Raw genomic sequence first — 55,630 nt, forward strand, 5'->3', positions numbered from 1 at the left:
AGGTGATCCTGGCCTCCGCCAGGCCCTTGGCTCGGGCCAGGCGGTCGGCCTCCTCGGCGAACATGTCGACGTCCAGGGAGACGAACGGCGACGCCTTCACGTCCAGCCGCGACCCGTTCGCCCTGGCCTGCCAGGTGCCGAGGACCTCGCCGTCCACGAGCAGCGCCCCCCGCCGGCCCAGGACGCGCCACACCTGCTTCTGGTGCTCCTTGTCGGGCACGAGCAGGTCGCGGTCGCGGGCGTTGAGGTAGGGGTCCAGCGGCGGCAGCAGCCGCACCACCTCGGGCTCGGGCGGGTTCTCGAACGCCTCGACCCGGTCGGCGGGCAGCCACGCCTTCTTCGACACGGCCACCAGGTCGTCCGGCCAGGCGTCCTTGACGTCGCGGACGGGCGCGCCGAAGTAGTGGGCGACCTCCGCGTACCCGGCGGGGCCGTGCAGCCGCAGGTAGTCGGCGACCAGGTCGCCGAAGCCCTCGGCGCGCGCCGGCACGTCGCGGCGGTCCTCCAGCGGCACGAACACCACGCCGCGCTCGTCCGGGTCGAACCGGAGGCCGGCGGGCAGCACGGCGAGCCGGAACACCGGGTCGTGCACGTGCGTGGCGTCGCAGCCCCGGCACCAGCCGGTGACCTCGGGCGGCACGAGCGGCGTGAGCCGGGCCGACGCCTCGCCCTTGGGCATCGGCCCGGTCACCACGTCCCGCAGCGCGGAGGCGACCTCGCGCAGGACCCGCAGGCCCTCGGTGACCGGTGGCCGGTTCATCCGGGTCACGGCGTCGGCGTCGGACAGCGGCCACAGCCGGGCGGCCAGCGCCGGGACGTCCTCCGCGCGGTGCCAGTGGGGCGCGCCCCGCACGCTCCAGGTGAGCGTGAAGGCGCCGCCGAGCGGCGGCACGGTGTCCAGCCGGGCCGCCAGGGCGGGCACGGCCGAGCGCTCCGAGTCCTGCAACCCCAGGTCGAGCACGCGCAGCCGGGCGGGGTCGGTGGTGGACCGGTCGAACTGGTGGGCGGCGACGCGGTAGGCGATCACCTGCTCGCGGTCAGCCACCCCGGACGTCCTCCCGCTCGACGCCCGGGGTGGTCGGCCGGTGCGCCGGCGGTGCGTCGCCGGCGGTCGTGAACTTCGCTTCCATGCGGGCGATCCTGGCAGGTGTACCTGCCGGCCGCTGTCAGCCGAGCGGCACCTCCAGCGAGGAGCCCTCGCCGAAGGCCACCGACGAGCCCGCCGCGCCGGCCCCGCCGTACCGGGCGTCCACGGCGTCGACCACCAGCACGAGCCGGTTGCCCGCGCCGACCTGCCACACCACCGGTTCCAGGGCGAGGTCCACGACGCGGGTCCCGGTGCCGGCCAGCGTGACGGGTTTGTGCGTGACCAGCGCGCCCAGGCCCAGCGGGTTCACCTCGTACAGGTAGGCGTAGAGGGTGGTGGCGGGCGCGCTCGGGGTGACGGTGAGGCGGGCGCGGGGCGTGCCGCTGACGGTGACCGGCCGCCACCTCACGGGGGTGTGCCACACGGCCGCCGCGCCGCGGTCGACCAGGGGGACCGACACGCCGACGGGGATCTTGAAGAAGCCCTGGAGGGCGCCGGTCAGCAGGACGGCGCCGCTGTCGGCGAGGGTGGGCCGGACCGCGCCGATGCGGTCGGGGGCCAGCGGCGCCACCTCGGTGCGCGCGGTGGCCGCCGCCCACGTGGGGTAGGAGCGCCAGCCGCCGCCGTTGTTGGGCTTGAGCTGCACGGGCTGCTCGCGGTCGATGCCGTTGGCCGCGCCCTTGAGGTGGTGGTCGAACCAGCGGCCGACCGACTCCCAGATCTCGTTGGGCAGGCCGGCCGCGCCGAACAGCTCGGCGGTGGCGTGGTCGCCGGGGGAGAGCATGAGCCGCTTGGGGCCGGTGAGGGCGGTGAAGAAGTCGGTGACCTGGCTCGGCGGGAACAGGCCGTCGTTCCAGGCGTTGCCGATCAGGACCGCGGCCTTGATGGACGACACCTTGGTGGCGGGGGAGCGGGGCGGCGAGATGGGCAGCACGTCGGCGAACCGGCCCTGCCGGTAGGCGGCCTCGGCCTCGCGCAGCACCGGGCCGGGTCGGCCGGTGAGGTGCCCGGCGGCCAGCAGCAGCTCCACGCCCTGCGCGCTGACGGTCTCGTTGGGGTAGAGGGAGCGGGCCAGGTCGGTCCACGTGCTCAGCGCGGCGACCGCCTTGACGCGGGGGTCGGCCGCGGCGGCGAGCAGCGCCTGGCCCGCGCCGTAGGAGATGCCGCCGACGCCGACGCGCGCGGGGTCGCCGGCCGCCTCGGCGACGCCCCAGTCGATGACCCGGCTGACGTCGGCGACGGTGTCCGCGCCGGCCACGTCGATCTCGCCGCCGGAGTCGTGGAAGCCGCGGCTGGTGTAGCTGATCACCACGTAGCCGGACTCGTGGGCGAGCTTCGCGGCGGCGCCCACGTACTCGAGGTTGGGCAGGCCCCAGCTGGACGGCAGCACGACCATCGGGAACGGCCCGCCGCCGCGCCCGGTGGGCTCGACCACGACCGCCTTGAGCGGGGTGCCGCCCGCGCCGGGGATCGTCTCGTAGGAGGCCCGGAAGCCGGGCGCGGCCTGCGCGGGCGGCGCCAGGAGCAGCGCGAGCAGGGCGGCGAGGAGCAGGGGGAGTGATCGGCGCACGAGGTCCTCCTTGACCGTGACCGGGATCACGCAGGGTGTTACCGGTGAGTAAACCCCAGGGGTACCGGCGAGTAGCACGGGGGTGTGGCGCGGATCACCCGCGAGCGGGGCGTGGCACGATGCGGTCATGCTGCGGTTCGGTGCCCGGGAGGTCGCGCACGACCGCGCGCTGGTGATGGCGATCGTCAACCGGACGCGCGACTCGTTCTACGACCGGGGCGCGACGTTCACCGACACCGCCGCCATGGCCGCGGTGGACCGGGCGGTCGCCGAGGGCGCGGACGTCGTCGACATCGGCGGGGTCCGGGCCGGGTCCAAGGGCGAGGTGGTGGACGCGGCCGAGGAGGCGCGGCGGGTGGTGCCGTTCGTCGCGGCGGTCCGCGAGCGGCACCCGGACCTGGTGATCAGCGTCGACACGTGGCGGCACGAGGTGGGCCGCGCGGTGTGCGAGGCGGGCGCGGACCTGCTCAACGACACGTGGGCGGGCGCGGACCCGCGGCTGGCGGAGGTGGCGGCCGAGTTCGGCGTCGGCATCGTCTGCTCGCACACCGGCGGCCTGGCGCCGCGCACCGACCCGCACCGGGTGCGCTACCGGGACGTGGTGGCGGCCGTGGCGGGCGAGCTGGTGGAGCGCGCCGAGCGGGTGGTGGCGCTGGGCGTGCCGAGGGAGGGCGTGCTGATCGACCCGACGCACGACTTCGGCAAGAACACCTGGCACGGGCTGGAGCTGCTGCGGCGGCTGGACGAGCTGGTGGCCACGGGCTGGCCGGTGCTGATGGCGCTGTCCAACAAGGACTTCGTGGGCGAGACGCTGGGCGCGGAGGTGGGCGACCGGGTGGACGGCACGCTCGCGGCGACGTCGGTGGCGGCGTGGACGGGCGCGAAGGTGTTCCGGGCGCACCAGGTGCGGCAGACGCGGCGGGTGCTGGAGATGGTGGCGAGCATCGCGGGCACGCGCCCGCCCGTGCGGGTGCTGAGGGCGCTGGCCTGATGCTCGACTGGTTCGCGGCCAACACCTGGCAGCGCCCGCCGTGGTCGGTGCCGGAGCTGGTGGCCCTCAAGGGCGGTCGCGCGGTGAGCGTGGTGCTGCCCGCGCTGGACGAGGAGGCGACCGTCGGCGGCGTGGTGGCCGCGGTGCGCCCGCTGGTGGGTTCGCTGGTGGACGAGCTGGTCGTGGTGGACTCCGGGTCGACCGACGGCACGGTCGCGCGGGCCGCCGCGGCCGGCGCGCGGGTGGTGCGCCGCTCGGACGTGCTGCCGGACCTGCCGCCGCGGCCGGGCAAGGGCGAGGTGCTGTGGCGCTCGCTCGCGGCCACCTCGGGCGACCTGGTGGTGTTCCTGGACTCGGACCTGGTGGACCCGGACCCGGGGTTCGTGCCCGCGCTGCTGGGCCCGCTGCTGACCCGGGACGTGCACCTGGTCAAGGGCTTCTACCGGCGCCCGCTGGGCGGGTCGGACGCCGGCGGCGGGCGGGTGACCGAGCTGGCCGCCCGCCCGCTGCTCAACGCGCTGCGCCCGGAGCTGGCCGGGGTGGTGCAGCCGCTGGGCGGCGAGTACGCGGGCACGCGCGCGTTCCTGGAGTCGGTGCCGTTCGCGCCCGGCTACGGCGTGGAGATCGGGCTGCTGCTCGACGCCCACGCCCGCTACGGCCTGGCCGGGATCGCGCAGGTCAACCTGGGGGTGCGGGAGCACCGGAACCGGGACCTGCGGCAGCTCGGCGCGATGGCGGCTCAGGTCGCGGGCACCGCGCTGCGCCGGTGCGGCGTGCCGGTGGCGTCCGGTTCGCTGACGCAGTTCCTGCCGTTCGACGGCGAGTGGCTGCCGTCGTCGGTGGAGGTGCCCGCGGAGGACCGGCCGGCCATGCGCTCGGTGCTCCAGCGGTCCCGGTAGTAGCCGGGGGCGGCGACCAGTTCGGCGTGCGTGCCGCGCTGCGTGACGCGGCCGTCCTCGAAGACCAGGACCTCGTCGAAGTCGACCAGCGGCGCGAGCCGGTGGGTGACCAGCACGACGTGCCCGTCCGGGCCCCGGTCCGCCAGCACGCGGGCGAGCACCGCGTCGCCGTGCCCGGTGGCCAGGCCCTCGACGGGTTCGTCGAGCAGCAGCACCTCGGGTTCGGCGAGCAGGGCGCGGGCCAGCAGCAGCCGCTGCCGCTGGCCGCCGGACAGCGCGTCGCCGTCCGCGCCGACCGGGGTGTCCCACGGCACGTCCAGGTCCACCAGCGCGGCCACCCGGTCCAGGTCCTCCGGGGCGGCGTCGGGGCGGGCCAGCCGCACGTTGGCCTCGGCGGTCGCGTGGAACACGTGCGCGTCGTCGAGCACGCCCAGCGCGCCGGGGTGGGCGGCCAGCGCGCGCAGGTAGGTGCTCTTGCCCGCGCCGCTGGGCCCCACGACGCCCACCCGGCCGCGCGGCAGGTCGGGCGGGACGGGCGCGGGGGCGGCGGGCGTGGCCAGGGCCTCCCGGACGCGACGCGCGGACCCGCGCGCCTCGGCCCAGTGCCGGCCGGCGGCGACCAGGGGCGCGGTGACCTCCAGGACCGCCACCGCGCCGAGCGCCACGTGCGCGGGCGCGCCGCCGCGCAGCAGCGCCAGCCCGACCCCGTACTGGACGGCCACGGCGACCGCCGCCAGGGCCGCCGCCGCGAACCCGCCGCGCCGCTCCCGCGCGGCCAGCCGGTCCACCAGGGCCCCGGTGCGGTCCAGCTCGCGGTCGAGCGCGCCGAACGCGGCCAGCTCGGCCGCGCCGTCCAGCAGCACCACGGTCCGCCCGGTCAGCTCCGCCCGCAGCGGGGCGACCGCCCGCAGGTGCCTGCCGGCCAGCGCGCACGCGGTCGCGGGCAGGACGAGGCCGGTGAGCGCCAGCCCGACCGCGAGGGGCGCGGCGAACCCGGTGGCGACCAGCGCGACGAGCCCGACCGCGCCCGCCACGGCGGCGGGCAGCAGGCAGCGCAGCAGCACGTCCCGCACGGCGTCCACATCGGACACCAGGCGGGTGAGGGCGTCGCCGTCGCGCAGCGGGCCGCGCCGCAGCGAGTCGTAGACGCGGCCCCGCACCTCCACCAGGCCCCGCAGCACGGCGGAGTGCCCGGCCAGCCGTTCGACGTAGCGGGCGCCGCCGCGCGCGAGGGCCAGCGCGCGCACGGCCACGATCGCCACGGTCAGCGCCGACAGCGGCGGCTGCTCCGCGGCCCTCATGACCAGCCACACGGCGGTGGTCGTCAGCCCGATGCCCGCCAGTTCGGCCGCGACGCCCGCGGCCACGGCCCGCAGCAGCCGCCTCACGACAGCACCACCACCCGGTCGACCTCGTCGAGCAGCGCCGGCCGGTGCGCCACGACCAGCGCGGTCCGCCCGGCGGACAGGGTCCTGGCCGCCCGCAGCACCACCTCCTCGGTGCCGCTGTCCAGCCGGGAGGTCGGCTCGTCGAGCAGCAGCGCCCGCGCGTCCGGCCGCGCCAGGGCCCGCGCCAGGGCGACGCGCTGCCGCTCGCCGGAGGACAGCGGGTGCGCGGCGTCCACCAGGTGCCCGAGGCCGACGGCGGTCGCGGCGGCCGCGGGGTCGAGGGGGGAGCCGAGGGCGATGTTGTCGGCGACCGTGCCGGGGAACAGGGTGGGCCGCTGCGGCACCCACGCCAGCTGCGGCAGCCACGTCGCCGGGTCCACCTCCCGCAGGTCGACCCCGCCGACCAGGACGCGGCCGGAGACGGGCGCGACGAAGCCGAGCAGCACGGACAGCACGGTGCTCTTGCCGACGCCGCTGGGGCCGACCAGCGCCACCCGTTCGCCGGGGTCGAGGCGCAGCGACACCTCGGGCAGCGGGTCGCGGCCGGGGTGGCGCACCACGACCCGGTCGAGGACGACCTCGGCGGCGCGCAGGTCCGGTGCGCGGGTGCGGCCGACGGACACGCGGTTCCCGCCGGTCCGGTGCGCGGCCTCCAGCGCCGCCAGGCCCTCGGCGGAGGCGTGGAACCGGGCGCCGGCCGCCCGCAGCGGCAGGTACGCCTCGGGCGCGAGCAGCAGCACCAGCAGCGCGACGTGCGGTGTCACGCCGCCGTGCAGCAGCCGCAGGCCCACGGGCACCGCGACCAGCGCCACGGACAGCGTCGCGACCAGCTCCAGCACCAGCGCGGACAGGAACGCCACGCGCAGGGTGCGCAGGGTGGCCGAGGCGTGGGCGTCCGCCATGGCCCGCACGGTCCGCGCCTGCGCCGCCGCCCGCCCGAACAGCTCCAGCGTGCCCAGGCCGCGCACCACGTCCAGGAAGTGCCCGCCGAGGACGGCCAGCCCGGCCCACTGCTCGCGGGTGCGGTCGCGGGTGTGCAGGCCGACCAGGGCGGCGAACACGGGCACCAGCGGCAGCGTGGCCAGCACCACCAGCGCCGAGGCGAGGTCGGCGAACGCCAGCCGCGCCACCACCGCCACCGGCACGACCGCCGCCGCGGCGAGCTGCGGCAGGTACCCGGCGAAGTAGGGCTCGACCGCGTCCAGCCCCTTCACCACGAGCGTGGCCACGGACCCGGCGGGCTCCCGGCCGCCGCACGCCGAGCGCAGCACCCGCTTGCGCAGGTCGGCCTTCACCGCGGCGGCGAACCGCAGGGGCACCACCTGGGCGGCCCACGCCACGAGCGCCCGCCCGGCCACGGCGGCGGCGAGCCACCACGCCGGTCCGCCGGTCAGCACCGCCGCCAGCGCCTCGGCCTGGGCGAGCACGGCCGCCGCGGTGGCCGCGGCGAGGGCGGCCAGCACCGCGGCGTAGCGGCGGTCGACGTGCGCGCCACCCCGCGCGCCCCGGTCAGCGCGGGGCACGGTGCACCCACCAGGTCGTCCACTGGAACACCAGCACGAGCGGCAGCACGGCCAGCGCCACCCAGCCCAGGGCCCGCAGCGTGGGCAGGTCGGCCATGACCGACGTCGTCACCACGTCCCGCGCCCCGAACACCGCGACCACGGGCAGCGCGCACAGCGCGGCCGTGCAGCCGAACGCCGCCCGCCACCGCCCGCCGCGCACCGCGAGCCACGCGCCGCCCGACAGCGCCACGGCCGCGACGGCGACCAGGCCGTAGGCGGGTTCGGGCACCGCGCCCGCCGTCAGCGTCGCCGCCACGGCGAACACCGCGCCCGCCGGCGCCAGCACCAGGGCGCAGCGCGAGGCCCTGGCCCGCAGGTCGCCGGTCAGCCGCCAGGCCAGGAACACCGCGCCGTGCAGCGCGAACAGCACCGGCAGCCCCACCGCCCACAGCGCGACCGGCCCGCCGAGCACCCGGCCGAGCAGCACGCCCCACCCGACCGCGACCAGCAGCGCCGCGCCGACCAGCACGGGGTCCCACCCGGGCGACCGCAGCTGCACGGCGGCGGTGAACGCGACCAGCGCGACCAGCAGCACCGTGAAGGAGGTGTGCTGCGACGACAGCAGCTCGCCCTCCAGCCGGGGGAACGCGCCGAACAGCACGCCGACCGCGGCGACCAGCCACACCTCGTTGCCGAGCAGGAACGGCGTCATCGCGCGCAGCACGAGCCGCCGTTCCCGCTCGTCGCGCGCGAGGACCCGCAGCAGCACCCCGACGCCGTAGTCGAAGCCGGCCAGCGCGAAGTAGCCGCAGGTCAGCACCGCCAGCAGGACGACCCAGACCGTTTCCACCACGAACCCCCTACAGCGTCGGGACCAGCGGCGACACCGGCTCGGCGTCCGAGGACGCCGGCCCGCGCCGCGCGTACTTCGCGATGAGCGCCCAGTCGGCGACGGCCAGCGCCGCGAACACGGCCGTGAACCCGACGAACGACACGAGGAGCTGGTCGCGGTCGACGTGCGACAGCGCGTCCTCGGTGGTCAGCAGCCCCTGCACCAGCCACGGCTGCCGCCCGACCTCGCGGAACAGCCAGCCCCCGATGGCGGCGACGAACGGCAGCGGGATGCCGGCCACCATCAGGTACAGGGGGAACCGCACCCGCACCACCAGGTCGCGGGCCAGCAGCGGCACGGTCACCCAGCTGACCAGCAGCAGCACCAGCCCGATCTGGACCATGAACCCGAGGCCGGCGCCGTCGACCGCGCCGACGGTGTCGAACTTGTCCGGCTGGTGCTCGGTGACGATCGGGATCTGCGCGAACCCGAGCCCGACGAGCGCGGGCGCGGCCAGCGCGGTGGTGACCACGCCCAGGCGCAGCGAGCGGCGGAAGAAGTCGACCTCGTCGGTGCGGCGCAGGAAGTGGTGGGCGCTGATGCCGGTGACGACCACGCCGCCGACGGTCAGCGCGGCGAAGCACACGTGCCCGAACGCGGTCACGAACGTGGGGTTGGTCAGCAGCGCGGAGAAGTCGGTCATCCGCAGCACGCCGTCGCGCAGCTCGTGCCCGACCGGGTGCTGGAGGAACCCGTTGGCCGCCATGATCCAGAACGCCGAGGCGTACGCGGTCAGCGCGACGAGCCAGATCAACGCCAGGTGGACCCACCGGCCCAGCCGGTCCCACCCGAAGATCCACAGGCCGAGGAAGGTCGACTCCAGGAAGAACGCCACCAGCGTCTCGACCGCCAGCGGCGCGCCGAACACGTCGCCCGCGAACGTGGACAGGCCCGACCAGTTCAGGCCGAACTGGAACTCCATGACGATGCCGGTGGCGATGCCGAGCGCGTAGTTGACCACGTAGAGGCGGCCCCAGAAGCGCGTCATGCGCAAGTGCACGGGGTCCGCGGAGAAGGCGGCCCGGGTCTGCGTCACCGCCACCAGCGTCACCAGCCCGAGCGTGACCAGCACGAACAGGAAGTGGAACGAGGTGGTGACGGCGAACTGGAGCCGGGCCAGTCCGAGAGCATCCATGAGTAGGCACGTTATATGTAGTGCGCCTACTTAACATCGGGGATTCCCCCGATGCGCCCCCTTGTCCGGATCCGTAGACTCACTACGCATGAAGTCCGACGCGCTGCGCGGCCACCTCGACGCGCTGCTGCTCGCCACGCTCGACGGCGAGCGGCTGCACGGCTACGCGATCATCGAGGCGCTCCAGCGGCGCAGCGGCGGCGCGCTCGACCTGCCCACCGGCACCGTCTACCCCGCGCTGCGCCGGCTGGAGTCCGCGGGCCTGGTGACCAGCGAGTGGAGCACCGTCGGCGGCCGGCAGCGCCGCACCTACCGGCTCACCAGGGCCGGACAGCGGGCGCTGGCGGCCGAGCGGACCGCGTGGCGCGAGTTCACCACCGCGATCGAGGGCGTGCTGGGGGGCGGGCCGTGGCCGGCGCGGGCGTGATCGACGACTACGTGTCCGCGCTGGACCGGCGGCTGCGCGGCCCGGACCACGTCAAGGACGACCTGCTCGCCGAGGCCCGCGACAGCCTCGACGACGCCGCCGCGGCCCACCGCGACCGGGGCCTGACCGACGAGGCCGCCCAGCGGCGCGCCGTCGCCGAGTTCGGGCCGGTCGCCGCCGTGGCCCGCGACTACCAGGGCCTGCTCGGCCTCGCCCACGGCGCCCGCACCCTGCGCACGCTGATGCTGGCCCTGCCCCTGGCGCACCTCATCTGGGAGCTGAACCGGGCCTTCTGGATCGGCGCCTGGCAGGACTTCGACGCGCCACCACCCCCCTGGTACCTGCTGGTCGCCCGGTTCAACGACAACGCGTCGTGGGCGGTGGCGGGCGTGGCCGTGCTCGCCCTGCTGGTCGGGCGGCGCCTGGCGCGCACCGAGGTCAGCACCCTGACCCTGGCCAGGCTGGCGGGCGCGGTGGCGGTCGTCGCGGTCGGCGTCGCCCTGAGCGGCAACCTCGCCATCCTCGCCGCCACCGCCCACCTGGACGCGACCCGGCTGGTCCTGTCGCCGCCGGTGGCGCTGGCGACCCTGTTCTCGCTGGCCGTGCTGCTCCGACTGGCCGTGCTGGCGCGCCGTTGCGTGGTGTTCTCGTCGATCTGACCGCCGGGCGTGTGCCACGATCGTCACGTGACCTCAGCGCTCATCTACATCGTCGTCATGGCGCTCGTCGCGGCCGTGGTGTTCCTGCTGGCCGCGCTGGTGTTCGGGCGGGGCGAGGAACTGGCGCCGCTGCCGCCGGGCGCGTCGCCGACCCGCCTGCCCGCCGACGACGTGACCCCCGAGGACGTGCGGGGGCTGCGGTTCCAGCAGGTCCTGCGCGGCTACAAGATGACCGAGGTGGACTGGGCGGTGGAACGCCTGGCCGGCGAGGTCGAGCGGCTGCGGGCCCGGGTCGCCGAGCTGGAGGCCGAGGCGGGGCACGCGCCCGTCGACCGGACCGGGCCGGTGGACCCGGAGTCGCCCAACGGGCGGCACGCGCGGCACGCGGGCGACGCGCCGGAGGCCGGGCACGTGCCGGACGCCGGGCACTCGTCGGAGGCCAAGCACGCGCGGGACGCCGGGCACTCGTCGGAGGCCGGGCACCCGTCGGAGGCCGGGCACGCGCGGGAGGCGGAGCATGACCGGGCGTGAGCCCCGCACGACCGGAGCGGGCACGTGACCCGCTTCGAGCTGCGCGTCCACGTCGACGCGCCCGCCGCCCGCACCTGGGCCGCCCTGACCGACTGGGACCGGCAGGGCGAGTGGATGCTCGGCACCACGGTCCGCGTCACCGCCGGCGACGGCGCGGGCGTGGGCAGCGAGCTGTCCGCGTTCACCGGCGTCGGCCCCCTCGGCTTCACCGACACCATGCGCATCACCGCGTGGGAACCGCCGCGGCGCTGCGCCGTCGACCACACCGGCCGCCTCGTCCGCGGCACCGGCGAGTTCCTCGTCCTGCCGCACGGCCCGCGCAGCGAGCTGGTCTGGGCCGAGGACGTCGCCCTGCCCCTCAACCTGGCGTTCGCGCCGGGCGTCAAGCTGTCCCTGCTCAGGTTCGCCAGGTTCGCCCGGGAGTACCCGCATGACTGACCAGGCCACCCACGCCGGCACCGCCACCGCCGCCGGCGCCCCCGACCTGGTGCGCTGCCCGTGGGGCCACAGCACCCCCGACTACGTCGAGTACCACGACACCGAGTGGGGCGTCGAGCTGCACGGCGAGACCGCCCTGTTCGAGCGCATGACGCTGGAGTCGTTCCAGTCCGGCCTGTCCTGGATCACCATCCTGCGCAAGCGCGAGAACTTCCGCCGCGCCTTCTCCGGGTTCGACCCCGCCGCCGTCGCCGCGTTCGACGACGCCGACGTGGCACGCCTCATGGCCGACGCGGGCATCGTGCGCAACCGGGCGAAGATCCTCGCCGCGATCAACAACGCCCGCGCCGTCGGCCGCCTCGACGTGCCGCTGGACGAGCTGCTCTGGTCGTTCCGGCCCGAGCGGCACACCCGGCCCGCCACCGCCGCCGACGTGCCCGCCACCACCCCCGAGTCGAAGGCGATGGCCAAGGAGCTGAAACGCCGCGGCTTCGTGTTCCTCGGCCCCACCACCTGCTACGCGTTGATGCAGGCCACGGGCATGGTCGACGACCACATCGCGACCTGCTTCCGCGCTACCGGCCGGTGAACCGCGGCGGCCGCTTCGCCACGAACGCGGCCACCGCCTCCCGGTGGTCCGCGGTCGCCCCGGCCTCCGCCTGCGTGCGCGCCTCCACCTCCAGCGCCAGGGCCAGCTCGCCGGAGAACGCCATCGCCTCCTTGATCTTGGCGTAGGCGGTGGTGGGCCCGTCGGCGAACCGGCGCGCCAGCTCCAGCGCCGCGTGCAGCGCCTCGCCGTCCGGCACCACCCGGTTCACCATGCCGATCCGCAGCGCCTCCTCCGCGCCCACCGGCTCGGCCAGCAGCATCATCTCCATCGCCCGGCCGTGCCCGATCAGCCGCGGCAGCGTCCACGACGCCCCCGAGTCCGCCGTCAGGCCCACGTTCGCGAACGCCATCAGGAACCGCGCCCCCGCCGCCGCGATCCGCAGGTCGCTCGCGTAGGCCAGGGACGCGCCCGCGCCCGCCGCCGTGCCGTTCACCGCCGCGATCACCGGCTTCGGCATCCCCACGACCGCCTTCACGATCGGGTTGTAGTGCCGCTCGACCGTGCGCAGCGGCGCCGGGTCACCCGCCTCCAGCAGCGCGACGTGCTCCTTCAGGTCCTGGCCCGCGCAGAACGCCCGCCCCGCCCCGGTGATCACCACCGCCCGCACGGCGTCGTCCGCCGACGTCTCCAGCAGGACCTCCAGCAGCCGCTCCTTCATCGCCGTGGTGAACGAGTTGAACGATTCCGGGCGGTTGAGGGTGAGGGTGCGAACGCCGTCGGCGTCGTCGACGAGGAGTTCGGACACGGCAGGACCTCCGGTTGTGCTCGAATTACGTACCCAGGCAGTCGTCGACGAACTTGGCCACCGCGGGCGCCAGCCGCGCGGTGTGCCGGTCGAAGAACTCGGCGGCGCCCGTCCCCGGCCACCGCGCGGGCAGCAGCTCGCGCGGCAGCCCCGGGTCGCGGAACAGGAACTTGCGCCACGCGTGCAGCAGCCGCTGCGACGCCGCGAACGCCCCCGCGGGCGACGTACCGTCCACAGCGGACATCACCGGCTCCCACCCGGAGGTGAACCGGGCGTAGTCGCGGCCCAGGCCGGCCAGGTCCCAGGCGCGGGCCGCCAGCTCCGCCGCGTCGCCCTCGTGCTCCCCGAGGAACGTGCTGCCGCGCACCCCCTCGGCCGCCAGCACGTCCGCCAGCTCCGCCGACGGGCGAGGCGAGATCCACGTCACGGGGCCCAGCGCGCCGTAGCCCAGCAGCTGGAGCGAGGAGGCCAGCCGCTCCCGCGCCTCCCGCGCGGGCAGCTCCTCCAGCACCACGACGTGCCACCGACCGTCCCACGTGGACGGCCGGGTGCGGTAGATGCGGGCCGCGGCCTCGTCCAGCCGGCGCTCCGCGCGGGGCGTCAACGCGTAGCCGGGGCCGTTCGGCAGCCGCACCGGCGCCAGCCAGCCCTGCCGCACCGTCCGCGACACCGCCGTGCGCACCGCGGGCGCGGCGAACTCCAGCGGCTCCAGCAACCGGACCAGCGCGGCGATCGTCGCGGCGCCACCCCGCTCGCGGAGGTGGCCGCCGTAGACGTCGAAGAGCGCGGAACGGGCTCGCACGAGAGCCGAGTGTGTCAGGGCGGGGCCGCGACACGCCACAGCGCGGTGATTCGTCACGGGAGGGTGACGGTTGCCGGCGCTCCCGGAAGTCCTTGCGCCACGGCGATCCTGGCCGTGAACAGGGCGTTGGACAAGATCGTCCCGGGAGTCCACGGCGGTCGGAAAGATCGGTTCGGTTTCGCAGGTGAGTCCGCATAGGGGAGAATGGGGGGCGGTATCCGGCCCTGGTCGGACGGGGAAGATGTTGACGGAGGGAGCACGCGATGGCGGCCATGAAGCCCCGGACCGGCGACGGTCCCCTCGAGGTCACCAAGGAGGGGCGCGGCATCGTGATGCGCGTTCCGCTCGAGGGTGGTGGGCGCCTCGTCGTCGAGATGTCGGCGGACGAGGCAAACGCCCTGGGCGACGCCCTCAAGGCAGCCGCTGGCTGACCAGCCGGAGCGAGACAGCGTCGAGCGGCCCCGGTTCCACAGTGGAACCGGGGCATCGCTACGTCGTGACCAGCGCCTTTCCCTGACCGCCGCCACAGCCGAGGAGCACCCGTGCGCGCACCCCAGCCCACCCCGCCGGTCGCCGTCGAGGCGGCCACCACCCTCCGCCGGGGTGCGCCCGCGGTGCTCGTCGCGTTCCCCGGCGACCCCGTGCGCCTCGGCCCCGGCGGCGGCGACGCGCCCCCCGGCGTCACCGGCAAGGCGGGCGCCACCACCAGACACGACGGCACCTGGCACGTCGGCGCGGGCGACGGCTCGGCCGCCGACTGGCGCAAGGCGGGCGCGTCCCTGATCAGGGCCCTCGACGGCGACGCCGAGCAGGGCGGCCCCACCACCTTCGACGTCCGGCTGCCCGCCGACCTCGCCCCCGGGGCCGTGGAGGCGTTCGCCCTGGGCGCCGCCCTCGGCGGCTACCGGTACAAGATCACCGGCGCGGAGGAGCCCCGGCGGGTGAAGAACCTGCGCCTGGTCACCACTCAGGCGGACGCCGTCGCCCGCGCCACCACCCTCGCCGCCGCCACGTCACTGGGCCGGGACCTCGCCAACACCCCGTCCAACACCAAGGACCCGGCCTGGCTCGCGGCGGCGGCCGTGCGGGCGGCCCGCGACGTCCCGGGCCTGGAGGTCGAGGTCCGCGACGAGCGCTGGCTGGCCGACCAGGGCTTCGGCGGCGTCCTGGCCGTCGGCGGCGGCTCCGCCAGGCCGCCCCGGCTCATCCACCTCACCTGGTCCGGGGGCCCCGGCCCGCACCTCGTCCTGGTCGGCAAGGGCATCACCTTCGACACCGGCGGCATCTCGATCAAGCCCGCCGAGGGCATGCACCTGATGCGCACGGACATGTCCGGGGGCGCCGCCGTCATCGCCGCCCTGGTCGGCATCGCCCGCCGCCGCCTGCCCCTCCGCGTCACCGGCCTCGTGCCGGCGGCCGAGAACCACGTGTCGGGCTCCGCCTACCGGCCCGGCGACGTGATCAGGCACTACGGCGGCACGACCACCGAGGTGACGAACACCGACGCCGAGGGCAGGCTCGTGCTGGCGGACGCCCTGGCCTACGCCGTGCGCACGCTCGCGCCGGACCACCTGGTGGACGTCGCCACCCTGACCGGGGCGATGAAGGTCACGCTCGGGCTGCGCACCGGTGGCCTGTTCGCCACGGACGACGACCTGGCCGCGAGGGTCGCCGGGGCGGGGGAGGCCGTGGGCGAGCGGTGGTGGCGGATGCCGCTGCTGGAGGACGCGGCGGAGGACGTGCGGAGCGACATCGCGGACGTGCGCCAGTGCCCGCCGGGGCCGGGCGGCATCACCGCGGCGCTGTTCCTGAGGGAGTTCACCGGCGACGTGCCGTGGGCCCACCTGGACATCGCGGGGCCGGCGCGGTCGGACAAGACGTACGACGACGTCGTGCCGGGTGCGACGGGCTTCGCGGCGCGGACGCTGATCGGGCTGGCGGAGAGCTGGGGCGGGACGGGCGCCGACACGATGGGGTGATCATCGGCGGGGAGATGTACGAAAACGGGGGGTCCGGCACTCGGTTAGAGCATGAGGAACCGCGACCCGGCCGACCCCCTCCGCCCCCGCCAACTCCCGCCGACCCCCTCCCAACTCCCACCACACCCGCCGCCCCTCCGACCCCCGCCGCACCCCACCCCTCTCCGGCCGCCGCTCCCGTCCGAGCCGTGTCCCCTGGCCCACCCCCCAGCCCGAGCGCCCCCCGCGCCCACCAGGGCCGCCCTCCACCTCGGCCACCCCCGCTCGGGTCACAGCCGCGCCGAACGCGCTTGGGTCACAGCCGCGCCGAACGTGGCCGCTGCCGTCCCCACCGCGCCGAACGTGGCCGCTGCCGTCCCCGCCGCCCCGCCGCCGTGCCGTCCGCCCCCCATAGCGCCCGCCTGCCCTTCGCAGAGCCCGGCCCGCAGCGCCCCGCCACCCAACCCCCGGCCGGGCCTCAGAAGTCGAGCGCCACCACCCCGGGCTCCCCGCCGCTCACCGGCACCGTCCCCAGCTGCGGCACCGTCACCGTCCCCGCCGTCACCGAGAACCGCACCGACCGCACGTCCTCCGGCACCTCGAACACCACCGCGACCGGCATCGTGTCCCCGCCGTAGCGGGCGCCCGCGAACCGCGCCCGGCTCCCGTCCGGCAGCTCCACCGCCGTCAGCTTCGCGGTCTCCGAGGCCCCGACCACCGTCGGCAGCCCGTGCTGCTGCAACCGCAGCTCCAGCAGGGCCATCCCGGGCCCCGCCGTGGCCAGCTCGTACTGGTCGCTGAACGCCACCGGCCGCTGCCGCCCCAGCCGCGCCCGCAGCACCTCGACCGACCCGGTCGCGGTCCCGACCGACACGGGCGTCGAAACGGACATCGCCTCCGGCCCCGGCCCGCGCCGCAGCACGCCCGGCACGGCCCCCACCACCTGCCCGGACGGCACCTCGACCCGCTGCTCCAACGACTTCGCGCCCACGGTGTTCAGCACCAGCGCCTCGGCCCCGCCACCACCGCCGACACCGCCGCCGCCGACACCACCACCACCGGCGGCCACCGTGTAAACCACCAGCACGGACCCCTGGTCCGGCAACCGGTCGGCGGGCAGCCGGTGCCGCCGCCCCGGCACGTCCAGCGACAGCTCCGGCGGCTGCGGCAGCCAGCCGCGCCACGGGGTCTGCCGGAACGCCGAGTCGACCTCGCCGTGCCGCGTCACGGCCAACCGCAGCACCCGCAGCTCGACGCCGTGCTCGGCCCGCAGCTCACCGGCGTCCGTCGACCACACCGAAGGCCTCGCGTACCCGGTGACCCGCACCTCGAGCTGGTCGTCCCGGACGAACGCGGACGCCTCGTCCACCTGCTGCCCCTCGTCCGGCAGCACGGCCAGGAAGTCCGGCCCGGCCTCGCCGACACCCTGGTCGGCGACCGCCTCCCGCCCGTCGGTGCGCACCAGCTTCCCCACCGGCACGCTGCGGGACCCGGCCGGCGGCACCTGCGGCGGCTGCACCTCCAGCCGCACGCCGGACCCGGTCCGCTCGACCTCCTTCAGCGGCACCGGCACCCAGTCGGTGGCGGCCGCGGTGCCGGGCACCTGCACCGGCCCGCACCACAGCCTGCTGTCCACGTCGAACAGCCGCCCCGTCCGGGCGAACCAGCAGCTCGCGGCCGCCCCGCCGGTGCGCGCCACGTACCCGAACGACAGCGTGTAGCTCAGTTCGGCCTCGGCCCGCGCCTGCAACGCCGGCGCGTCCAGGACCGGTTGCCCGTCCAGGGTCAACCGCACCTGTTCGGCGCTGAACGCGGGCATAGCGCACCCGGCCGTCAGCAACGCCAACAGGAGGACACCCCACCGCATCCACAACCCCCAGTAGTCGGCCCCCTACTGGTAAAGGCGGTCGCCCCCCTCCCGGGTTGCACCCGGAGGAGTGTGGCGAGTGTCACAGTGAAGTTTAAGTGGTCATTCGGAGGCGTTCAGGGCCGCCCGGTACACCTCCACCGTCTGCTCCGCGACCGACGCCCACGAGAAGTCCCGCACCGCCCGCTCCCGCCCGGCCTCGCCGAACGCCGCCGCCCGCGCCGGGTCGCCCAGCACCTCGTTCACCGCGTCCGCCAACCCCGCCCGGTACGCCTCGACGTCCCCCTCGTCGTAGTGCACGAGCAACCCGGTCGCACCGTGCTCCACGACCTCCGGGATGCCGCCCACGTCGGACGCCACCACCGCCGTCCCGCACGCCATCGCCTCCAGGTTCACGATCCCCAGCGGCTCGTACACCGAGGGGCACACGAACACCGTCGAGTGGCTGAGGACCTGCCGCACCTCTTCCGCCGGGAGCATCTCCCGGATCCAGAACACCCCCGGCCGCGACGCCGCCAGCTCCGCCACCGCCCGCCGCGTCTCCTCGGCGATCTCCGGCGTGTCCGGCGCGCCCGCGCACAGCACCACCTGCGCGTCGGGCGAGAACCGGTGCGCGGCGGCGACCAGGTGCCCCAGGCCCTTCTGCCTGGTGATCCGCCCCACGAACGTCACGATCGGCCGCCCCGGGTCGATGCCGTGCCGCTCCAGCGCGTCCGTCTCCGCCACCGGGTGGTAGGCCACCGTGTCGATGCCGTTGCGCACGACGTGCACGCGCGCCGGGTCCAGCGCCGGGTAGCAGTCCAGCACGTCGGCCCGCATGCCCGCGCTCACCGCGATCACCGCGTCCGCCGCCTCGTACGCCGTGCGCTCCACCCACGACGACACCCGGTACCCGCCGCCCAGCTGCTCCGCCTTCCACGGCCGGCGCGGCTCCAGCGAGTGCGCCGTCACCACGTGCGGGATGCCGTGCAGCAGTTTCGCCAGGTGACCGGCCATGTTGGCGTACCAGGTGTGGGAGTGCGCGAGCCGCACGCCACCCAGCGCCGCCGCCATCTCCAGGTCCACCGACAACGTGGCCAGCGCGGCGTTCGCCCCCTCCAGGCCGGGCGCCGCGACGTGCGCCCGGGCGTCCGGGCGCGGACCGCCGAAGGCGTGCACGTCGACGTCGATCAGCTCGCGCAACCTCGGCACCAGGAAACCGACGTGCACCCCGGCGCCGCCGTAGACCTCCGGCGGGTACTCACGTGTCAGCAGTCCAATTCGCACGGGCTCACCGTAACCCCGAGGACCCCGGCAGCCGGGTGAACGGCGGCGGCTGCGTTAGTTCGCCGTTGGTGAGGTGGTGCTCACCCGGTTAGGGTCGTTGTCGTGAAAGGGCAACCGCACGTTCTGGGAATTGTCCTCGCCGGTGGCGAAGGCAAACGGTTGTGGCCGTTGACCGCCGACCGGGCAAAGCCGGCGGTGCCCTTCGGCGGGAACTACCGGCTGGTGGACTTCGTCCTGTCCAACCTGGTGAACGCGGGTTTCGTCAAGCTCTGCGTGCTCACCCAGTACAAATCCCATTCCCTGGACCGGCACATCTCCACGACGTGGCGGCTGTCCAATGTGCTCGGGCAGTACGTCACGCCGGTGCCGGCGCAGCAGCGCCTCGGCCCCCGCTGGTACACCGGCAGCGCCGACGCCATCTTCCAGTCGCTGAACCTCGTCAACGACGAGAAGCCGGAGCACGTGGTGGTGTTCGGCGCCGACCACGTCTACCGGATGGACCCCGGCCAGATGGTGGAGCAGCACGTCGAGACCGGCGCGGGCGTCACCGTGGCGGGCATCCGGGTGCCGCGGGCCGAGGCCAAGGCGTTCGGGTGCATCGATTCCGACGAGTTCGGGCTGATCACCAGGTTCCTGGAGAAGCCGTCCGACCCGCCGCACGTGCCCGGCGACCCCGAGGTGACGTTCGCCTCGATGGGCAACTACGTGTTCCGCACGGAGGCGCTGATCGAGGCGCTGCGCGCGGACGCGGCCAACCCCGACTCCGACCACGACATGGGCGGCGACATCATCCCGATGCTCGTCGACCAGGGGCGGGCGCACGTCTACGACTTCGCCGACAACGGCGTGCCCGGCGAGACCGACCGGGACCGCGGGTACTGGCGCGACGTGGGCACCATCGACGCCTACTACGAGGCCCACATGGACCTGGTGTCGGTGCGGCCGGTGTTCAACCTCTACAACCAGGCGTGGCCGATCCGGACGGCGACCCCGCCGCTGCCACCGGCGAAGTTCATCGCGGGCGGCAGCGCGGAGGACTCGATGGTGGGGCCGGGGTCGATCATCTCCGGCACCGTGCACGGGTCGGTCGTGTCGTCGGACGTGGTGATCGAGTCCGGGTCGGTGGTGCAGGGGAGCGTGCTGCTGCCCGGCGTGCGGGTCGGGCGGGGCGCCGTCGTGAGGCGGGCGATCCTGGACAAGAACGTCGTCGTGCCCGACGGCGCGCTGATCGGCGTGGACCCGGCGATGGACCGGCAGCGGTACACGGTGTCGGCCGGCGGGGTGACCGTGCTGGGCAAGGGCATCACGGCCGAGTGACCCGGGGCGGTGGCGGCCCGGCGTCCATCGCCGGGCCCCGCGCCCGTCGCCGCCAGCCTCGTCGCCACCAGCCTCGTCGCCACCAGCCTCGTCGCCACCTGCCTCGTCGCAGCCCGCCCCGATCGGCGGCCGCGCCCGTCGCCACCAGCTCCGATCGCTGCTTGCCCTGGTCGCCGCCCGCTCCGGCTGGGCCTCTCAAGCGGCGCTCCGAACGAGCCCTCAAGCGGGCTCGACCAGGGTTTGAGCAGGCTCGCCCAGGGCCTGAGCGGACTCGACCAGGCCCTAAGCGGACCCGGTCAGGTCTGAGCGGGCTCGACCAGGGCATGACCGGTGGTCGCGTCGACGTGGTCGGGAACCTCCTCGTGGCGATCCCCGACGCTCGACGTCCCGCTGGGCTCGATCACCATGATCCGCGCCCCACCCCCCGACGACGGCTTGTGCCGAGCGCCCTTGGGCACCACGAACACGTCCCCCTGCCCCAACCGGACGGTCCGCTCCTCCAGCGCGATCTCCAGTTCACCCTCCAGGACCAGGAAGAACTCGTCCGTGTGATCGTGCACGTGCCACAGGTGCTCACCGCGAACCTTGGCCACGCGGATGTCGTAGTCGTTCACGGTCGTGACGATGCGCGGGCTCCACAGGGCGTCGAAGCTGGCCAGCGCCTTCCCCAGGTTGATCGGCTCCATGCATCCGATCGTGTGCTCTTTCCGCACGTACGTGTGAGTGCTAGGAATCGCACATGCCGCCAGGATCCTCGCACCACGTGGTGATGATCGTCGACTCCGGCTCGAACCCGTTCGAGATGGGCGTCGCAACCGAGCTGTTCGGCCTGGCGCGCCCGGAGCTGGGTGACCACCCGTGGTACTCGTTCACGCTCTGCGCCCTCGGCCCGGTCCGCATGAACCACGGCTTCTTCACCCTCACGGGTGTCCCCGACCTGGGTGAGGTCGACCGCGCCGACACCGTGATCGTGTCCAACCGCCCGGACAGCTGGGTCCGCCCGCCACAACCCCTGCTCGACGCCGTGACCCGCGCCCACGACCGCGGCGCGCGCCTGGTCAGCTTCTGCACGGGCGCGTTCACCCTGGCGCACGCCGGCCTCCTGGACGGTCGCCGGGCCACCACGCACTGGCAGTGGGCCGACCTGTTCCGCGACCTGTTCCCGCGGGTCACCCTGGTCCCGGACGTCCTCTACGTCCAGGACGGCCCGGTCCACACCGCCGCCGGCAGCGCCGCGGCGCTCGACCTGGGCCTGCACCTGATCCGCCAGGACCACGGCACGGAGGTGGTCAACACCGTCTCCCGGCGCCTGGTGTTCGCCGCCCACCGCGACGGCGGCCAGCGCCAGTTCGTCACCCGCCCGGTGCCCGACGTGCCGGACGAGTCGCTCGGGCCGGTCCTCGCCTGGGCCCGCGCCAACCTGCACGAGCCGCTGACCGTCGCCTCGCTCGCCACCCGGGCCGCGGTCAGCCAGGCCACCCTGCACCGGCGGTTCCAGGCCGAGTTGGGCACCACCCCGCTGGCCTGGCTCACGGGGGAGCGCGTGGACCTGGCGCGCAGCCTCATCGAGCGCGGCGAGTCCCGCCTCGACGTGGTCGCGCGCCGCAGCGGGCTGGGGTCTGCGTCCAACCTGCGCGCCCAGTTCCACCGCCGCACGGGGCTCACGCCCAGCGCCTACCGCCGTCGCTTCGGGCCGTGAGCGGTGGGGGCCCGGTGCCGGCTGTCGGCCGAGGGGTGGTCGGCCGAGGGGTGGTCGGTCGGGCACCCCATTCATTCAACCGATGCACGGTAACGCTGTTTCCGTACATCCTCGGCCGATCTTCACCCGATCGAGTGGGCGAGAGCGCCGTGCGGACCGCGGGCCGCGGACCGGTGAAAGCCCTGCTCACCCCACCCTAGCGGCCACCAGCAACCCGTCGCCCAGGGGCAGGATGACCGGCACCAGCCGGTCGTCGTCGCGGACGGACCTCGCCACCTCGCGCATCGCCACCGTGTCCGCGTCCCGGTGCGCCGGGTCGACCACCCGCCCGTGCCACAGCACGTTGTCGAACGCGATCACCCCGCCCGGCCGCAGCAGCCGCACCCCCTCCTGGAGGTACCGCGGGTACTCCGACTTCGCCGCGTCCACGAACACCAGGTCGTACGCGCCGTCGGCCAGTCGGGGCAGCACCTCCAGCGCCCGCCCGGTGATCAGCCGCGTCCGGGACACCGCGATCCCGGCCTCCGCGAACGCCACGCGCGCCGCCCGCTGGTGCTCCGGCCGCACGTCGATCGAGGTCAGCACGCCCGCCGCCGGCATGCCGCCGAGCAGGTACAGGGCGCCGACGCCCGCGCCGGTGCCGACCTCGACCACGGCCTTGGCCCGCAGCGCCGCCGCCAGGAACCGCAGCGCCGCGCCGCCACCGGCCCCGATCGGCACGCAGCCCAGCTCGGCGCCGCGCGCCCTGGCGGCCGCCAGCACCGGGTCCTCGGGCAGGTAGTGCTCCACGTACTCGCGCGTAGGCGCATCCACGGCACGAAGGCTAACGCCGCCGGCCCCCGTCCGGGACCGGCTCGGCGAAGCCGTGATTCTCAGCCAGCTCTCAGCCGCCTCTCACCATCGTTATAAGCGGACCGGTCAGGCTGGTTCCAGCGCAGGACCAACGGGGAACACGCGAGGAACTCCGAGCGTTGAACCCGTGCAGCAGGGCATCCAGCCCACTGGAGGTGCTCAACCCCCCGATGCCGAAGCAGTCGACCGCCACACCGACCGCGCCCATCGAGGACGCGGAGTGGACCGTGCCCTCGTGGGACCAGGTCGTGCGCGACCACGCCGACCGGGTCTACCGGTTGGCCTACCGCCTCACCGGCAACCAGCACGACGCCGAGGACCTCACCCAGGAGACCTTCATCCGGGTGTTCCGCTCGCTCGCGTCGTACAAACCCGGCACGTTCGAGGGCTGGCTGCACCGCATCACCACGAACCTCTTCCTCGACATGGCCCGCCGCCGCTCGCGCGTGCGCATGGAGGCCCTGCCCGAGGAGCACGACCGCATCCGGGGCGACGACCCGAGCCCGGAGGAGGTCTACGACGAGACCCACCTGGACCCGGAGCTGCAGGCCGCGCTGGACGAGCTGCCGCCCGAGTTCCGCGCCGCCGTGGTGCTGTGCGACGTGGAGGGGCTGTCCTACGAGGAGATCGGCGCCACCCTCGGGATCAAACTGGGTACGGTGAGGAGCAGGATCCACCGGGGCCGCCAGGCCCTGCGGGTGGAGATGGAACGACGACGGGGTCTTGTTCGGGAGGACTCTGCATGACCGACCTGCGAGGTTGGCAACTGCCCGAGCAGCACCTGCTGCCCGACGCGGTGGTCGCCTTCGTCGACGGTGAGCTGACCCCCTCGGCGCACGGCCGGGCGGCCGCCCACCTGGCGCGTTGCACGTTCTGCGCGGCCGAGGCGTACTCGCAGCAGCAGGCGCGTTCCGCGGTGCGGGCCGCGCCGACCCCGTGCGCGCCGGCCGGCCTGCTGGCCAGGCTGGGCGCGATCCCGGAGCAGGTCGAGCTGCCCAGCGCGCCCGACAACCTCGCGGTCACCGAGGACGGCCAGCTCGTCACCGTGCAGCGGCCCGACCGCGTCCCCTTCGGCTCGGGGCCCGTGCTGGGGCAGAGCCGCCCTTTCGGCACCGGCGGCGGTAGCCGCCTCGGCGGCAGGCGGGCCCGGCAGGGCGCCGGTGTCGTCGTCTCCGGGCTGATGCTCGGCGCGCTCGCCCTCGTCGTCCCCGGTGGCGACGACCCCTCGCCCGCGCCCGCGCAGGGCACCACCCCGCCGCCCGCGCCCGCGGTCTCGCCGTCGCCCACCCTCGCCGAGCGCGCGGACGTGCTGCGCCCGGTCGCGGACCTGGGTCGCTGACGGCGACTTCACCGCTCGGGGGGCACGATTGCCCCGCGACAGGTTTTGCGTGACGACGTGCGGGGAGCGATGAGCGAGCCAGAGCAGGGCAACGGGACCCCCAGGTCGGGCGTCGACGACGGGGCGCACCGCAGGCTCGCGCCCCGCCCCCTGGTCCGCCCGGCCGTCGACCCCGGTCAGGCCGCCGTGTTCGGCAGGCCGCGCGGCGTGCCCGGCGCGTTCGCCGCCGACCGGCCCGCGCCCGCCCCCGACGGCAACGGCGCAGTGCGGTTCGCGCCGCCGCCGCCGGAGGCGCTGGCCACGGCGTTCGGCAGGCCCTACGGCGACGCGGGCACGCGGCTCCAGCGCCCGCCGCTGGACCTCCACGGCGAACCCGAGGTGGAGCCGGTCTTCTGGGAGGGCAGGCCCGCGGGCGACGCGTGGCGCGACCCGGGCGCGTCGGCCGTGATCGGGCCGCCGGCGGTGACCGAGCAGGCCGCGCCCGAGGCGAAGCCCGACCCGCGGCCGGGACCCCAGCTGAGCGTGCCCGAGTTGCTGTTCGGGCGGCGCGTGAAGCCGACGGCGCTGGCGCTGCTGCTGGTGGCGGCGCTGCTGGTCGGCGCGGGCGGCGGCGTGGTCGGCTGGCTGCTGGGCCGGGTCGGCAACCCGCTGACCGACGGCGGCGTGACGCTGGCCGAGGTCAAGCCCGCCAAGGAGCGCCCGGTGGGCTCGGTCGCCGACATCGCGAGCCGGGTCACGCCCAGCGTGGTGTCGATCGAGTTCAAGGGCGCGAACGTGGCGGGCGTCGGCTCGGGCGTGGTGATCGACGGCGCGGGCTACGTGCTCACCAACGACCACGTGGTCGCGCCGGCCGTGCAGGACACGTCGGCGAAGCTGACCGTGGTGTTCACCGACGGCAAGCGGGCCGTGGCGCAGGTCGTCGGCCGGGACGCCAAGACCGACCTCGCGGTGATCAAGGTCGAGGTGGAGAACCCGACCGTGCTCCGGTTCGGCGACTCCGACGAGCTGGCCGTGGGCGACACGGTGCTGGCGATCGGCTCGCCGCTGTCGCTGTCCAACACGGTCACCGAGGGCATCGTCAGCGCCCTGCACCGCCCGGTCACCGCCGCGGGCGAGAACGGCGGCCCCCAGGTCACCTACGACGCGATCCAGACCGACGCGGCCATCAACCCCGGCAACTCCGGCGGCGCGCTGGTCGACTCGTCCGGCGCGCTGGTCGGCATCAACTCGTCGATCCGCACCGAGACCGGCGGCTCGGTCGGCCTCGGGTTCGCCATCACCGGCAACTACGCCCGCAAGATCTCGCAGGCGCTGATCCGCGACGGGCAGGTCAAGCACGCGGACCTGAACCTCAACGCGCGGTCGGCGTCCGCGGAGACCGCCGAGGGCGCGCAGGTGCAGAACGTCCTGGAGGGCGGTGCCGCCGCGGCCGCGGGCATCCAGGAGGCGGACGTGATCATCCGCGTCGGCGACCGCATGGTGCGCAACGCCGCCGAGCTGACCGTGGCGGTGCGGGAACGTGAAATCGGGGAGACGGTTCCGGTCGTGCTGGTCAGGCAGGGGCGGGAGCTCACCGTGCAGGTGACGCTGCGCTCCGACTGACGGTTAGGCTGGTCTCCCGGGACCGGGGGCGGAAGGTGGGGCACGCGCGTGTTCGACAGCATCGGATGGGTTGAGATCCTCGTCATCGTCGTCGCGGGCCTGTTCATCCTGGGCCCGGAGCGGCTGCCGTCGGCCGCGGCCTGGGTGGGTCGCACGATCCGCCAGGTGCGCGAGTACGCGACCGGCGCGCGCGACCAGCTCAAGCAGGAGATGGGGCCGGAGTTCGAGCAGCTGCGCAAGCCGCTGGAGGACCTGCGGGAGCTGCGGAACTTCGACCCGAAGCGGGCGATCACCAAGCACCTGTGGGACGACGAGCCGAGCGAGAAGCCGAACGGCTACCCGACGACCGCGCCCCGTCCCCAGCCGCAGCCGGTGGAGCGGCCGCTGGAGCGGGGCGAGCGGCCCCCGTACGACCCGGACGCGACCTGAGCCGACCGAGTTCGGCCCAGTCGCCGCGAAGTCGCCGCGGCTCGGATCGGCGAGGTCAGGAAACTGAACCGATGTCGCGCTCCAGATCCATCACAGCCTTGCTCGCCAGGGCGTCGAAAGTCCTCGCCACCTCGGCGTCGGACAAGTTGTGGACCTTCGAGAAACCGAGGATTTGGATAAGTGCCGTTCGCATTTCGGAGACGGGCATTTTGTCGAAGTTCGGCACGTACCCGTAGTGCCTGCCGTTGGGGTGGTGGATGGCCCAATACGCGCGCATGAAGCTCTTCGGGCGGAACCGTGCCGGCATCTCGAAGCGTCGTTCGAAGCGGCGTACCGTGGCGTCCAATTCCTTCAACAGGGTTCGGTCGTTCATCTGGCGGAAGTAGTGCAACCAGCCGCGTGCCACACCTTTGTAGATGCAGCCCGTGATCCGAAGGTTGGTGTACCAGGTGCACTTGGCGAGCGCCTCGCCCTGTGAGTCTTCCCCGAGTGACTTCTTGTACTGGGTGAATATGCGGGCGAGAGCGGACTCCACCTTGTGAACGCTGGACGGTCGTACCGAAACTCTATCGCCTTTGAAGGTGTACCCCAGGTAGTCGAAGCCGTCCTCGATCATGCCAATATAGGATTTCTTGCTATTGGTGGAGATCCGGTGCACCTTCAAGCCCTGTGCGCGGAAGAGGTTGCTCGCTTTTTTGCCCAATGATTCCGCGTCTGCTCGGTCGCACAGGATGAGAACGTCGTCAACGAATCGCGTGTAGACGCAGCGGTCGTCTGACTTCATCTCCGCGTCGATGGGGGAGACGACCAGTTCGGCCAATACATTGGAAATTGCCAGTCCTTGCGGGACCCCGCGCTTCTCTGCTTTGCGCCGCATAGCCCGATCCGGTACGGTCGGCGTTCTGATCGCGGCGAGGAGCACCTTCAGTATTTCGTCCTTGCGAATCCGCTTGCGCAGCTCCTTGAGTACCTGGTCGTGTGAGATCGAGGGATAGAAGTCCTTGACGTCCAGGCGTACGAAGGCGTTGAACCTGCCGCTCCGCAGAACCTTGTGCACCTCTTCCACCCTCACTTGGGGGATGACGCCGCGGGCATCAGGGAAGACCTGCACCAGGAAGTTCGTGAGCGCACGTAACGCGATCCTGTCGCGAGCGGTCGGCACGGAGATCACGCGGGGGTTCCTGCCCGCTCCTTTTAGGGCGAGGTTCTCTCGGTACTGCGTGAACCGGTGCTCTCCGCTGCGGAGCCTCTTCGAGAGGCGTCGACAGATTTCATCGATTTCGCTGTTCAACGCCTCGGGTGTGACTCCGTCTCGGCCCCGGGCGTTACCGCCTAGCACGTGGCTTTTGAAAACTTTTTTAAGCTGGCGAGCGCCGGTAGCGTCGCGGAAGTGGTGGGCCGGCGCTTTATATGCCATTTGCGAACCAGATCGCGAACGGTACCAGGAGTGCTGCGGGGACCGCCAAGGTGATGTATGGCATGAAACTTACGAGAGTATCCCTCCACACGTTCCTGAAACTTGCTCCGGATGCTCTCAAGTGGTCTGCGTCCGAGTGGTTCTCCGAAGAGTCGATCGCGATCTCGTACTCCTTGTGGAGTTCGAGGAACCTTCGATGCGCCTCGTCCGTTTCGCGGTCCAGGAATCGCTCTGCGGCAAAAGAGATCTGTTGGATTCGCTTGTAGCTGGCCTCCATGGCGCGTGCTCGCGCCCCATAGTTGATGCTCGACACCACGAGTGAGGCGACCAGTGACAAGATGGCCAGCGCGACCATCAAGGTGTCGCCGCCGGTGCCGTACATGTTCTTATTCACCAGCAGTCCGACCGACGCTATCGTAGTGGACGTCGCGAGTGAGACGAGAGAGGCGTTCCACGCATTATTGCGACGACTCAGGCGTTGGTGAGCCTTGAGTCGTGCTTGATAAGTTTTGTAGGAGCGTTTTTCGAGAAGTTTGATCAAACTTCGCAAGTCATGCTCTTCGGACGGTTCGGCCACTGACCCCGAAAGGTCTGGTTTCAATCCAGTCACCACCCGTGCAACGAGTCTCACCAGAGGTGAACGGCCGAGGCCGCTGTCTATCAGTACTGCCCAGAAGCTGAGCAAGTGGCCGAACCTCTGAAAAGGCTAGCACGGGATGCCGTGCGTTATACCTTGTTTTGCGACACGGGCTCTCGGGCAGGGTCCGGGAGCCCGTGACAGGTCACCGGATCACCCCGCGACGAACCTCCGGCGGGCCGCCGCTACCTGGGTGATCGTGAACTGCGGCCCCGTCCCACCGTCACGTCCAAGGTTGCCGAGGTCATGATGGTCACGCCGGCCAGCGCCACTCCGCGTCAGCGTCTAAAGAGGCCCCCGGGACGCGTCCCGGGGGCCTCTTTCGTGAGCCGGGTGCGGTCACCGCCCGGCGGGCGACACGTTCAGCAGCCGCCCCGCCAGCCCGCGCGACCGCGTCGACAGCTTGCCCGCCACCGACGACAGCACCTGCCCCGCCGCCGAGTCCGGGTGCGCCAGCACGATCGGCGTGCCCGCGTCGCCCTGCTCCCGCAGCCTCGGGTCCAGCGGCACCTGGCCCAGCAGCGGCACCTCGGCCCCGACCGCCTGCGTCAGCGAGTCGGCCACCGCCTGCCCGCCGCCCGAGCCGAAGACGTCCATGCGGGTGCCGTCCGGCAGCTCCAGCCACGACATGTTCTCGATCACGCCCGCCACCCGCTGCCGCGTCTGCAGCGCGATCGACCCGGCCCGCTCGGCCACCTCCGCCGCCGCCTGCTGCGGCGTCGTCACGACCAGGATCTCCGCGTTGGGCACGAGCTGCGCCACCGAGATCGCCACGTCGCCGGTGCCCGGCGGCAGGTCCATCAGCAGCACGTCCAGGTCGCCCCAGAACACGTCCGCCAGGAACTGCTGCAACGCCCGGTGCAGCATCGGGCCCCGCCACACCACCGGGGTGTTGCCGGGGGTGAACATGCCGATCGAGATCAGCTTCACGCCGTGCGCCTGCGGCGGCATGATCATCTTCTCGACCTGGGTCGGCCGGTCGGCGGTGCCGAGCATCCGGGGGATCGAGTGGCCGTAGATGTCGGCGTCCACGACGCCCACCGACAGGCCGCGCGCGGCCATCGCCACGGCCAGGTTCACCGTCACCGACGACTTGCCGACGCCGCCCTTGCCCGACGCCACGCAGTACACGCGGGTCAGCGACCCGGGCTGCGCGAACGGGATCACCGGCTCCTCCACGCCGCCGCGCAGCGCCTTGCGCAGCTCGGTCCGCTGCGCGTCGCTCATCACGTCCAGCTCCACCCGCACCCCGGTCACCCCGGTCAGCGCGGACACGGCCGCCGTCACGTCGGCGGTGATCTTGTCGCGCAACGGGCAGCCGGACACGGTCAGGTACACCGCCACGTCCACGACCCCGTCGGCGCCGACCACGACGTCCTTCACCATGCCCAGCTCGGTGATCGGACGCCGGATCTCCGGGTCCTGGACACCGGCCAGGGCCTTGTGCACGTCGTCAACGGTAGGAAGAGTCACTGCGCGCGCCTTTGCCGAAAAGTGGTGGGAACCGCCATGCTACGGCGGTCCGTGCACCACCAAAGCTACCGGTTGGTCACCGCCGCCCCGGGGGCAGCGCGAAGCCGGTTGCGTGCTTTCCGTAACATTGGTGTTCGTGCCGGAAACCGGAAGTGCCCGGTTGCCCACCCGAACCGAGCTGGGGGTGTGGCGATCGTTCCTCCGGGCGCATGCTCGGCTCACTCGGGTCCTGGAAGCCGAACTGATCGCCGAGCAACGCCTGTCGCTCGCGGCCTACGACGTCCTCGTCCAGTTGGCCGAGGCGCCGCAGCACCGCCTGAGGATGACCGAGCTGGCCGAGGCCGTGCTGCTGTCCCGCTCCGGCGTGACCAGGCTGGTCGACCGCCTGGAACGCGCGAACCTGGTGCTGCGCGAACGCGCGGACGGCGACGGCCGCGGCGTGGTCGCCGTGCTCACCCCGCAGGGCCTGGAGCGGCTGCGGGTCGCCTCGGGCACCCACCTCACGGGCGTGGTGCGCCACTTCGCCGACGAGTTCGGCCCCGCCGAGCTGGAGGCGTTCGGCCGCACGTGCGACCGGCTCGCCACCGGCGAACCCTGACCGGTCAGGACGGCACGTCGTCCCTGACCTGTACGTCGTCCCTGACCTGCTTGTCGCCCTTGGCGGGCTTGGCCTCCCTGGTCTGCTTGTCTTCCTTGGCCGGCTTGCGGCGCTCCCGGAACACGCGCTCCAGCTCGCCGCGCAGGTAGTCGCGGGTCACCACCTCGCCCACGGCCAGCCGCAGCGCGGCCAGCTCCCGCGCCAGGTACTCGGTGTCGGCCTTGGTCTGCGCCGCCCGCGCCCGGTCCTCCTCCATCGCCACCCGGTCCCGGTCGTCCTGCCGGTTCTGGGCCAGCAGGATCAGCGGCGCGGCGTAGGCGGCCTGGGTCGAGAAGGCCAGGTTGAGAAGGATGAACGGGTACGGGTCCCAGCGCAGCGACACCGCCGCCAGGTTCAGCGTGATCCACGCGATCACGATCAGGGTCTGCCAGAACAGGAACGTCCCGGTGCCCAGGAACCGGGCCAGCCGCTCGGCCAGGCGGCCGAACGCCTCCCGGTCGAGCGAGAGCCGGATGCGGCCCGGCGTGCGCGGCTGGTCGAGCCGCCTGCGCGACTGCGGCTCAGGCATGGGACAGCCCCGTTTCCCGCCAGTTGTCCGGCAGCAGGTGGTCCAGCACGTCGTCCACGGTCACCGCGCCCAGCAGGTGGTCGGTCTCGTCCACCACCGGGCCGCACACCAGGTTGTAGGCGGCGAAGTACCTGGTCACGTCGCCCAGCGACGCGGTGGGCGACAGCGTCGCCAGGTCGGTGTCCAGCACGCCGGCCACCAGGTCCGACGGCGGTTCCCGCAGCAGCCGCTGGATGTGCACGCAGCCCAGGTAGCGGCCGGTCGGCGTGGCGGTCGGCGGCCGGCACACGAACACCATGCTGGCCAGCGCGGGCGTCAGGTCCGGGTTGCGCACGTGCGCCAGCGCCTCGGCCACCGTCGCGTCCGGCGCGAGCACCACCGGCTCCGGCGTCATCAGGCCGCCCGCCGTGTCGTAGCTGTACTCCAGCAGCCGCCGCACCGGGGCCGACTCGGCGGGCTCCATCAGCTCCAGCAGCCGGTCCTTCTCCCGCTCGGGCAGCTCGGCCAGCAGGTCCGCCGCGTCGTCCGGGTTCATCGCCTCCAGGATGTCCGCGGCGCGCTCGTCGTCCAGGTGCGCGAGCAGGTCCTTCTGGTCCTCCTCGGCCATCTCCTCGATCACGTCGGCCAGCCGCTCGTCGTCCAGCGCCTCGGCCACCTCGTAGCGGCGCTTCGCCGGCAGCGTGTGCAGGGCCAGCGCCACGTCGGCCGCGCGCATCGCCTCGAACACCGCCACCAGGTGCTGGGCGCCCTGCGGCTGGCCCGCCAGCTCGGTCACCGACAGCCCGGTCAGCTCCTCCCAGCGCAGCACCTGCACCGGGCCGCGCCGGGCCAGCCGGCCGGTCCGCTCGCGCACCGCGACCCGCGTCATCCGCCAGTCGCGGGTCCTGCTCGGCTCCATGGCCGCGTCGACCAGCACCGCGGGCGCGCCCGAGCCGAGCGCCACCCGGGCGTCCAGCAGCTCGCCGACCACCAGCACCTCGTTGGCGCGCTGGTGGAACTGGCGCAGGTTGACCGTGCCCGTGGCGAGCGTCACCGCGTTCGGCTCGATCGACGTCACCCGCAGCATCGGCACGAAGATCCGCCGCCGGGTCGCCAGCTCCAGCACCAGGCCCAGCACGCGCGGCGGCTGGCGGTCCACGCGCAGGCCGATGACCAGGTCGCGGACCTTGCCGATCGACTCGCCGTCGGGGCCGAACACGGGCAGGCCGGCGAGCTGGGCGGCGAAGACGCGGTTCACGGGGACCACGGCGATCAGGCTAGTGCGCGCGGCGGCGCGGCGCTGCGTTCCACTGTGGACTACCAGAGGGCGCGGGCGATGTGCTCGGAGCACGCGGCCGGGTCGTCCCGGTGGAACTCGGCGCTCCACAGCCAGTTGTCCACGGCCCGGTAGAACGTCCACGCGCGGGCCCGCTCGGCGTCCAGCTCGCCGAGGTCGCACAGCGCGGCCATCCGCTCGCGCACGTCGTCCTCGCCGAACCTGTTCCACAGCACCGGGATCACGCCGAACTCGCGGTCGCCGGCCAGCGGCTTGGGGTCGATCATCAGCCACGGCTCGCGCTCGCCGCGCAGCACGTTCTGGAAGTGCAGGTCCTCGTTGACCAGCGTGTCGCCGGCCGTGGCGGCCAGCTCGCGGCCCAGCTCCAGGGCCCGCTCGACGAACGCCGCGGGCACCGGCCCGCCCAGCCCCGCGTTCTCCTCGACCAGGTCGTTCGGCTCGTGCCGGCGGAACTCCGGGCCGGCCGGGACGCGCAGCCGCCGCAGCAGGCCGCCGGTGACCGCCAGCGCCTCCGCCAGCGGCTCCCGCTCCAGGTCGCGGGTGTGGTCCAGGCGCTCCAGCAGCAGCGCGCCGCGCTCGTCGTCGTGGTCGAGCAGCCGCACCACGCCGTCGCCGTCCCACACCCGCAGCGCCAGCGCCTCCTGCCGGTTCTCCTCCTCCACCCAGGTGAGCTTGAGCGCGGCGGGTTCGCCGTCGGCGCGGCGGACCGGCAGCACGACCCCGACGAAGCCGTTGAGCAGGGGCCCGTCCGGGGTCAGCCGCCAGCGGGCGCAGAACTCCTCGGCCAGGCCGGGCAGGGTCTCCCGCCACGCCAGGGCCTCCTCGCCGAGCGTGGTGGCGAAGTCGTCCGGGACCGTGATCACGTGAGCTCCAAGCGGTAGACGTCGGCCCAGTCGGGCCTGGTGTTGAGGCGGGCGGCGCGCAGGGCGGCGGCGGTGTCGTCGTCCGGGACGACCAGGCGGGCCGTCGCGGCCACGTCGACCAGGTGCGAGTGGGTGGTGGGGGAGCGGACGGTGACCGTGCAGCCGACGCCGTCGGCCAGGCCCGGCACGGTCTGCTCGGCGCCGCCGACGGCCACCAGCACCGCGCCGTCGCGCCACAGCGCCCACACCAGCCGCGGCGCGTGGCCGTCGGGTCGGATCCACACCGCGGCCGCCTTGCGCAGCGCGTTGTCCAGCACCTGCGAGATCTCCACCGGTTCAGCCTGCCACGGACCTGTGAGCCGGGACTCACGAAATAGCGGGCGCACCGCGTGCGTGCCACCCTTCGCACAACAGGAGTTACCGGCCGGTACGAGGAGGTACCCCACAGTGGTCGACCAGCAGCGTCCCCGTCGTTCGTGCCTGGCCGTGCCCGGGTCGAGCCAGAAGATGATCGACAAGGCCCGCACGCTGCCCGCGGACCAGGTGTTCCTCGACCTGGAGGACGCGTGCGCGCCGCTGGCCAAGCCGGACGCGCGCAAGACCATCGTCGCGTCGCTCAACGAGGGCGGCTGGGGGTCCCGCGCGCGGGTCGTGCGGGTCAACGACTGGACCACCGAGTGGACCTACCGCGACGTCACCGAGGTCGTCGAGGGCGCGGGCGCGAACCTGGACTGCGTCATGCTGCCGAAGGTGCAGACGCCCGAGCAGGTGCACGCCCTGGACCTGCTGCTGACCCAGATCGAGAAGACCATGGGCTACGAGGTCGGCCGCATCGGCATCGAGGCGCAGATCGAGAACGCGCTGGGCCTGGTCAACGTCAACGCGATCGCCACCGCGTCGCCCCGGGTCGAGACGATCATCTTCGGCCCGGCCGACTTCATGGCGTCGATCAACATGAAGTCCCTGGTCGTCGGCGAGCAGCCGCCCGGCTACGACGTGGGCGACGCCTACCACCACATCCTGATGTCGATCCTGATGGCCGCGCGGGCCCACGACAAGCAGGCCATCGACGGGCCGTACCTGCAGATCCGCGACGTGGACGGGTTCAAGCGCGTGGCGGGCCGCTCGGCCGCCCTCGGCTTCGACGGCAAGTGGGTGCTGCACCCGGGCCAGATCGACGCGGCCAACGAGGTGTTCAGCCCCAAGCAGGAGGACTACGACCACGCCGAGAACATCCTCGACGCGTACGAGTACTACACGTCGGAGGCGGGCGGGAAGCGCGGCGCCGTGATGCTCGGCGACGAGATGATCGACGAGGCGTCGCGGAAGATGGCGCTGGTGATCTCGTCCAAGGGCCGCGCGGCGGGCATGGCGCGCACGGACGTGTGGACGCCGCCCGAGGGCTGACGGCGCGTGCCGGTGGGGTCACGCGCGGGTGACCCCACCGGTGAGCATCCCCACAGAACGCGCCCCCGATTGGCGATCATGCCCGGGGACGTGCGCATGGTGGGGGGCGTGTCACGACATCGAGCCGAGCGGAGGCGGTTGTTCCGGCGGCGGCCGGCCGACGACCTCCTGGAGCGCAGCTTCCGGACCTGCCCGAGGTGCTCCCGGGACGTCCACGTGTTCTTCGACGAGTGCCGCCACTGCGGCGGGGTGCTGGAGGTCGGCGCCTAGCGCGGGGGCGGCAGCTGGTTGACCAGCATGACCGACATCACGACCAGCAGGATGACCGCCAGCACGCCGATGACGGTCAGCACGATGCCGATGATCATGCTCACCGTGGCCATGCCCCACCCCTCCTCGCCGGTCTGGCGGATCTGCTTGCGGGCCATGGACCCGAGCAGGATCGACGCCGGGGCGAACAGGAACAGGCAGACCAGCGCGGCGATCGCCATCCCGTTGGTGCCGCGCGGCTGCGGCGGGGGGTAGCCCGGGTACTGGCCGGGGTACGGCCCGCCCTGGTACTGCTGACCCTGGTACTGCTGGCCCTGGTACGGCTGATCCTGGTACGGCTGGCCGGGGTGCTGGTAGGGCGGCGGCTGGGACATCGGGGACCCCCTGGGAAGACGGCGAGCCCCAGGTTAGCCGCTGTTTCGGTTCAGCGGGTGGCGATGAGCACTCTTGAGGCGCGAACGCCCGTTAACCGGTCCATACTCGCCGGTAACCCACGGGAGCGACGAAGGGAACCGCGATGGCGCGCCTGGCCCGGACCGCAGGACTCACCGACGTCCAGGAGGAGATCCTGTCGACGGTCCGCACCTTCGTGGACAAGGAGATCATCCCGCACGCCCAGGCGCTGGAGCACGGCGACACCTACCCCGCCGACATCGTCGAGGGCATGAAGGAGATGGGCCTGTTCGGGCTCACCATCCCCGAGGAGTTCGGCGGGCTCGGCGAGTCCCTGCTCACCTACGCCCTGGTGGTCGAGCAGATCGCGCGCGGCTGGATGTCCGTCTCCGGCGTGATCAACACGCACTTCATCGTCGCGCACATGCTCAAGCAGCACGGCACGCCCGAGCAGCGGGCCCACTACCTGCCCCGGATGGCGACCGGCGAGGTGCGCGGGTCGTTCTCCATGTCCGAGCCGGAGCTGGGCTCCGACGTGGCCGCCATCCGCACCAAGGCCGTCCGCGACGGCGACGACTTCGTGATCAGCGGCCAGAAGATGTGGCTGACCAACGGCGGCACGTCCAACCTGACCGCCGTGCTGGTGCGCACCGACGAGGGCTCGGACAAGCCGCACCGCAACCTCACCGCGATCCTGGTGGACAAGCCCGAGGGCTACGGCGAGGTCGCGCCGGGCCTCACCATCCCCGGCAAGATCGACAAGATGGGCTACAAGGGCGTCGACACCACCGAGATGGTCTTCGACGGCTTCCGCGTCCCCGCCGGCCGGGTGCTGGGCGGCGAGACCGGCCACGGGTTCCGGCACATGATGGACGGCGTCGAGGTGGGCCGGGTCAACGTGGCGGCGCGGGCGTGCGGCATCGCGCTGCGGTCGTTCGAGCTGGCCATCGAGTACGCGCAGCAGCGCAGGACCTTCGGCAAGCCCATCGCCGAGCACCAGGCCATCGCGTTCAAGCTGGCCGAGATGGCGACCAAGGTCGAGGCCGCCCACCTGATGATGGTCAACGCGGCGCGCCTGAAGGACTCGGGCGCGCGCAACGACGTCGAGGCGGGCATGGCCAAGCTCATCGCCTCGGAGTACTGCGCCGAGGTGACGCAGGAGGCGTTCCGCATCCACGGCGGCTACGGCTACTCCAAGGAGTACGAGATCGAGCGCCTGATGCGCGAGGCGCCGTTCCTGCTGATCGGCGAGGGCACCAGCGAGATCCAGAAGACCATCATCAGCCGCGGCCTCCTCCGCGACTACCAATCCCGCTCCTGACCCCGCGAGTCATGCCTTCCACCCTCGCGTGTCATGCGCTCAGCCCTCGCGTGTCATGCGCTCAGGACCCCCGAGTTCACCACTCGGGTCACCCGAGCGCGTGACACGCGGGGCCCGAACGCATGACTCGCCGGGGCTGGAGGCATGACTCGCCGGGCGTGAACGCATGACACGCGGGGGCTGGAGGCATGACTCGCGGGCTTCGACGTGCCGAAGTGATCTTGGGTTCGGCCGGACGGACCAGTCGAGGGGGTGCGGGGGACGCGCCCGAGCGGGTACCCGGGTCACGTTCGCGTCAGTTTCCGGCTCACCCGTTTCGCGCCTTTCACCTGGTGTTGGCAGGATGGGGTGATCAGCACCGCGAAGAGGTGGTCCCCGTGACGAGTTCCTTCTCCGGCCAGAACCGGCCCGGCGTGCCGCCGCGCCTGCCGACGCCCCCCACGGGCTGGCCCATCGGGTCGTACAGCACCTACGAGGAGGCGCAGCGCGCGGTCGACTTCCTCGCCGACGACGACTTCCCCGTCCAGGAGGTCACCATCGTGGGCGTCGACCTGATGCTCGTCGAACGGGTGACCGGCCGCCTCACGTGGGGGCGCGTCCTGGGCACCGGCGCGGCCTCCGGCGCCTGGTTCGGCCTGTTCGTCGGCGTCCTGCTGAGCCTGTTCAACACCACGCCCGGCGCGAGCCTCGGCCCGATCGTCGCGGGCCTGGTCGTGGGCGTCGGCTTCGGCCTGATCTTCGCCGCCGTCGGCTACGGCTCGACCCGCGGCAAGCGCGACTTCCAGAGCGCGAGCCAGCTGGTCGCGGGCCGCTACGACGTGCTCTGCCAGCCCCGTTCCGCCGAGCGCGGGCGCGACCTGCTCGCCCGCCTCGCCATGCGCCCGTCCGACGCGGGCAAGGACTGATCCGGAAGGATCATGGTTTGCCGCCGGCGGGCGCCGGGTAGAGGCCGTTCGGGCTCCGGTGGTTGCGGCACCTGATCACCGGGCCTAGGTTCGTCCCACCGGTCAGGCCCCCCGGCCGGCCGGTCGGGGGCACGACGAGGTGCCGGGCGCTGCGGTCTGGCTCCTCCGTTGTCGGGAAGGAGGCAGGACCGATGAGGGGCACGCGGAAGAGTCATCGGTTGGCCGCCGCCGGATCCGCCGCGCTGGTCGCGACGTCCGTGCTGGCGGGGTGCGGTTCGGGTGACGGCGGGATCACCATCAACGTCTACAAGTACCCGCAGGAGAACTTCCAGAAGATCGTCGACAACTGCAACGCGGAGGCCGACGGCTACGAGATCGTCTACCACAAGCTGCCGCGCGAGGCCGACGGCCAGCGCGAGCAGCTCGTCCGCCGGCTGGCCGCCGGGGACACCGGCATGGACGTCCTGAGCCTGGACGTCACCTGGACCGCCGAGCTGGCCGAGGCGGGCTGGATCCGGGAGTTCACCGGGCAGCCGAAGGCCGAGGTCGAGGACGGCACGCTGGAGACCCCGCTGGAGACGGCGCGGTACGAGGGCAAGCTGTACGGCGCGCCGGACAACACCAACGTCCAGCTCCTCTGGTACCGGGGCGACCTGGTGCAGACGCCGCCGAAGACCTGGGCCGAGATGATCGACCAGGGCACGAAGCTCATCGAGCAGGACAAGCCCGGCCTGGTCGAGGCGACCGGCAAGCAGTACGAGGGCCTGGTCGTGCTCTACAACACGCTCGTCAACTCCGCCGGCGGGCGCATCGTGGACGAGACCGGCACCAAGGCCGTCGTGGACGAGGGCGCGGTCAAGGCGCTGGAGGTGCTCAAGACCTTCGCCACCTCGCCGGTGGTCGACCCGTCGTTCTCCAACGCCGCCGAGGACCAGGCGCGCCTGGCGATGGAGTCGGGCAACGCCGCGTTCATGCTGAACTGGCCTTACGTCTACGCCGCGGCACAGGCCAACCCGGACTCGCCGTTCACCAAGAACCTCAAGTGGGCGCCGTTCCCGGCGGTCGAGGGCGGGGAGTCCCGGGTGACCGTCGGCGGGCTCAACTACGCGGTCAGCGCGTTCTCCGAGCACCCGGAGGAGTCGTTCGACGCGGTGCTGTGCCTGCGCAACGCCGAGAACCAGAAGTTCGCGGCCATCAACGACGGCGTGCCGCCGACCATCGAGTCCGTCTACGAGGACCCGGAGATGGCCGAGCCGTACCCGATGAAGGAAGCCATCCTGGAGACGCTGAAGTCCGCGGGCGCGCGGCCGACGACGCCCGCGTACCAGAACGTCTCCACCATCCTCTCGACGATCCTCTCGCCGCCCGCGAGCATCGACCCGCAGGCCACGGCCGACCGCATGCGGGCCGAGCTGCAGGACGCGCTCGACTCCAAGGGGGTGCTGCCGTGAGCCACGCCGTCCAGGCCGAACCCGCGCGCGACGACGGGAAGGCCGCGCTGTCGCCGAAGGCGAAGGCCGCGCTGAGCGAGGGCAAGAAGGCCGAGCGGCGGCTGGGCCTGCTGCTGTGCGCGCCCGCCATCCTGGTCATGGCCGCGGTCGCGGGCTGGCCGATCATCTACTCGGTCTGGCTGTCGCTGCAGCGCTACGACCTGAAGTTCCCGGACCGCACCGAGTTCGTCGGCCTGGACAACTACGTCACGGTGCTGACCAACTCCTACTGGTGGGACGCCATGTGGATCACGGTCGTGATCACCGTGGTGTCCGTCGCGATCGAGCTGGTGCTGGGCATGGCGCTGGCGCTGATCATGCACCGCACGCTCGTCGGCCGCGGCATCGTCCGCACCGCCTCGCTCATCCCGTACGGCATCGTCACGGTGGTCGCCGCGTTCTCCTGGCGCTACGCCTGGACGCCGGAGACCGGCTACCTGGCCGAGCTGGCGGGCGGCGACCCCGTGCTGACCGAGAAGGTCCCGGCGCTCATGGTCGTGACCCTCGCCGAGATCTGGAAGACCACGCCGTTCATGGCGCTGCTGCTCATGGCGGGCCTGGCGCTGGTGCCCGACGACCTGCTCAAGGCCGCCGCGATGGACGGCGCGTCCGCGTGGCAGCGGTTCACCAAGGTGATCGTGCCGGTGATGAAGCCCGCGATCCTGGTGGCGCTGCTGTTCCGCACGCTCGACGCGTTCCGCATCTTCGACAACCTGTTCGTGCTCACCGCGGGCTCCCAGGGCACGTCGTCGGTCTCGATGCTGACCTACAACAACCTGATCAAGGGCTTGAACCTGGGCATCGGCTCCACCATGTCGGTGCTCATCTTCATCGCGGTGGCGATCATCGCGTTCGTCTTCGTGAAGCTGTTCGGCACCGCTGCCCCGGGCAGCGACAGCGGGGGGAGGCGCTGATGGCGGGCATCGGCGGGGCCGAGACGACGGCGCGCAAGGCGCGCTGGACCGTCCTCAACGTGCTGGTGGTGGCGTACGCGCTGATCCCGGTGCTGTGGATCGTGTCGCTGTCGTTCAAGACCAAGGAGACCTTGACCGACGGCCACTTCATCCCGCGCCAGTGGACGCTGGAGAACTACACCTCGATCTTCTCCACCACGGAGTTCGTGCGGGCGCTGGTGAACTCCATCGGCATCGCGCTCATCGCCACGGCCATCGCGGTGGTGTTCGGCACGATGGCCGCGTACGCGATCGCGCGCCTGGACTTCCCGGGCAAGCGGGCGCTGGTGGGCGTGTCGCTGCTGGTGGCGATGTTCCCGCAGATCTCGCTGGTGTCGCCGCTGTTCGAGATCGAGCGGTCGCTGGGCCTGTTCGACACCTGGCCCGGCCTGATCCTGCCCTACATCACCTTCGCGCTGCCGCTGGCGATCTACACGCTGTCGGCGTTCTTCCGCGAGATCCCGTGGGAGCTGGAGAAGGCGGCGAAGATGGACGGCGCGACGCCGGGCCAGGCGTTCCGGCGGGTCATCGCGCCGCTGGCCGCGCCGGGCGTGTTCACCACGGCCATCCTGGTGTTCATCTTCTGCTGGAACGACTTCCTGTTCGCGATCTCGTTGACCTCCACCGAGGCGTCGCGGACGGTGCCGGTGGCGCTGTCGTTCTTCACCGGCAGCTCGCAGTTCGAGGACCCGACCGGGTCGATCGCCGCCGCGGCGGTGGTGATCACCATCCCGATCATCCTGTTCGTGTTGTTCTTCCAGCGTCGGATCGTCGCCGGTTTGACCTCCGGCGCCGTCAAGGGGTGAACCAATGGCCGAGATCGTCCTGGACAAGGTGACCAAGCAGTACCCCGACGGCGCCGTGGCCGTGCGGGACGTGGACCTGGAGATCGCCGACGGCGAGTTCCTCATCCTGGTGGGCCCGTCCGGCTGCGGGAAGTCCACGACCCTCAACATGATCGCGGGCTTGGAGGACATCACCTCCGGCGAGCTGCGCATCGGCGGCGAGCGGGTCAACGAGCGGGCGCCCAAGGACCGCGACATCGCGATGGTGTTCCAGTCCTACGCGCTGTACCCGCACATGACGGTGAAGGAGAACATGGCCTTCCCGCTGCGGCTGGCGAAGGTCGACGACGCCACCGTGGAGAAGAAGGTCAAGGAGGCCGCTGAGGTCCTGGACCTGACCGCCCACCTGGACCGCAAGCCGTCGAACCTGTCCGGCGGCCAGCGGCAGCGCGTGGCCATGGGGCGGGCGATCGTGCGCAGCCCCAAGGCGTTCCTGATGGACGAGCCGCTGTCCAACCTGGACGCCAAGCTGCGCGTGCAGATGCGCACCTCGGTGTCGCGGCTCCAGCGGCAGCTGGGCACCACCACCGTCTACGTCACCCACGACCAGACCGAGGCGATGACCCTCGGCGACCGGGTCGTGGTCATGCGCGGCGGCCTGGTGCAGCAGGTCGGCGCCCCGCAGTTCCTCTACGAGCAGCCGGCCAACCTGTTCGTGGCCGGGTTCATCGGCTCGCCCGCGATGAACTTCGTGCCGGCGTCCCTGGAGGGGGGCGTGCTTCGGTCGCCGCTGGGCGACGTGCCGCTCACCGACCGGGTGCGCAGGCTGTTGGAGGGCCGGGACGCGCCCCGCGAGGTGATCATGGGCCTGCGGCCCGAGCACTTCGAGGACGCCCGGTTGGTGGAAGACCACGTTCGCTCGTCCGGTGCCGTGTTCACCAGCCACGTCGACGTGCTGGAGTCGATGGGCTCGGACAAGTACGCCTACTTCAGCCTCACGGGTGACCAGGCGACGTCGGACGAGCTGGCGGAGCTGGCCGCCGACGCGGGCACGGCCGACGTGCCCGGCGACGGCGTGTCGCTGGTGACCCGGTTGTCCGCCTCCTCGGCGGTCACGGAGGGTGAGCAGGCCGAGATCTGGTTCGACGCCGACAAGGTGCAGCTCTTCGACCCGGGCAACGGCAAGAACCTCACCTACGAGGGCTGAACGCGCTTTTCCGGCAAGGGCCGCCCCGATCGGGGCGGCCCTTTTCCGTGGGCATCACGCGCAGTTACTGATTAGTCGGGACCATCGGCCGGGACGAACTCCATAGGCCATTCAGCGCATCAAACGCGCATCTCGCCGCTTCAGGGGGGCTGCCCCTCCGGCCGCTCCCCAACCCTGGTCGAAGGCGGGGACGACCTCGGCCGAATGGTGTCGGGGCAGGGGAGTCCGCCGAGCAGGGAGAAGAGCGCGAGATGGGGATTCTTGACGGCAAAGCAGTGGTGATCACCGGAGCGGGACGGGGCCTCGGCGAGGCGTACGCGATGCACGCGGCGCAGGCAGGCGCGTCGGTCGTGGTCAACGACGTGGACGCCGACCTGGCGGGTGAGGTGGCGGCGCGGATCAGGCAGCACGGCGCGCGGGCCGTGGCGAGCGGCCACGACGTGGCGGACCCGGACGCGGCCGAGAAGATCGTGGGCCTGTGCCAGGCCGAGTTCGGGCGCGTGGACGGCCTGGTGAACAACGCGGGGCTGAACTACGAGACCCTGCCGTGGGAAGACGACCCGGCTTCGATCCGCCGGCTCGTCGAGGTGAATATCCTCGGAGTCATATTCACGGGTATGGCCGCGATGCGGGCCATGCGCGAACAGGGCGGCGGCTCGATCGTCAACATTTCCTCCGGCGCGTTCTTCGGGCAGCGGAAACTGGGCGCCTACTCCGCGTCGAAGGGCGCGGTCGCCTCGCTGAGCCTGTCCTGGGCGCTGGACCTGGAGGGGGAGGGCATCCGGGTCAACGCGGTGTGCCCGGTCGCCCACACCCGGATGGTGTGGAAGTCGGAGAGGTCCCTGCGCGCCATCCCGGCCGACCGCACGCCCGGCAAGGTCGCCCCGCTCGTGCTGTTCCTGCTCAGCGACGCGGCGGACGGCATCACCGGGCAGGTCGTCCGCTGCAACGGCCGCCAGCTCCACCTGGTCGGCCAGCCGTACTTCAAGCAGCCGATCTTCGAGAGCGACACCTGGGACACGACCTCGGTGAAGCGCGCGTTCGACGACGTGCTCCAGGCGCACCTGGAGCCGTTCGGGCTGGAGAAGCGGATGCCGCCGCGCCTGCGCGAGCTGGTGGAGCCCAGCCGCACCGCCTGACCCGGCCACCGGTCGGGTCGGTCGCCGCCCGCCCGGCCGGTGCGGGTCACGAGGTCGCCCGGCCGGTGCGGGTCACGAGGTCGCCCGGCCGGTGCGGGTCACGAGGTCGCCCGGCCGGTGCGGGTCACGAGGTCGCCCGGTCGGGCCCGGTCAAGCCCGCCGGGCCGCCCGGAACGGCGAGGTCTCGGTTCCGTGATCACCCCGATGGCTGATCGCGGAACCGAGGCGTTCCGCTGTCCCATGGAGGTCGTGGGCACGCGGAAACCCCGGGTCACGGACTGGCGGCTGGTGGTCGGGTCGCGGCTGGACCGCGTCCGCGCCGACCTCGTCGCCCTCGGCCCGCCCGACCCGCTCGACCAGGAGGGCCAGGGGTGGCGCGAGGTGGCCGAGCGGGAGGCCGCCGTCGTCGAGGACATGATCAACCGCGAGGAGTCGCGCTGGCGGTCGGTGGCCTCGTGGTGGTCCGGCTGGCACATCGAGCGCGCCTGGCGCTCCCTGCACGAGGCCGAGATCGCGGCCGTGGCCGCGGGCAACGGGTTCCTGGGCCGCCTGCCCGGCCTCAAGGCCCGGGTCGCGGAGAACCTGCCCGAGGACGACCCCCGCCGCCGGGCCCTGGAGGAGCTGCGGCCCGGCGAGTTCCCCCTGTCCGTGGAGCGGGAGATCGTGGTCGACGCGCTGCGGGCCGCGTTCGACGCCTCCGACTTCGCCCACGCCGGTTCGCGGGCGCTGCGGAACAAGCTGATCGCCACGTCCGTGGTGCTGTTCGCGGTCAACACGCTGCTCGGCGTCCTGGGCTTCGTCGACCCGCGCATGATCCCAATGTGCGTCAGCTCGGAGAAGCTGCCCACGGTGTGCCCGTCGGGCCGGGGCGCGGGCGCCGCGGACGTGTGGCTGATCCAGGTGCTGGGCGCGTTCGGGGCGGTGCTGTCCGCGGTGGTGCTGCTGCTGCGCCGGCGGCCCAGCCTCTCGCCCTACGTGATGGTCGGCTACCAGGCCCTGATCAAGGTGCTGCTGGGCGCCGCGCTGGCCGTGGTCGGCATCCTGGCGCTCGGCGCGGGCGTGACCACCGGCCTGATCGGCGTGGCGTCCCAGGCGGCGCTGCTGGTGTGGGCGGTCGTCCTCGGCTACGGGCAGCAGATCGCCACGCGCCTGCTGGACAGCTACACCGACCGGGTGATGGACCAGGCCCGCCCGCTGCCCCGGCTGGAGAGCCAGCGCTAGCGGCCCCGGCCCCCCGCGTCAGAGCTTCGACCGGAGCGCCGAGATCACCTCCGGTCCCCACCGGTGCGTGCGGATCAGCCGGTACCGCTCGGCCGCCACCCACAGGTACGCCTCGGTCTCGGTGCGCCCGCCCACCAGGTCCGCCTGCCGCAGCAGCTCCACCACCGGCACGTACTCCTCCTCGTACCAGCGGTCGGCGACGGCGGCCCGGTCCAGGAACGCCCCCTCGTCCTGCATCAGCCGGAACCCCCACGCCTCCACGTGCTCGCCCAGCTTCGCGTAGTCCCACGGGTCCGACAGCACCACGGCCGCCCGCGCCCGGCCGCTCAGCGGCACCCGCTCCAGGAACAGCCGCCGGTAGTCCTTGACGATCAGGTCGCCCCGGTGCCGGATGCCGTGCGCGGCGACGCGCGTCACCACCTCGGTCACGTAGGCGTCGATCACCTCCAGCCCCAGCGCGTGGGCCACCGACACCCGGTGGTGGCCGTCTTGGACGAAGTGCAGGTCACCCACCCGGTACACCTCGATCGGGGGAACCGGTTCGCCGCGCCGCTGGGCCAGCGCCAGCCGCTGCCACCGCTCCCGCACCCGCGCCGAGGTGGGCCGGAACCGGCGGTCGAAGTCGCGGGTCCGGTCGACGCTGCCCACGATCGAGTCCAGGCGGACGGTCCGCAGCCCGAGCCGCTTCTCTCCCACCTGCCCCAGCGCCGCCACCACCTCGTGGAACGGCAGCATGATGTTCACGTCGTCCGGTTCCCGCCGCAGCCACGCGGCCAGCCGCGACAGCACCTGCCCGCGGCGCGCGCGCAGGAAGTCGTTCTCCGCGTCGGCCCGGGGGAACCCCGTGTCACGGGGCACGATCGGCCTCCCCTCCCACGTCCAGCACCTGGTGACCCACCACGTTCACCACCCGCGTCCCGCCCAGCTCGCGGTCCGGCCGGGGCGTGCCGTGCGGGTGGATGTGCCCGTGCAGCAGCAGGCGCGGGCGCAGCGCCCGCACCCCGTCGTGCAGGCAGGCGAACCCGCGGTGCGGCGGGTCGTCCTCGTCACCGCAGCCCAGGGGAGGGGAGTGGGTCAGCAGCACGTCCACGCCGCGCCCGTCGCGCAGCCGCCGCCACCGGGCCAGCCGCACGACCCGCCGCAGCCGCCGCGCCTGCTGCCGCTCGGTCCACTGGTTCGGCCCGTCCCGGTACCGGATGGACCCGCCGAGCCCGGCGATCCGCAACCCCGCCACGTCCACCACCCGCCCGTCCGCGTTCACCCCGCCCGCCGGCCCCGGCCACCGCGTGGGGATGCCCGCCTTGGTCCACAGGCCGCGCACGTTCGCGTAGCCGCCGAGGTCCACGTCGTGGTTGCCCGGCACGAACACGCACGGCAGGTCGAGGGCGTTCGACAGGTGCTCCAGGTAGTCGAACGGCAGGTCGCCGGCCGCGACGACCAGGTCGACGCGCAGCTCCCGCACCCGGTCGGTCCACAGCCGCTCGACCACCTCGTCCGCCACCGCGAGCACCTTCGGCACACGTCGAGCCTATGCGCAACGGCGTCGGGTGACACCTCGTCGGTAAAAGGGTGAAAAGCGGCGCGCTCCCCCTGCCGCACAAGGGAAAGCGAGCTACCGTCACAGGGGTGCTCGCCGAGCTGTTCCTCGACGCCGCCCGCGGCTGCGCCGGCCGCAGCCCCCTGACCCAGGCCCTGCTGACCGCGGCCGCCGAGGACCTGGCTCGCGGGGGCGTGGTCGCGCGCGTGATGGCGGGCGCCGAGTGCGACCGCCAGGGCACCGTGCCGGGCCTGCGGTTCGCGGGCGCGGTGCACCGGCTGGTGCTGGAGGGCCGCGCGCCGGCGCTGGCCGCGCACTACCCGACCGCGGGCGGCGAGCCGGACCTGGGCTCGCTGTGGGACGACGCGCTGCCCGTGCTGCACGAGCACGCCGACGAGCTGCGCCTCCTGGTGTCCTCGACGGCCGTGCAGACCAACGAGCCGGGCCGCAGCGCGCCCCTGTTCGGCGGCCTGCAGACCGCGACCCGCCTGGCCGCCGACGCCGCGGGCCGCCGCGCCTGCTTCCCGGTGCGGCTGCTGGAGGTCGGCGCGTCCGGCGGGCTGAACCTGCGGCCGCACCGCATCGCCTACCGGGTCGACGGGGTGAAGCTGGGCGACCCGGGCAGCCCGTTCACGCTCGACCCGCGGTGGACCGGCAGGCCGCCCGCGGACGTGGCGCACACCCTGCGCCTGGTGCGCCGGGCGGGCTGCGACCCCGACCCGGTGGACGTGACCACGGAGGACGGCCGGCTGCACCTCCAGTCGTTCGTGTGGGCGGACCAGGTGGCGCGCTTCGAGCGGCTGCGGGCCGCGCTGGACCTGGCCCAGCTCGACCCGGTGCCGGTGCGGCGCGCCAACGGGCCGGAGTGGCTGGCCGAGCAGCTCGTCCGCCCGGAGCGGGACGTGCTGACCGTCGTGTGGCACTCGGTGGTGTGGCAGTACACCTCGCCGGCCGACCGCGCGATGGGCCGGGCGGTGCTGGCCGACGCGGCGGCGCGGGCCACGCCGATGGCGCCGCTCGCGCTGCTGGTCTACGAGCCCCGGCGCACCCACGGGCCGGACCCGTACCGGTTCCAGCTCCTGCTCAAGCTGTGGCCGGCGGGCGTGTCGCTGCGGCTGGGCTGGGGCGCGGGGCACGGCATCCCCTTCACCTGGGACACCCAGCCCTGGAGCTAGCCCCCGGCGGGTCCACTGTGGACCTGCCGGGTCGGCGCGGGCGCGGGCCGCTCAGCTGCCGGTGGCGATGAGCAGGGTCACCGTGGTGAGCCAGCCCAGCAGGAAGGTGAGCACCCAGAAGCGGAGGTTGGTGAGCATCCTGGTCATGGCACGGGTTCCTGTCGCGGGAGGAGGGGTGGGGGTCACAGCCACTCGTTGCGACGGAATATTCGGTACAGCGTCAGGCACACCACGAGGATCACCGAGATCACCATGGGGTAGCCGTACTTCCACTCCAGCTCCGGCATGTGCTCGAAGTTCATGCCGTACACGCCGACCACCATGGTCGGCACGGAGATGATCGCCACCCAGGAGGCGAGCTTGCGCATGTCCAGGTTCTGCTGGAGCGTGATCTTCGCCAGCACGGCGTTGACCAGCGTGGTCAGCAGCTCGTCGAAGTTCGACACGCGCTCGGACACCTGGGTGAGGTGGTCGTCGACGTCGCGGAAGTAGGAGCGCACCTGGTCGGGGATCAGCGGCGTGTAGCCCTCGGCGAGCCTGCGCAGCGGCACGGCCAGCGGCATCACGGCGCGGCGCAGCTCCAGCACCTCGCGCTTCATCAGGTAGATCTGGTCGGCGCTGACCCGGCTGCGCGGCTGGAAGACCAGCGCCTCCATCGAGTCGATGTCGTCCTCGATGTGGTCGGTCACGTCCAGGTAGTTGTCGACCACGTGGTCGGCGATCGAGTACAGCACCGCGGCCGGGCCGACCTTCATCCGCTCCGGCTCGGCCTCCAGCTCGCGGCGCACCGCGGCCAGGCCGGAGTGGTTGCCGTGCCGGACCGTCACCACGAAGTCGCGGCCCAGGAACACCATGATCTCGCCGCTCTCGACGATCTCGTTGGCGGTGTCGGGGGAGGAGTTCTGGACGTAGCGGACGGTCTTGAGCACCATGAACAGCGTGTCGTCGTAGCGCTCCAGCTTGGGCCGCTGGTGGGCGTGCACGGCGTCCTCGACGGCCAGCTCGTGCAGGCCGAAGGTGTCCGCGACGCCCTCGATCTGCTCGGCGTCCGGCTCGTGCAGGCCGATCCAGACGAACCCCTCGCCGCGCCCGCGCACCTCCTCCACCGCGGCGGCGTGCGTCCAGCGGCCGGGCAGGCGCGCGCCGTCGACGTACACGCCGCAGTCCACGACGTAGGCGGACAGGGGCACCGGGATCGGCGCGGCCGGGCGGTCGCGGTCGGGCGAGCGGCCTCTCAGGCCGCCGAGCGAGGGCAGGCTGGGCACGAGGAACCTCCGGGAAGCAGGGCGTCGACATCGACGAACGACGACGGCACGTCCCCGACCGGTACCGCTGGTGCTAGCTGTGGGAAGCCGGCTCCCCGATGAGGACGCGCGAGGTACTCGCAGGATGGGGATCGTTACTCATCGGTAGTCCTCACCTCCTCGGGTCGGCGGCCGGTGGCGGTGGAGTCGCTCACAGACCAGTTGCCGAGGGTACTCCCCCGGTGCTCACACTGTCGTCCCGGCCGGGTGTGGTCTTCCACCGCACGCGGGCCCACGACAGCCAACGGAGGCGGTAGTGCAGTTCGGGCGATACTACGAGGAGTTCGAGGTCGGCGCGGTCTACAAGCACTGGCCGGGCAAGACGGTCACCGAGTACGACGACCACCTGTTCTGCCTGCTGACCATGAACCACCACCCGCTGCACCTGGACGCGCACTACGCGGCGGAGACCACCGACTTCGGCAAGAACGTGGTGGTGGGCAACTACGTCTACTCGCTGCTGCTGGGCATGTCGGTGCCGGACGTCTCGGGCAAGGCCATCGCCAACCTGGAGGTCGAGTCGCTCAGGCACGTCAAGCCGACCTTCCACGGCGACACCATCTACGGTGAGACCGAGGTGCTGGGCAAGACCCCGTCGAAGTCGAAGGACGACCGGGGCGTCGTGCACGTGGAGACGCGCGGGTACAAGCAGGACGGCACGGTCGTCTGCGTGTTCCGCCGCAAGGTGATGGTGCCGAAGCGCTCCTACGGCGAGGCGCGCGGCGGCGAGCAGCCGGGCAGGCCGGAACCCTCGGCGGGCTGACCGGAGGGCCGGCCGGGCGGGGTCGGGTCGGCGAGGTCGGGTCGGCTCGGAGGGTCGGCCGGGCGGGGTGGACGATCGGGCAAGTTTCGGTTGAACCGGGCAAAAGGAGCGATATGACCTCTCTGGACCGCGTCCGCGAGTCGCTGGCCGCGTTCGCCCGGCAGGAGGCGCGCGGCGTCTCCCCGCTCTACGAGCACCTGGCCGCCCGCGCGGCCGAGGACGACGAGGTCGCCGGCCTGCTGACCGCCGCGCCGGAGCGGTTCGCGTACCCGACGCTGCTGCTGGCGGCGGTCCACCGGCTGCTCCAGGCCGAGCCTTTCCACCGGCTGTCCGACTACTACCCCTCGCTGGGCGGCACGTGCGGCCCGGACGAGGGCACGTGGCCGCTGTTCCGGGAGTTCGTGCTGGAGCGCGCCGACCGCGTGCGGGACCTGGTCTCGCGGCGCACCACGCAGACCAACGAGGTGCGCCGCGCCGCCCTGCTCTACCCGGCGCTGGCGCAGGTCAAGGGACCGGTCGGGCTGCTGGAGGTCGGCTGCTCGGCCGGTCTGCTGCTCAACCTCGACCGGTACGCCTACCGCTACCAGACCCAGCAGGCGGGCCAGCTCGCCGCCGGGCCGGCGAAGGCCCCGGTCGGGCTGCACTGCGCGCTGGAGCTCGCGCCCGGCGCGGAGCTGCCGAAGATCCCCAAGTCGATCAAGGTGGCCGCGCGCGTCGGCCTCGACCGGGCGCCCGCGGACCTGACCGACGAGGACACCTACGCCTGGTTGGAGGCGTGCGTGTGGGCCGACCAGCCGGAGCGCCTGCGGCTGTTCGGCGTCGCGGCGGCCGCGCAGCGCAAGTCGCCGCCGGAGTTCGTGACCGGTGACGCGGTGGCCGACCTCGCCCGCGCGGCCGCGCGGGTTCCCGAAGCGCTGCCGCTGGTCGTGATGACCAGCAACACGCTGCCGTACCTCCCGGGCGAGGAGTTCGTCGCGGCGCTGGCCGGGCTGGGCCGGCCGGTGTGGTGGGTCGGCCACGAGGGCTACGCGGCGGGCCTGGCGCACGTCCTGCCGGGGCGGGACGACCTGCGGGTGGGACCGGACGAGCCGGCGTTCGGCGTGCTCGGGCTGGTGCGCTTCGAGGGCGGGGAGCCGCGCTCGGCCCGCGCGCTGGCGCGCACCGCCCCGCACGGCCAACGGCTGACCTGGCTCCCCTGATCGGGCGAAGTCGATCAGCGGCGGGGGAGCTGCCCCCACCCCGCGAGGGTGTCGTGGAGCATCCCGACGAGTGGGAGTGTGGCCAAGATCGCAGCGTCGGCCCACCGGGCGTCGGTGGCGTCGTCACCCGCCCGCAGCGCCCCCGATCGCACCTGGCAGGCGTAGTCGTGGATCTCGTAGACGCCCTGCGGCGCAGGTCGGAGCACTGTGCCGATCAGCGCCCCGACGGTCACGGAGAGTCCCGTCTCCTCGAATACTTCCCGCATAATTGCGGTCTCGTCGGATTCACCCGGTTCGACGCGGCCTCCGGGGAGTGACCACAGTCCCTCACCTGGGGGATTGCGGCGACGCACAATCAGCAATCGCCCGTTCGAGTCATGCGCGATCGCGCCAACGCAGCGGATCCGAGGCTCACTTTTGGCCGTCACGATCACGAAGAGTAGTCACACCGGGTTGGCGGTGCTGGAGGCTGCCCCGAGTGCGGTACAAATCTCCCGACTCGCCGCCGAGTGCGGTACAACGGTTTTCACTGGCGCCAAACGGGTGCGGTAGCGAACGGGGTTGATCACCGTGAATCTGAAGAAGATTCTCACCTTCGCCGGGGTCGGCTTGGTCCTGTTCTTCCTCATCGCGGAGCCGCAGCAGGCGGCTCAGCTGGTGCAGAACATCCTCGGGACCCTCCGGGAAGCCGCTGAGGCGCTCATCACCTTCGTGAAACAATTGTTCTGAGTCGCCCGGCTCCTCCCTCCCCTCGGCGAGAGGTCTAGGCATGTTCGCACCACGGGACCCCGACGAGTACCTGCTGCCGACCGAGCGGCGGGTCATCCGGGTACGCAGGCACTGGAGCAGCCTGCTCTGGGACCTCCTGGAGGCTGCGGCGCTCCTCGCGGGCGCCATGATCATCTCCTACCTGCTGCCGGAGAACGCCGGGCTCATCCAGAACATCCTCTGGTACGCGTCCCTGTTCGTGCTGCTCAGGCTGGCCTACTTCGTCATGGAGTGGTGGGTGGAGCGGATCGTCGTCACCGACAAGAGGTTCATGATCTCCTCGGGGGTCTTCGAGACCAAGGTCGCCATGATGCCGATCAGCAAGGTGACCGACCTCACCTACGAGCGCACGTTCCTCGGGCGCATGTTCGGCTTCGGCACCCTCGTCGTGGAGTCGGCGGGTCAGATCCAGGCCCTCAACCGGATCGAGTACCTGCCCAACCCCGAGGAGGTCTACGACGCGATCTCCGAGCTGACCTTCGGCGACAAGAAGGCCCAGGCCGAGCGCTTCTCGATGATCAAGGCGCAGCGCGCGGCGCGCGGCAAGAAGATGGTGCCGTAGGCCGCGCGCGGCCGTAGTCCAGACTGGACGGGTGCGAATCGACCTGCACGCGCACTCGACCGAGTCCGACGGCACCGACACGCCCGCCGAACTCGTGGCCGCCGCGGCGGCCACGGGTCTCGGCGCCGTCGCGCTGACCGACCACGACACCGCCGCGGGCTGGGCGGAGGCGGCCAACGCCCTGCCGCCCGGCCTGAAGCTCGTGCGCGGCGCGGAGCTGTCCTGCGCCTCCGACGACGGCCTCGGCCGGACGATCACCGTGCACCTCCTGGCCTACCTGTACGACCACACCTCGCCCGCGCTGGTCGAGGAGCAGCTCAGGCTGCGCCTCGAACGGCGGCAGCGGCTGCGGCGGATGGCCGAGCGCATGGTCGCCGACGGCTTCCCCATCGACCCGGACGAGATCATGGCCGCCATGCCCGCCGACGCGCCCGCGGGCCGCCCGCACCTGGCGATGGCGCTCATCCGGGCCGGCGTGGTGGACACCGTGGACGAGGCGTTCGCCAAGTACCTGACCGGCGGCCGGTACTACGTGCCCAGGACGGACACGCCCGTGGAGCGGGCCATCCAGATGATCACCGAGGCCGGCGGCGTGACGGTGCTCGCGCACCCCTTCGCCACCTCCCGCGGACCGATCGTCGGCGACCAGGTCCTGGCCGACCTGGCGGACCTGGGCCTGGCCGGCGTCGAGGTGGACCACCCCGACCACGACGGCGGGACCAGGGCGCGGCTGCGCGGCCTGGCCCGCGAACTGGGCCTGCTCACCACCGGCTCCAGCGACTACCACGGCACGAACAAGACGGTGCGCCTCGGCGCCGAGACCACCTCGCCGGACGTGCTCGACGCCCTGGCCGACCGCGCCACCGGCTGCAAGGTCCTCGTCGGCTGAGGTGGCGCTCCGGGCGCTGTCGGACCCCCTCGGTAACTTGGGGGCCGTGCCTGAGCAGTTGGGGTTCGACTTCGGCGCCGCGCCGAAGAAGCTGGTGAAGGTGACGCCGGCGAAGCTGTCCACGTGGGCCGACTGCCCGCGTCGCTTCCGCATGGCCTACCTCGACCGGCCGACACCGCCGCGCGGCGGCGCGTGGGCGCACAACACGCTCGGCGCCGTCGTCCACAACGCCCTCAAGGCGCTGTTCGACCTGCCCGCCGACCGCCGCACGCCCGAGCAGGCCGTCGCCCTGCTGCACCGGCAGTGGAAGGACGACGGGTTCCGCGACGCCGAGCAGGCCGCCACCTACCGGGACCGGGCGGTCGGCTGGGTGCGCGACTACGTGGAGGGCCTCGACACCGCGATCGAACCGGTCGGCATCGAGCGCTGGGTGTCCACCCCCACGTCGAAGATCGTCGCCGAGGGGCGGGTCGACCGCATCGACCTGCGCGACGGCGAACTGGTGATCGTGGACTACAAGACCGGGCGGCACGCGTTGACCGTGGACGACGCGCGCGGCTCCCAGGCGCTCGCCCTGTACGCGCTGGCCGCGCGGCGCACCCTGCGCCGGCCGTGCCACCGGGTCGAGCTGCACCACCTGCCGACCAGGTCGGTCGCCGTGTGGGAGCACACCGAGGAGAGCCTGGGGCGGCACGTGGCGCGGGCCGAGGAGGCAGCCGACGAGCTGAGCCTCGCCTCCGACACCCTCGCCGCGGGCGGTGACCGGGACGTCCTGTTCCCGCCCCGCACCGGCCGGCAGTGCACCTGGTGCGACTTCCGGCGCTCCTGCCCCGAGGGGCAGCGGGCGTCGCCGGCGCTCGAACCGTGGGAACTGCTCGCGCCGTAGAGTTGACGCGTGACGATGGTCGACAGCAGACCCGAACCGCGAGTGGCCAAGGTGTGGCGCGGCGTCAGCGGAACGCTCGCCGTCGGACTGGTGCTGCTGGCGCTGGCCCTGATCGGCGTGCAGGTCTACGCGGGCTCCCGCGACCTGCCCGGACCGGGGCTCGACGTGGTCGCCGGCCACGCCGCCGCGGCCGTCGCGGCGGCGGTGGCGCAGGTCCTCGCCGATCGCCGGACCGGCCGGACCGCCGTGGTGTGCGGCCTGGTCGTGGTGGTGCTCACCGCCCTGACCATGTGGTTCTACTGGTGGGCGTGAACCTGGTGGGCGTGGGGCCGGTGGGCGTGAGACGCCTCAGCTGAGCCACGCCCGCCACGTCGGCAGCAGCGTGCCCAGCAGCGCGTCCGGCGCCTCGGTGTTCGGCGAGTGCACCACCCCGGACAGCACCGCGAAGTCCGCGTCGAGGCGCTCGGCCATGTCCCGCTGCGCCGCCGCCGACCACGCGTCGTCCAGCTCGCCGCACGCCACCAGGCACGGGATGCCCGCCGTGCGCAGGGTGCGGGCCAGCTTCGCCACCAGGTCCGGCTCGGTGCGCAGCGCCTCGCCCATGCCCAGCAGGCCCGCCGGCGACGAGCGCACGAACCGCTCCCGGTAGAAGTCCTTCAGCTCCTGCGGGATCATCCGCCAGCGCGGGTTCAGCGCCTGACGGGTCTCGTTGACCTGCTGCGACGCCTCGACGCCCTGCTCGCGCAGCACCAGCTCCCCGTAGTCGAGGGCGCTGCGCCGAGCACCCGGCGGCAGCTCGGACGGGCCCGACGAGAGCAGCGTCAACCCCGACACCGGAGCGCCCGCCAGCACCGCGCCACGCGCCACCAGCCCGCCGAACGAGTGGCCCAGCAGCAGCACGCGCCTGCCCTCCGCGGCGAGCTTCGCCACCAGCTCGGCGAGCCCCACGCCCAGCACCGAGGGCCGGTACTCCGCCTCGGCGACCGGCCCGGCCGACTCGTACTGGCCCGGCAGGTCGATCGCGACGACCTCGACACCCGCGTCGGAGATCGGGTCGAGCAGCGGCGCGAAGTCCTCCTTGGACCCCGTGTAGCCGGGGACCAGCAGCGCCGTGGCCCCGAGATCACGACCGGCGGCGGGGGAGTGGAGGGCCGCGATCGGGCCGTGCCTGCCGGGCAGGTCGACGCGCGCGGCGCGGTGCGGGCTGAACTGCGAGTGCACGTCTGGCAGTCTGCCGCACTCCGCGCGCGGACGCGTGGCGGTCCGCCGGAGCGGCTGCGGGGCCGTCCGGGTGGTGAGGGCGCGAGGCCGGTGACACCGGGCGACCAGGCCCGAATTGCCACTGTTCGCCCTTATTTTCCCATTCGCCAGTTATCGGATTTCCCGCTACCGGAGGGCGACCAGCGTGCCGCCGCGCTGCTCCAGCACGATCGGCCCCTCGGTGGCCATCTCCACGGGTCCGGTGTACCCGTCCCGGTCGACCGGAACCGAGGCGACCCGCTGGCCGCTGACCTGGTCGATCACGTCCAGCCCGTCGGCGACCGGCACGAGCAGGTGACCGGCCAGCGTGGTGCCCGCGCCGCGCGTGCCGGCCACGGTCCAGAGCGGGTTGAGGTCGTTGAGCGACAGCGCGATCGTCCGCGACCCGGTGAACCAGTAGGTGTTCGCGGTGCTGGTGAAGGTCGACGCCACGCGGCCGGGCGGGTCGCCCGCCAGCTCGTCGGCGGTCACCTCGACCGGGTACTCGCCGACCGTGCTGCCGTTGTCGGCGTCGAACACCGTCAGCTTGCCGGGCGTGGCCACCGCGACCCGCGTCGACGTCAGCGCGACCACCCGGGCGCCCTTGCCCGCGAGCGCCAGGCTGCTGATGACCTGCGGCTCGTCGGACTTCTCGGGGTTCGGCTTGAGGATCGTGATCCGGTCGCCGGGGTCCTGCTGGGGGCACCGCTCCAGCACCGCGACCTTGCCGGGCGCGACCGCGAACGAGCCGTACGTGCAGTTGGTGCGCGGCTGCTTGCCCGGGTTCACGATGGCGCGCAGGGTGCCGTACTCCAGCGACCGCACCAGGTCGTCGCGGCGGTAGATCTCGACGTACTTCTCGCCGGTGGTGAGCACGTGCGAGCCCTCGTTCAGCAGGCGGGTGCCGAACTCGGCGTCCCCGTTCCGCTGCGGGCCGCGGCTGCCGGAGGCGATGTCGAGGGTGGTGACCTCCGAGCAGTTGGTGCTCTTGCCGTGCACGGCGAACACGCGGCCCCACGCGGTGGACACGGTGCACAGCGGCAGGTCGCGGCTGTAGCGCCAGCGCACGTCACCGGTCAGCGCGTCGCGGCCGACCACCTCGCCGCCGTCGCCGGTGACCACGACCGAGTCGATGTTCACCGGCACCGGGGTAGCGCCGCTGGGCGCCCGCCACACCTCGGCGAGCGAGGGCGGCAGCACGGTCACCGGCTGGAGCGGCGTGACCTGCGACGGCCCGGTCTGGCTGGTCGTGTTGCGGGCGTCGCTGGTGAGCCACACCACCAGCCCGGCGACCAGCACCGCCACGGTCACCAGCGCGACGCCGATGAAGTCGGCCCTGGTGCGCCACGAGCGGGCGGGTAGCGGCTCGTCCGCGTC

At 73.0% G+C, this 55,630-nt stretch carries 58 protein-coding genes and 2 pseudogenes (1 of these 60 cut by a window edge); 34 read left to right on the forward strand and 26 right to left on the reverse strand.

Going from position 1 to position 55,630, the window contains the following annotated elements:
- Window positions 1-1,045 (reverse strand): DNA glycosylase AlkZ-like family protein (locus ACFV4N_RS00905; protein ID WP_499670414.1); only part of this gene is annotated, 1,045 nt, incomplete at its 3' end.
- Between the two features lie 121 nt (window positions 1,046-1,166).
- Complete coding sequence (locus ACFV4N_RS00910; RefSeq protein ID WP_499670415.1) at window positions 1,167-2,657, reverse strand: CocE/NonD family hydrolase; 1,491 nt, start codon at window positions 2,655-2,657, stop codon at window positions 1,167-1,169.
- A 127-nt stretch (window positions 2,658-2,784) separates the two neighbouring features.
- Here ACFV4N_RS00910 and folP point away from each other — a divergent pair, with 127 nt between their 5' ends.
- Window positions 2,785-3,648: a dihydropteroate synthase gene (gene folP, locus ACFV4N_RS00915; protein WP_499670416.1), complete on the forward strand. Its 864-nt coding sequence runs from the start codon at window positions 2,785-2,787 to the stop codon at window positions 3,646-3,648.
- Window positions 3,648-4,547 carry a glucosyl-3-phosphoglycerate synthase gene (locus tag ACFV4N_RS00920; protein WP_499670417.1) on the forward strand — a complete coding sequence of 300 codons (900 nt, stop codon included), beginning with the start codon at window positions 3,648-3,650 and terminating at the stop codon, window positions 4,545-4,547. Before folP ends, ACFV4N_RS00920 begins: the two co-directional genes overlap by 1 nt.
- Before the next feature lie 203 nt (window positions 4,548-4,750).
- On the opposite strand, the pseudogene ACFV4N_RS00925 reads toward ACFV4N_RS00920, so the two are convergent.
- From ACFV4N_RS00925 to ACFV4N_RS00940, 4 genes and pseudogenes are all read right to left on the reverse strand, one after another.
- Window positions 4,751-5,848, reverse strand: a pseudogene (locus ACFV4N_RS00925) (ATP-binding cassette domain-containing protein); the annotation flags it as partial.
- Window positions 5,849-5,931: 83 nt separating this feature from the next.
- Entirely contained in the window at window positions 5,932-7,458 is a 1,527-nt protein-coding gene (gene cydD / locus ACFV4N_RS00930; RefSeq protein WP_499670418.1) for a thiol reductant ABC exporter subunit CydD, read from the reverse strand.
- A complete protein-coding gene (locus tag ACFV4N_RS00935; protein ID WP_499670419.1) occupies window positions 7,445-8,290 on the reverse strand; it encodes a cytochrome d ubiquinol oxidase subunit II in 846 nt (281 codons plus the stop codon). Before ACFV4N_RS00935 ends, cydD begins: the two co-directional genes overlap by 14 nt.
- Before the next feature lie 10 nt (window positions 8,291-8,300).
- Window positions 8,301-9,467: a cytochrome ubiquinol oxidase subunit I gene (locus tag ACFV4N_RS00940; protein ID WP_499670420.1), complete on the reverse strand. Its 1,167-nt coding sequence runs from the start codon at window positions 9,465-9,467 to the stop codon at window positions 8,301-8,303.
- 88 nt (window positions 9,468-9,555) lie between these two features.
- Between ACFV4N_RS00940 and ACFV4N_RS00945 the strand changes: the two genes are divergently transcribed.
- The 5 genes and pseudogenes from ACFV4N_RS00945 (at window position 9,556) to ACFV4N_RS00965 (ending at window position 12,111) form a co-directional block, all read left to right on the forward strand.
- Complete coding sequence (locus tag ACFV4N_RS00945; protein WP_499670421.1) at window positions 9,556-9,894, forward strand: PadR family transcriptional regulator; 339 nt, start codon at window positions 9,556-9,558, stop codon at window positions 9,892-9,894.
- Window positions 9,876-10,553 carry a permease prefix domain 1-containing protein gene (locus ACFV4N_RS00950; protein WP_499670422.1) on the forward strand — a complete coding sequence of 226 codons (678 nt, stop codon included), beginning with the start codon at window positions 9,876-9,878 and terminating at the stop codon, window positions 10,551-10,553. Before ACFV4N_RS00945 ends, ACFV4N_RS00950 begins: the two co-directional genes overlap by 19 nt.
- 27 nt (window positions 10,554-10,580) lie before the next feature.
- Window positions 10,581-10,865, forward strand: a pseudogene (locus ACFV4N_RS00955) (DivIVA domain-containing protein); the annotation flags it as partial.
- 243 nt (window positions 10,866-11,108) lie between these two features.
- Window positions 11,109-11,522, forward strand: a complete 414-nt coding sequence (locus ACFV4N_RS00960; RefSeq protein ID WP_499670423.1) for an SRPBCC family protein — start codon at window positions 11,109-11,111, stop codon at window positions 11,520-11,522.
- Entirely contained in the window at window positions 11,515-12,111 is a 597-nt protein-coding gene (locus ACFV4N_RS00965; protein ID WP_499670424.1) for a DNA-3-methyladenine glycosylase I, read from the forward strand. The genes ACFV4N_RS00960 and ACFV4N_RS00965 overlap by 8 nt, the downstream gene beginning before the upstream one ends.
- Here the strand turns inward: ACFV4N_RS00965 and ACFV4N_RS00970 are convergent.
- Both ACFV4N_RS00970 and ACFV4N_RS00975 read right to left on the reverse strand, forming a co-directional pair.
- Complete coding sequence (locus ACFV4N_RS00970) at window positions 12,098-12,877, reverse strand: enoyl-CoA hydratase-related protein (protein WP_499670425.1); 780 nt, start codon at window positions 12,875-12,877, stop codon at window positions 12,098-12,100. The genes ACFV4N_RS00965 and ACFV4N_RS00970 overlap by 14 nt on opposite strands.
- Window positions 12,878-12,902: 25 nt before the next feature.
- Window positions 12,903-13,679, reverse strand: coding sequence for a PaaX family transcriptional regulator (locus tag ACFV4N_RS00975; RefSeq protein ID WP_499670426.1), 777 nt, complete (start codon window positions 13,677-13,679; stop codon window positions 12,903-12,905).
- A gap of 263 nt (window positions 13,680-13,942) precedes the next feature.
- On the opposite strand from ACFV4N_RS00975, the gene ACFV4N_RS00980 reads away from it, so the two are divergent.
- The gene (locus tag ACFV4N_RS00980) at window positions 13,943-14,110 is read left to right on the forward strand and encodes a DUF3117 domain-containing protein (protein WP_012783412.1); all 168 of its coding nucleotides are present in this window, start codon (window positions 13,943-13,945) and stop codon (window positions 14,108-14,110) included.
- 111 nt (window positions 14,111-14,221) lie between these two features.
- Complete coding sequence (locus tag ACFV4N_RS00985) at window positions 14,222-15,658, forward strand: leucyl aminopeptidase family protein (RefSeq protein WP_499670427.1); 1,437 nt, start codon at window positions 14,222-14,224, stop codon at window positions 15,656-15,658.
- Window positions 15,659-16,115: 457 nt separating this feature from the next.
- On the opposite strand, the gene ACFV4N_RS00990 is transcribed toward ACFV4N_RS00985, so the two are convergent.
- On the reverse strand, window positions 16,116-17,483 hold the full coding sequence (locus ACFV4N_RS00990) for a hypothetical protein (protein ID WP_499670428.1): 1,368 nt from the start codon (window positions 17,481-17,483) through the stop codon (window positions 16,116-16,118).
- 123 nt (window positions 17,484-17,606) lie between these two features.
- The gene (gene glgA, locus ACFV4N_RS00995; protein WP_499670429.1) at window positions 17,607-18,770 is read right to left on the reverse strand and encodes a glycogen synthase; all 1,164 of its coding nucleotides are present in this window, start codon (window positions 18,768-18,770) and stop codon (window positions 17,607-17,609) included.
- A gap of 102 nt (window positions 18,771-18,872) precedes the next feature.
- Here glgA and glgC point away from each other — a divergent pair, with 102 nt between their 5' ends.
- Window positions 18,873-20,087, forward strand: coding sequence for a glucose-1-phosphate adenylyltransferase (glgC, locus tag ACFV4N_RS01000; RefSeq protein WP_499670430.1), 1,215 nt, complete (start codon window positions 18,873-18,875; stop codon window positions 20,085-20,087).
- 296 nt (window positions 20,088-20,383) lie between these two features.
- Here glgC and ACFV4N_RS01005 read toward each other — a convergent pair whose 3' ends face one another.
- Entirely contained in the window at window positions 20,384-20,773 is a 390-nt protein-coding gene (locus ACFV4N_RS01005; RefSeq protein WP_499670431.1) for a cupin domain-containing protein, read from the reverse strand.
- Window positions 20,774-20,826: 53 nt separating this feature from the next.
- On the opposite strand from ACFV4N_RS01005, the gene ACFV4N_RS01010 reads away from it, so the two are divergent.
- Entirely contained in the window at window positions 20,827-21,786 is a 960-nt protein-coding gene (locus tag ACFV4N_RS01010) for a helix-turn-helix domain-containing protein (RefSeq protein ID WP_499670432.1), read from the forward strand.
- A 186-nt stretch (window positions 21,787-21,972) separates the two neighbouring features.
- Here the strand turns inward: ACFV4N_RS01010 and ACFV4N_RS01015 are convergent, their stop codons facing one another.
- Window positions 21,973-22,599, reverse strand: coding sequence for an O-methyltransferase (locus ACFV4N_RS01015; RefSeq protein ID WP_499670433.1), 627 nt, complete (start codon window positions 22,597-22,599; stop codon window positions 21,973-21,975).
- A gap of 209 nt (window positions 22,600-22,808) precedes the next feature.
- Here ACFV4N_RS01015 and sigE point away from each other — a divergent pair, with 209 nt between their 5' ends.
- The 4 genes from sigE to ACFV4N_RS01035 all read left to right on the forward strand — a co-directional run bounded on the left by sigE (window position 22,809) and on the right by ACFV4N_RS01035 (window position 26,008).
- Complete coding sequence (gene sigE, locus ACFV4N_RS01020) at window positions 22,809-23,384, forward strand: RNA polymerase sigma factor SigE (protein WP_499670434.1); 576 nt, start codon at window positions 22,809-22,811, stop codon at window positions 23,382-23,384.
- Window positions 23,381-23,977: an anti-sigma factor family protein gene (locus tag ACFV4N_RS01025; RefSeq protein ID WP_499670435.1), complete on the forward strand. Its 597-nt coding sequence runs from the start codon at window positions 23,381-23,383 to the stop codon at window positions 23,975-23,977. The genes sigE and ACFV4N_RS01025 overlap by 4 nt, the downstream gene beginning before the upstream one ends.
- Before the next feature lie 69 nt (window positions 23,978-24,046).
- Window positions 24,047-25,579, forward strand: a complete 1,533-nt coding sequence (locus tag ACFV4N_RS01030) for a S1C family serine protease (RefSeq protein ID WP_499670436.1) — start codon at window positions 24,047-24,049, stop codon at window positions 25,577-25,579.
- A 48-nt stretch (window positions 25,580-25,627) separates the two neighbouring features.
- Entirely contained in the window at window positions 25,628-26,008 is a 381-nt protein-coding gene (locus ACFV4N_RS01035; protein WP_499670437.1) for a sec-independent translocase, read from the forward strand.
- A gap of 55 nt (window positions 26,009-26,063) precedes the next feature.
- Here the strand turns inward: ACFV4N_RS01035 and ACFV4N_RS01040 are convergent, their stop codons facing one another.
- The 3 genes from ACFV4N_RS01040 to ACFV4N_RS01050 form a co-directional block, all read right to left on the reverse strand.
- On the reverse strand, window positions 26,064-27,179 hold the full coding sequence (locus tag ACFV4N_RS01040; RefSeq protein ID WP_499670438.1) for an RNA-directed DNA polymerase: 1,116 nt from the start codon (window positions 27,177-27,179) through the stop codon (window positions 26,064-26,066).
- A gap of 235 nt (window positions 27,180-27,414) precedes the next feature.
- Window positions 27,415-28,110 carry an SLATT domain-containing protein gene (locus ACFV4N_RS01045; protein WP_499670439.1) on the reverse strand — a complete coding sequence of 232 codons (696 nt, stop codon included), beginning with the start codon at window positions 28,108-28,110 and terminating at the stop codon, window positions 27,415-27,417.
- A 291-nt stretch (window positions 28,111-28,401) separates the two neighbouring features.
- A complete protein-coding gene (locus ACFV4N_RS01050; protein WP_499670440.1) occupies window positions 28,402-29,535 on the reverse strand; it encodes an Mrp/NBP35 family ATP-binding protein in 1,134 nt (377 codons plus the stop codon).
- Window positions 29,536-29,695: 160 nt separating this feature from the next.
- On the opposite strand from ACFV4N_RS01050, the gene ACFV4N_RS01055 reads away from it, so the two are divergent.
- Window positions 29,696-30,133 carry a MarR family winged helix-turn-helix transcriptional regulator gene (locus tag ACFV4N_RS01055; RefSeq protein ID WP_499670441.1) on the forward strand — a complete coding sequence of 146 codons (438 nt, stop codon included), beginning with the start codon at window positions 29,696-29,698 and terminating at the stop codon, window positions 30,131-30,133.
- A 4-nt stretch (window positions 30,134-30,137) separates the two neighbouring features.
- Here ACFV4N_RS01055 and ACFV4N_RS01060 read toward each other — a convergent pair whose 3' ends face one another.
- The 4 genes from ACFV4N_RS01060 to ACFV4N_RS01075 are packed head-to-tail and all read right to left on the reverse strand — an operon-like array spanning window position 30,138 to window position 33,172.
- Entirely contained in the window at window positions 30,138-30,701 is a 564-nt protein-coding gene (locus ACFV4N_RS01060) for a DUF1003 domain-containing protein (RefSeq protein ID WP_499670442.1), read from the reverse strand.
- Window positions 30,694-31,947: a magnesium transporter MgtE N-terminal domain-containing protein gene (locus ACFV4N_RS01065; RefSeq protein WP_499670443.1), complete on the reverse strand. Its 1,254-nt coding sequence runs from the start codon at window positions 31,945-31,947 to the stop codon at window positions 30,694-30,696. Before ACFV4N_RS01065 ends, ACFV4N_RS01060 begins: the two co-directional genes overlap by 8 nt.
- A 50-nt stretch (window positions 31,948-31,997) precedes the next feature.
- Entirely contained in the window at window positions 31,998-32,840 is an 843-nt protein-coding gene (locus ACFV4N_RS01070) for an aminoglycoside phosphotransferase family protein (protein WP_499670444.1), read from the reverse strand.
- Window positions 32,837-33,172 carry a hypothetical protein gene (locus tag ACFV4N_RS01075; RefSeq protein ID WP_499670445.1) on the reverse strand — a complete coding sequence of 112 codons (336 nt, stop codon included), beginning with the start codon at window positions 33,170-33,172 and terminating at the stop codon, window positions 32,837-32,839. Before ACFV4N_RS01075 ends, ACFV4N_RS01070 begins: the two co-directional genes overlap by 4 nt.
- Window positions 33,173-33,287: 115 nt before the next feature.
- On the opposite strand from ACFV4N_RS01075, the gene ACFV4N_RS01080 reads away from it, so the two are divergent.
- Window positions 33,288-34,247, forward strand: coding sequence for an HpcH/HpaI aldolase/citrate lyase family protein (locus ACFV4N_RS01080; protein WP_499670446.1), 960 nt, complete (start codon window positions 33,288-33,290; stop codon window positions 34,245-34,247).
- 108 nt (window positions 34,248-34,355) lie between these two features.
- The gene (locus ACFV4N_RS01085) at window positions 34,356-34,517 is read left to right on the forward strand and encodes a hypothetical protein (protein ID WP_499670447.1); all 162 of its coding nucleotides are present in this window, start codon (window positions 34,356-34,358) and stop codon (window positions 34,515-34,517) included.
- On the opposite strand, the gene ACFV4N_RS01090 is transcribed toward ACFV4N_RS01085, so the two are convergent.
- On the reverse strand, window positions 34,514-34,891 hold the full coding sequence (locus ACFV4N_RS01090) for a DUF4190 domain-containing protein (RefSeq protein WP_499670448.1): 378 nt from the start codon (window positions 34,889-34,891) through the stop codon (window positions 34,514-34,516). The two genes, ACFV4N_RS01085 and ACFV4N_RS01090, sit on opposite strands and share 4 nt — an antisense overlap.
- Before the next feature lie 143 nt (window positions 34,892-35,034).
- On the opposite strand from ACFV4N_RS01090, the gene ACFV4N_RS01095 reads away from it, so the two are divergent.
- The 8 genes from ACFV4N_RS01095 to ACFV4N_RS01130 all read left to right on the forward strand — a co-directional run bounded on the left by ACFV4N_RS01095 (window position 35,035) and on the right by ACFV4N_RS01130 (window position 43,931).
- Window positions 35,035-36,231 carry an acyl-CoA dehydrogenase family protein gene (locus ACFV4N_RS01095; protein WP_499670449.1) on the forward strand — a complete coding sequence of 399 codons (1,197 nt, stop codon included), beginning with the start codon at window positions 35,035-35,037 and terminating at the stop codon, window positions 36,229-36,231.
- A gap of 368 nt (window positions 36,232-36,599) precedes the next feature.
- Entirely contained in the window at window positions 36,600-37,136 is a 537-nt protein-coding gene (locus tag ACFV4N_RS01100; protein ID WP_499670450.1) for a YflT domain-containing protein, read from the forward strand.
- Window positions 37,137-37,327: 191 nt separating this feature from the next.
- Window positions 37,328-38,587 carry an ABC transporter substrate-binding protein gene (locus ACFV4N_RS01105; protein WP_499670451.1) on the forward strand — a complete coding sequence of 420 codons (1,260 nt, stop codon included), beginning with the start codon at window positions 37,328-37,330 and terminating at the stop codon, window positions 38,585-38,587.
- Window positions 38,588-38,634: 47 nt separating this feature from the next.
- Window positions 38,635-39,540, forward strand: a complete 906-nt coding sequence (locus ACFV4N_RS01110; protein WP_499670548.1) for a carbohydrate ABC transporter permease — start codon at window positions 38,635-38,637, stop codon at window positions 39,538-39,540.
- Entirely contained in the window at window positions 39,540-40,385 is an 846-nt protein-coding gene (locus ACFV4N_RS01115) for a carbohydrate ABC transporter permease (RefSeq protein WP_499670452.1), read from the forward strand. The genes ACFV4N_RS01110 and ACFV4N_RS01115 overlap by 1 nt, the downstream gene beginning before the upstream one ends.
- A 4-nt stretch (window positions 40,386-40,389) precedes the next feature.
- On the forward strand, window positions 40,390-41,571 hold the full coding sequence (locus tag ACFV4N_RS01120; protein WP_499670453.1) for an ABC transporter ATP-binding protein: 1,182 nt from the start codon (window positions 40,390-40,392) through the stop codon (window positions 41,569-41,571).
- Between the two features lie 251 nt (window positions 41,572-41,822).
- Window positions 41,823-42,710 (forward strand): SDR family NAD(P)-dependent oxidoreductase, encoded by an 888-nt coding sequence (locus ACFV4N_RS01125; protein ID WP_499670454.1) that lies wholly within the window; start codon window positions 41,823-41,825, stop codon window positions 42,708-42,710.
- 204 nt (window positions 42,711-42,914) lie between these two features.
- On the forward strand, window positions 42,915-43,931 hold the full coding sequence (locus tag ACFV4N_RS01130) for a hypothetical protein (RefSeq protein WP_499670455.1): 1,017 nt from the start codon (window positions 42,915-42,917) through the stop codon (window positions 43,929-43,931).
- Window positions 43,932-43,949: 18 nt separating this feature from the next.
- Here ACFV4N_RS01130 and ACFV4N_RS01135 read toward each other — a convergent pair whose 3' ends face one another.
- Window positions 43,950-44,789: a chromosome partitioning protein ParB gene (locus tag ACFV4N_RS01135; RefSeq protein WP_499670456.1), complete on the reverse strand. Its 840-nt coding sequence runs from the start codon at window positions 44,787-44,789 to the stop codon at window positions 43,950-43,952.
- Entirely contained in the window at window positions 44,779-45,450 is a 672-nt protein-coding gene (locus tag ACFV4N_RS01140; RefSeq protein ID WP_499670457.1) for a metallophosphoesterase family protein, read from the reverse strand. Before ACFV4N_RS01140 ends, ACFV4N_RS01135 begins: the two co-directional genes overlap by 11 nt.
- Window positions 45,451-45,557: 107 nt before the next feature.
- On the opposite strand from ACFV4N_RS01140, the gene ACFV4N_RS01145 reads away from it, so the two are divergent.
- Window positions 45,558-46,643 (forward strand): DUF2332 domain-containing protein, encoded by a 1,086-nt coding sequence (locus ACFV4N_RS01145; RefSeq protein WP_499670458.1) that lies wholly within the window; start codon window positions 45,558-45,560, stop codon window positions 46,641-46,643.
- A gap of 182 nt (window positions 46,644-46,825) precedes the next feature.
- Here the strand turns inward: ACFV4N_RS01145 and corA are convergent, their stop codons facing one another.
- Window positions 46,826-47,908 (reverse strand): magnesium/cobalt transporter CorA, encoded by a 1,083-nt coding sequence (gene corA, locus ACFV4N_RS01150; protein WP_499670459.1) that lies wholly within the window; start codon window positions 47,906-47,908, stop codon window positions 46,826-46,828.
- A 295-nt stretch (window positions 47,909-48,203) separates the two neighbouring features.
- Here corA and ACFV4N_RS01155 point away from each other — a divergent pair, with 295 nt between their 5' ends.
- Together ACFV4N_RS01155 and ACFV4N_RS01160 are read left to right on the forward strand one after the other, a co-directional pair.
- Window positions 48,204-48,710 (forward strand): MaoC family dehydratase, encoded by a 507-nt coding sequence (locus ACFV4N_RS01155; protein WP_499670460.1) that lies wholly within the window; start codon window positions 48,204-48,206, stop codon window positions 48,708-48,710.
- A gap of 113 nt (window positions 48,711-48,823) precedes the next feature.
- Window positions 48,824-49,909, forward strand: a complete 1,086-nt coding sequence (locus ACFV4N_RS01160; protein ID WP_499670461.1) for a DUF2332 domain-containing protein — start codon at window positions 48,824-48,826, stop codon at window positions 49,907-49,909.
- Between the two features lie 14 nt (window positions 49,910-49,923).
- Here the strand turns inward: ACFV4N_RS01160 and ACFV4N_RS01165 are convergent, their stop codons facing one another.
- Window positions 49,924-50,337, reverse strand: coding sequence for an NUDIX hydrolase (locus ACFV4N_RS01165; RefSeq protein ID WP_499670549.1), 414 nt, complete (start codon window positions 50,335-50,337; stop codon window positions 49,924-49,926).
- Window positions 50,338-50,479: 142 nt separating this feature from the next.
- Here ACFV4N_RS01165 and ACFV4N_RS01170 point away from each other — a divergent pair, with 142 nt between their 5' ends.
- Genes ACFV4N_RS01170 through ACFV4N_RS01190 form a run of 5 tightly spaced genes read left to right on the forward strand, consistent with a single transcriptional unit; the run spans window position 50,480 to window position 53,326 of the window.
- Window positions 50,480-50,638, forward strand: coding sequence for a hypothetical protein (locus tag ACFV4N_RS01170; RefSeq protein WP_170185132.1), 159 nt, complete (start codon window positions 50,480-50,482; stop codon window positions 50,636-50,638).
- Window positions 50,639-50,678: 40 nt separating this feature from the next.
- A complete protein-coding gene (locus ACFV4N_RS01175) occupies window positions 50,679-51,239 on the forward strand; it encodes a PH domain-containing protein (protein ID WP_499670462.1) in 561 nt (186 codons plus the stop codon).
- A 31-nt stretch (window positions 51,240-51,270) separates the two neighbouring features.
- Window positions 51,271-52,128, forward strand: coding sequence for a PHP domain-containing protein (locus ACFV4N_RS01180; RefSeq protein ID WP_499670463.1), 858 nt, complete (start codon window positions 51,271-51,273; stop codon window positions 52,126-52,128).
- A 46-nt stretch (window positions 52,129-52,174) separates the two neighbouring features.
- Window positions 52,175-53,014, forward strand: a complete 840-nt coding sequence (locus tag ACFV4N_RS01185; protein ID WP_499670464.1) for a RecB family exonuclease — start codon at window positions 52,175-52,177, stop codon at window positions 53,012-53,014.
- A gap of 9 nt (window positions 53,015-53,023) precedes the next feature.
- Window positions 53,024-53,326, forward strand: a complete 303-nt coding sequence (locus ACFV4N_RS01190; RefSeq protein WP_499670465.1) for a hypothetical protein — start codon at window positions 53,024-53,026, stop codon at window positions 53,324-53,326.
- 36 nt (window positions 53,327-53,362) lie between these two features.
- Here the strand turns inward: ACFV4N_RS01190 and ACFV4N_RS01195 are convergent, their stop codons facing one another.
- Both ACFV4N_RS01195 and ACFV4N_RS01200 read right to left on the reverse strand, forming a co-directional pair.
- Complete coding sequence (locus tag ACFV4N_RS01195; RefSeq protein ID WP_499670466.1) at window positions 53,363-54,235, reverse strand: alpha/beta fold hydrolase; 873 nt, start codon at window positions 54,233-54,235, stop codon at window positions 53,363-53,365.
- A gap of 165 nt (window positions 54,236-54,400) precedes the next feature.
- Window positions 54,401-55,630 carry the 3' portion of an Rv3212 family protein gene (locus ACFV4N_RS01200; protein ID WP_499670467.1) on the reverse strand. 84 nt of this gene lie beyond the right edge of the window, so the window shows 1,230 of its 1,314 coding nt (coding positions 85-1,314); its start codon lies beyond the right edge, outside the window; its stop codon occupies window positions 54,401-54,403.

It is taken from the genome of Actinosynnema sp. NPDC059797 (assembly GCF_042732085.1).
In the GTDB taxonomy this organism is placed as follows: domain Bacteria; phylum Actinomycetota; class Actinomycetes; order Mycobacteriales; family Pseudonocardiaceae; genus Actinosynnema.

Bases quoted from the DNA above. Each gene is read 5' to 3' on its own strand.
- ACFV4N_RS01095 (WP_499670449.1), top strand. From the start codon at position 35,035: ATGGCGCGCCTGGCCCGGACCGCAGGACTCACCGACGTCCAGGAGGAG.
- ACFV4N_RS01125 (WP_499670454.1), top strand. From the start codon at position 41,823: ATGGGGATTCTTGACGGCAAAGCAGTGGTGATCACCGGAGCGGGACGG.
- ACFV4N_RS01010 (WP_499670432.1), top strand. From the start codon at position 20,827: ATGCCGCCAGGATCCTCGCACCACGTGGTGATGATCGTCGACTCCGGC.
- ACFV4N_RS00965 (WP_499670424.1), top strand. From the start codon at position 11,515: ATGACTGACCAGGCCACCCACGCCGGCACCGCCACCGCCGCCGGCGCC.
- ACFV4N_RS01090 (WP_499670448.1), bottom strand. From the start codon at position 34,891: ATGTCCCAGCCGCCGCCCTACCAGCACCCCGGCCAGCCGTACCAGGAT.
- ACFV4N_RS01060 (WP_499670442.1), bottom strand. From the start codon at position 30,701: ATGCCTGAGCCGCAGTCGCGCAGGCGGCTCGACCAGCCGCGCACGCCG.
- ACFV4N_RS01025 (WP_499670435.1), top strand. From the start codon at position 23,381: ATGACCGACCTGCGAGGTTGGCAACTGCCCGAGCAGCACCTGCTGCCC.
- ACFV4N_RS01175 (WP_499670462.1), top strand. From the start codon at position 50,679: ATGTTCGCACCACGGGACCCCGACGAGTACCTGCTGCCGACCGAGCGG.
- ACFV4N_RS01030 (WP_499670436.1), top strand. From the start codon at position 24,047: ATGAGCGAGCCAGAGCAGGGCAACGGGACCCCCAGGTCGGGCGTCGAC.
- ACFV4N_RS00980 (WP_012783412.1), top strand. From the start codon at position 13,943: ATGGCGGCCATGAAGCCCCGGACCGGCGACGGTCCCCTCGAGGTCACC.
- ACFV4N_RS01160 (WP_499670461.1), top strand. From the start codon at position 48,824: ATGACCTCTCTGGACCGCGTCCGCGAGTCGCTGGCCGCGTTCGCCCGG.
- ACFV4N_RS01130 (WP_499670455.1), top strand. From the start codon at position 42,915: ATGGCTGATCGCGGAACCGAGGCGTTCCGCTGTCCCATGGAGGTCGTG.
- ACFV4N_RS01005 (WP_499670431.1), bottom strand. From the start codon at position 20,773: ATGGAGCCGATCAACCTGGGGAAGGCGCTGGCCAGCTTCGACGCCCTG.
- sigE (WP_499670434.1), top strand. From the start codon at position 22,809: ATGCCGAAGCAGTCGACCGCCACACCGACCGCGCCCATCGAGGACGCG.
- ACFV4N_RS01115 (WP_499670452.1), top strand. From the start codon at position 39,540: ATGGCGGGCATCGGCGGGGCCGAGACGACGGCGCGCAAGGCGCGCTGG.
- ACFV4N_RS01120 (WP_499670453.1), top strand. From the start codon at position 40,390: ATGGCCGAGATCGTCCTGGACAAGGTGACCAAGCAGTACCCCGACGGC.
- folP (WP_499670416.1), top strand. From the start codon at position 2,785: ATGCTGCGGTTCGGTGCCCGGGAGGTCGCGCACGACCGCGCGCTGGTG.
- ACFV4N_RS00920 (WP_499670417.1), top strand. From the start codon at position 3,648: ATGCTCGACTGGTTCGCGGCCAACACCTGGCAGCGCCCGCCGTGGTCG.
- ACFV4N_RS01105 (WP_499670451.1), top strand. From the start codon at position 37,328: ATGAGGGGCACGCGGAAGAGTCATCGGTTGGCCGCCGCCGGATCCGCC.
- ACFV4N_RS00940 (WP_499670420.1), bottom strand. From the start codon at position 9,467: ATGGATGCTCTCGGACTGGCCCGGCTCCAGTTCGCCGTCACCACCTCG.
- ACFV4N_RS00945 (WP_499670421.1), top strand. From the start codon at position 9,556: ATGAAGTCCGACGCGCTGCGCGGCCACCTCGACGCGCTGCTGCTCGCC.